Raw genomic sequence first — 56,115 nt, 5'->3', positions numbered from 1 at the left:
CAGGCCTATGACACGCCCGACGATGTGATTTTCGACTGGCTCCAGGAACAAAGCTATCACGATCAGCCGCTGGGCCGTACCATCCTCGGTCCGTCGGAACGGGTGAGTTCCTTCTCCCGAGAGGATCTTTCCGGCTTCGTGGCTGAGCACTATGGCCCCGAACAAATGATCCTGTCTGCGGCAGGCGCTGTCGATCACGAGGCTCTGATGAAAATGGCCGAAGAGATGTTTGGCCATCTGCAGCCGCACAAAGGTCTGATCCCTGAAGCCGCCCGCTTCACCGGTGGTGAAGCCCGGCAAGAAAAGGATTTGGAGCAGGCGCATTTCGCACTGGCGCTGGAAAGCCCCGGCTATCGCGATGACGGGATCTATACTGCTCAGATCTATTCGACGGCGTTGGGCGGCGGCATGTCCTCGCGCCTGTTCCAGGAAGTGCGTGAGTCGCGCGGGCTCTGCTACACGATCTTTGCACAGACCGGGGCCTACGCGGACACCGGCACGACCACGATTTACGCGGGGACCTCTGCGGATCAGGTTGCAGAGCTGGCAACCATCACGATAGACGAGATGAAGCGCGCCGCCGAAGATATGAGCGAAGAAGAAGTCGCTCGTGCCCGTGCGCAGATGAAAGCCGGGATGCTGATGGGTCTGGAAAGCCCCTCGAACCGGGCTGAGCGTCTGGCGCGTCTGGTGCAGATCTGGGGGCGGGTGCCTTCGCTTGAAGATACCGTGGCCAAGATCGATTCGGTCAGCACCGAGGACGTGCGGGTCTTTGCTGAACAGATGGCAGCACGCGCGCCAGCCGCTTTGGCGTTGTATGGTCCTGTCTCTGGTGCGCCTTCACTGGCTGATCTGCAGGAGAGGCGTGCGGCGTGATGCTGTTGGGCAGACGCAAGCTGAAACTCGAAACCGAGCGGCTGAGCTTGCGACCACCCGTGCATTCCGATTTTGGCACCTGGACTGCGCTGCGCCGGGCGTCGAAAGATTATCTCACGCCGTGGGAGCCGATTTGGGCTAAGGACCACCTGAGCCGCAAGTCCTTTACCAACCGGGTCTATTGGGCCCAGCGGTCTGTGGCCAGTGGCACTGCAATCCCGCTGTTTTTGTTTCGACGCGAAGATGATGTGCTGGTGGGTGCGATCACGCTGGACAATATTCGGCGCGGCCCTGCGCAGGCGGGAACGTTGGGCTATTGGACAGGTCAGGCCTTTGCGCGCAACGGGTATATGCGTGAAGCGATTGGCGCGATGGTACACCACGCTTTCACGCGGCTGGATCTGAGCCGGATTGAAGCGGCTTGCCTGCCCGAGAATGCGGCCTCTCGGGGATTGTTGGAAAGTTCCGGGTTCAAATATGAAGGCGTTGCGCAATCGTATTTGCAGATCAATGGCCGGTGGCGGACGCATGTGTTGTATGCCAGCTTACGATCAGACCGGCGCGGCAAGACCGACGCGGGGTAGGGGGCTCTGCCCCCGTCGCGTCAAGCCGCGACTCCCCCGAGATATTTTTGGCCAGATGAAGCAGGGGATCGATTGCGCGAAGCCGGTAGAGTTTCGATAGGGTGGGACCGCAGCAAAAAGGCATGACTTGGTGGCGTTCTGCGCTACAGTTGGGCCATGCGCTGGTTTGTTGCAGCATTGATGGTAACTTCAGGTGGGGCGGTTGCGCAGGAGCGGCGGCCAAGCCATTGCATCGCCATCGCTGATGCCGCACCTGGAATTGAATATATCTACAAGGCCGCCTGGCAGGACCGTGTGCCGGAGTATTCGGTTCGGATCAGCTATGTGGCGCATGCGTCGTTTTTGATCCAAACGCGAGGCGGCTTGAACGCTGTCACAGATTTTACTGGGTTCATCGGTGGCGCCGATCTGATCCCGGACGTTGTCACAATGAACCATGCGCATAGCACACATTGGACCGCAAACCCTGATCCTGCAATCCCGCATGTCCTGCCGGGATGGGGGGAATTTGGTCAGGGCATTGATCATCACCTTGATCTGGGTGAATTGCTTGTGCGGAATGTTTCTACCGATATTCGGTCTGCCTATGGTGGGGTTGAGGAGCGGGGGAATTCGATCTTTGTATTCGAAGTCGAGGGCCTTTGCATCGGCCATTTGGGGCATCTGCACCATGTACCATCAGACGCGCAATTTGCGGCCCTTGGGCGGCTGGATGTGGTCATGGCTGCCGTGGATGGGGGCACGACCATGCCTTTGCCGGATATGATTGCGGTTCTGAAGCGGCTGGAAAGCTCTGTCATCATCCCGATGCATTGGTTTTCCGGTTTTTCACTGGATCGGTTCCTAGTGGATATCCGGGATGATTTCCCGGTTGTGCGCGAGGGGGTATCGGAGATCACCGTCTCGCTGCGCTCGCTGCCGGATCGGCCAACCGTCGTGGTACTTGAGCCGGAATATCTGATTGATCTGGAATAAGGCTTGTGGGTGCTGCGCACCTTGGGCAAGTAAGACCTATGACCCTGAACACTGCCGATGACCGAATTGCCGACCTGATCCGGGCCTCTGTAGGCATTGATGTGCTGCGCCCGATCGCAGAGCGCTATCTGGAAGAACCGCGCGGTCGATTTGCCGGGCAGGCGGGGCTGCTGGCGTTGCCGCGCACGGTAGAAGAGGTATCTGCGCTTGTCCGCTTGGCGTCTGACGAGGCGGTTGCCGTTCTGCCTTGTGGTGGTGGCACAGGTTTGGTTGGTGGCCAGGTGATAAGCGATGGTCCAGCACCGCTGTTGATATCGTTGGAACGCATGACCGCGATCCGAGAGGTCTATCCCACGGAAAACGTCATGATCGTCGAAGCAGGTGCCATTCTGTCGGATGTTCAGGCCGCGGCTGAGGCTGTGGATCGGTTGTTTCCCTTATCGCTGGCCGCGCAGGGCTCTTGCCGGATTGGTGGCAACCTTGCGACCAACGCCGGTGGCGTCAATGTGCTGCGCTATGGGAACGCCCGCGATCTTTGTCTTGGTCTTGAGACCGTTTTGCCAAATGGGGAGATCTGGCATGGTCTTAGCCGATTGCGGAAGGACAATACTGGTTACGATCTGCGCAATCTTCTGATTGGGTCCGAAGGAACGTTGGGGATCATTACGGCGGCGTCACTAAAGCTGTATCCGCAACCCGCTGCAACTGGGACGGCGATGTTTCAGGTGGCCTCCCCCGCGGCTGCGATTGACCTGCTCGCTGTTGCGCGGGATCAGGTGGGCGAGGTGGTCAGCACATTCGAACTGATCCATCGGCAGGGGTTTGACTTTCTGGCAGAGGTTTTGCCGGATGTACGCCAACCCTTTGAAACCGCGCCGGATTGGTCGGTTTTAATAGAATTGGGGCTGCCTAAGGGGCAGGATCCCATTGAGGCATTGGAGGCATTGTTCAGTACCGCAAACGCAATGGGGCTGGTCGATGACGGGGTGGTGGCGCAAAGCGAAACACAGCGCCAGGAACTTTGGGCAGTTCGTGAACGTATTCCCGAAGCCAATCGCCTGATTGGGTCAGTGTCCAGCCACGACATTTCCGTGCCGATCTCGGCAATCCCTGAGTTCATCCAGCACGGAGCCGAGATCATCAACGCATTGGGCCCATTCCGCATCAATTGTTTTGGTCATCTGGGGGATGGCAATCTGCATTACAACGTGTTTCCTCCCAAGGGACAAAACCGTTCGGACTTTGCAGAAGATCGCTTGGTGGTCAAACAGGCCGTGCACGAGCTTGTCCATGCGTTTGAGGGCTCGGTGAGTGCAGAACATGGCATCGGGCGGTTGAAGACGGATGATCTGGAACGGTTTTCCGACCCGGCCAAACTGTCCGCCATGCGTGCGATCAAGGCCGCATTGGACCCTAAAGGGATCATGAACCCAGGCGCGGTTCTTAAGATATGATCACGGCCCAGGTATGACCGGGCCGTGATCCATAGTCGCTTACGACGATGGCAAGATCACCTTGTCGATGACGTGGATGACGCCGTTTGACGTTTCAATGTCGGCCTGGACCACATTTGCGTCATTGACCATAACGCCCGAATCCAGATCGATGGTGATGTCGCCGCCCTGAACGGTGGCTGCGGTCATGTCGTCGGACAGATCGCCAGACATCACTTTACCCGGAACCACGTGATAGGTCAGAACTGCCACAAGCTGATCTTTGTTCTCCGGCTTCAACAGATCAGCAACCGTGCCCTCGGGCAGGGCCGCAAAGGCCTCATCCGTTGGGGCAAACACGGTGAACGGGCCTTCGCCTTTCAGCGTTTCAACCAGTTCGGCGGCTTGCACAGCAGCAACGAGTGTTTCAAAGCTGCCAGCGGCGACAGCCGTGTCCACAATGTCTTTGCCGTGACCATCGGCCATGGCCGAGGTGCTGAAAAGGATTGTTGCGACACTTGCGGCGGCGAATTTGCGGAACATCAGATAGTCTCCCTAAATTGGGATGCTCTCAGTAGCATCACACGGGATACGGTCATCTAAGGAAAAAGATCACAGCAAACGCGCAAAGAATTGGCTTGAAAACCGCCTTACCAGGGCTAAGCTCGCGCCGTTTCAAATTTCCACTCAAAAATAAGTGACTTCTTTCGGGTCAGAGCCCTTCGAACTCACACAGAACATGCACATCCATGCCCATCTCTTCCAGCACTTTTCGGCCGCCAAGTTCGGGCAGGTCGATAATGAAGGAGCACGAGACGATCTCGCCCCCCAACCGTTCGATCAACTTGATCCCGGCAGCAGCGGTGCCGCCGGTTGCCAGTAGGTCGTCGACCACAAGGATTTTCTCGCCCGGTTGAATGGCGTCATCGTGAATCTCGACGATAGCCTCGCCATACTCCAGCTTGTAGTCCTGACTGATGGTGGTGCCGGGTAGCTTACCCTTTTTGCGAATGGGTACAAATCCAACGCTCAGCTGATGGGCAATCGCACCGCCCAGAATGAACCCGCGTGCTTCAAGACCGACGACTTTATCAATGCGTTCACCTGCGTAAGGGTGCAGCATTTGGTCGATGGCCATGCGAAAGCCACGTGGGTCGGCAAACAGCGTCGTCACATCTCGGAACATGATCCCTTCATGCGGGAAATCGACGATGGTTCGGATGTAGTCTTTGACCGTTTTGGTTCTGGACATGAGGCAACCCTTTGGCGACAAAACACCCGGCGGTGTTTGGCCTATCGGGGCTAACCATGCAAGAAAAGACTGCGCGATTGTGCCTATTTGCGGCTTTTGGAAACGGCGTTTGGTAGACCGTAGTAGCGGTATAGTGCTGCCGGCAGCCACGACAGGTGTGGTTTGCGCCAATTGCGCTGATCTCGCAAAAGAAATGCTTGGGCGGTATGAAGGTTCATTGCCATAATCCTTTTTTTATTGTTAGGTGCACGATATCTACAACCTCTATGCTGTGTATATACATTGCATCGCGTAGAGAATCAAGGTTTTGACGGGAATAAGACGCGTGGCGAAGAAAGACGGTAAAGGTTCTACTAAGAAAAACAGTCAGTTAGTGCTGCGTCTGGATAAGGATGAACGCGATGCGTTTGTTGAACTGTGCAAAGAGCTGGACACCTCGGCCGCACGCGAAATTCGCCGCTTCATTCGCGGTTTCATGAGAGAAAACGCCGAAGACTAGCCTAGGCTGGGCGGCGCAGGACAGCGGTCGCCAGCCCCATTCCGATCAACGCGACCCCTCCGAACCGTGTCAGAGCGGTGATCACACCCGCGCGTCCGACCATCATACGCAACCGATCTGCCAGCAATGCATAGGCGAGCGCATTCAGCCCGGCGAGACCGACGAATGTGGCGATCAGGATGACAAATTGTGGGCCCAGCGGGTCCGTGGGGCGTATGAATTGTGGGACAAAGGCGATGAAGAACGCGATGGATTTCGGGTTCAGGGCCGTGACAGCGGCGGCGTGTCCAAAAACGCTGCGCGCAGTGACATCGCGGCCCGTTTCCACCGGGGCCAACCCGCCGGACGGCGCGCTGCGCAGCAGCTTGATCCCAAGCCAAACCAGATAGGCTGCGCCGATCCACTTCAGAATGGAAAAGAGTGTGGCCGACGCCAGCACCAAAGCGCCCAAGCCCAACAGTGATGCGGTCATGGCGATCAAATCGCCCAATGCAACTCCGGTCGCCGAGGCCACGGCCACGCTGCGCCCTTTGGACAATGCGTAGCTGAGCACAAGCAGCACGGTCGGTCCCGGGATCAAAAGCAGGGCGGTTGATGCGGCGACGAAGGCCAGCCAGAGGTCGAGGGACATGAGTCGCCCTTCTCCTTGAAAACAATCGCCATAGCTAGAACTCAGACTGCGCCGAAGTCAACCAGAAGCGGCAATCCCAATTGCGCCCGTGCGTTGAGTAATTTAGCTCAGATTCGCTTATTGTCTGAGCTTGTGCTACAATAACCCCGTTTTTTAAGGTGGAGATTTTAGTATGAAACGTTTTGCAGCGGGGCTTTTGCTCCTTTCTTTGCTTGTTCCAGTATACGTTGCTGCCAATGGCTGCCCCGAAGGATATTCGGATTGTGGTGGGGAATTGTGTTGTCCCACGGTGCAGCCATGAAACTGACATCGATTTTGGAAACTTTACACAAGCGCGCAGCGTATTTGCTGGTGATCGCAGGCGTAGTTGCAGTCTTTTCGTTCTGCGCACCCTTGATCCTGGACGCTGACGAGGCTGACCTGCGCTACAATCGCAACAGCATTCCGGCAAATTGGCTGGGCAGCCCGAAACCGGGCGATGCTTACGCATTTGATCATTCGACCGGTGAATTTGCGTCGATCAAACTCTGCACGCTGCACATGGCGGACGAGTACCCAATCGCGAGGGTCAGATTTGCTGGTATCAACGAATGGGGAAAAGGCCTTCACGACGCGATTTCGCAAGTTGGACAATTTGTCGGTGAGAAGATTCTGGCTGGGATGAATTTGGAAGACGCGGATGTTGTCTGGGAGTTCGACAAAATACATCGAAGTGATGAGCTGAATACGAAGTTGGAACGCAATTGCCTGGATCGCGTGATCGAGTATGTGCGAATGCCGGACCAGTCCGTGTTCATTGTAGACATGGTCTACTACGATAGAGATACCCCGGACCAGCCCACACTCGTACAGCTGTCGCGCTCCAGCATTATTCCGAAGGATTGCGGTGATCACTGCCTGAACCGGGCGCCCAAGCATCAGGTTCTTAAGATTGGCTGGCTGACGCGCAAGAAGGCGGAGTGGGAGCTGGTGCGCATCGAATAGGCACACAGGCCCGAACCGAAGTGCCTCGAAGGACTATAGTACCCGTCCCGCCACTGCATCCAGCTTAGACAGCAAGGCAGGATCACGCTTTTCCGGCGCTGTCAGGATCGCATATTCCAGCGCCCTGTCGCAGCCATGCGGGCAGGGCGCACGTTCAGCCCCCAGCAAGGCGGGCAGGCCCTTCACCAACGCGCGGCCTTTTTCGGCGTTGCCGGTCAGGGTCGCGATGATCGCAGTCACATCAACTTCACCGTGGTCAGGGTGCCAGCTGTCGTAATCGGTGACCATCGCTATCGAGGCGTAGCAAAGCTCGGCCTCACGGGCGAGTTTCGCCTCCGGCATATTGGTCATTCCAATCACATCACACCCCCAGTGCTCACGGTACATCTTGGATTCGGCCAGGGTCGAGAACTGAGGTCCCTCCATCGCCAGATAGGTGCCGCCGCGATGGATGGTGATGTCTGCAGCCTTGCCAGCTGTTTCACACGCATTGCTCAGCCGCGGGCAAGTTGGGTGGGCAACGCTGACATGGGCAACGCAGCCAGTGCCAAAGAAGCTTTTTTCGCGGGCAAAGGTCCGGTCGATGAACTGATCGACAATCACGAAATCGCCCGGCGCCATGTGCTCGCGAAACGACCCGCAGGCCGAAACCGAGATGACATCCGTCACGCCCAAACGCTTCAGCGCGTCGATATTCGCGCGATAGGGCACCTCGGTTGGCGAATGCACGTGCCCACGTCCGTGACGAGGAAGAAAGGCCATATCGGCGCCGTTCAGCGATCCGGTCAGGATCTGATCCGAGGTGGCACCCCAAGGGGTATCAACCGTGACCCATTCTGCATTTTCCAGCCCATCGATGTCATAAATGCCCGATCCTCCGATGACGGCGATTTTGGTATGGGTCACGTTCGGCCTCCGCTGCGAAATTCTGATACCCGATTTCTGCGGGGCGGCGCGCGAATTGGCAAGTGCAGTCAACTGTTTGTGTGCAACACTGGGCAAACCTTACCAAGCCATGCGCCTAGCGCATAGCGGGTTCCCGATAATGCGGTATCTCAGCCAGGGCTTACCCGGTAGAAGGCCCCTTTCGCGCGAACATAACGACCCACAGGACCGTCCCATGCCCCGAGCCATGCTGGCAAGCTTTGCCAACCGTATAGCCAAACCCGATCTGCGTTGGGTGCCGGATGAGGGGTTGACCGTCTCGCGCCTGCGGATCGAGCTGTTGTCGGGTCTGACCGTTGCGCTGGCGTTGGTTCCAGAAGCCGTGGCTTTTGCCTTTGTCGCGGGCGTTCATCCGCTTGTGGGCCTCTACGCGGCCTTCCTGGTCGGTCTGATAACCGCCTTGATTGGTGGACGCCCAGGTATGATCTCGGGCGCAACGGGCGCTTTGGCCGTGGTCATGGTGGCGCTGGTGGCGCAGCATGGGGTCGAATATCTTTTTGCGACCGTTGTCCTGATGGGCATCTTACAGGTCATCGCAGGTGCGATGCATTGGGGCCGCTTCATTCGCCTTGTGCCGCATCCGGTGATGCTGGGCTTTGTGAACGGCCTGGCCATCGTGATCTTTTTGGCCCAGATGGGTCAGTTCAAAGTACCCGGCACTATGGAAAACACCGGCCATGGGATGAGCGGTGGTGAATGGCTGTCGGGACTGCAGCTCTATACCATGCTGGGCCTTGTAGCACTGACCATGGCGGTGATCTGGGTGATGCCGCGCATCACGCGCATCATCCCTGCGCCTCTGGCAGGTATTCTGGTCGTTGCGGCGCTTGTGATCGGTTTGGGTCTGGATGTTCCACGCGTTGGCGATCTGGCATCAATCGAGGGTGGCCTGCCCGCGTTCCACATCCCGATGGTACCGCTGAACTGGGAAACCTTTGAGATCATCCTGCCCTACGCGGTCATTCTGGCGGCCATCGGCCTGATCGAATCCCTGCTGACCCTGAACCTGGTGGGCGAGATCACCGGCAAACGCGGTGGAGCCTCGCAGGAATGTATCGCACAGGGTGCGTCGAATATCGTAACTGGTTTTTTTGGCGGCATGGGCGGTTGCGCGATGATCGGGCAGTCGATGATCAACGTAAAATCCGGCGGCCGCACGCGGATTGCAGGGATCGCGGCGGCTTTGTTCCTGCTGATCTTTATCCTATTTGCCTCGCCTTTGATCGAACAAATCCCGCTGGCCGCACTGGTTGGCGTGATGTTCATGGTGGTGATCGGCACCTTCGCCTGGAACTCCTTCAAGATCATTCGGAAGGTACCGTTGACGGACGCCTTCGTCATCGTGCTGGTCACGGTTGTGACGGTGATGGAAGACCTCGCCGTAGCAGTGGTTGTCGGTGTAATCGTCTCGGCGCTGGCCTATGCGTGGAACAACGCCAAGCGCATCCATGCTGTCACGCGCGACTCGGAGACTGAAAAAGGTGCTAAGGTTTATGAAATCCAGGGCCCGCTATTTTTCGGATCGTCTGACGGTTTCGTTGAATTGTTTGATGTATCAAACGACCCTGACACCGTGATTGTGGACTTCGCAGAAAGCCGGGTGGTGGATCAATCAGCCCTGCAGGCCATCGAAAACATCGCTGGCAAATACGAGGCTGCTGGCAAACGCGTCATGTTGCGTCATCTCAGCCGCGACTGCCACAGGCTGCTCAACAAGGCCGGTCACCTGATGGTCGATAGCGACGATGACCCGGATTACGGTCTGGCTGTCGACTACTCTGTGCGAACCGGAATTCTGGGCGGTCACTAATCCCAAAAGGCGGCCATGGTGGCCGCCTTTTCTTAGTGCGCGATACGTTCCAAGGTATCAACATCGCCTGAAATCAGCGCATCTTCGGCGCGCTCAATCTGCTCGGCGGGCCAATTCCACCACTCCAAGGCAAGCAACCGCTCGATGACGTCAGGCGGAAACCTGAACTTCCGAACCTCGGCAGGGTTACCCGTTGCGATGCCATATGGCGGAATCGTACCGCGCACCACCGATCCGGCACCAATGATCGCCCCGTCCCCGATCCTCGCACCCGGCAGGATCAGGGCACCGTAGCCGATCCAGACATCATTGCCGATTACGGTGTCTCGCGTGTCTGGCTGATACTCCAACAGCTTCTTGGGATCAAAAACCGGGAAGGGATAGCACGTCACCCCATCCATCGCATGGTTAGCAGATGACGTTATGAATCGAACACCGTGGGCGAATTGACAGAACTTACCAATCACGAGTCGTTCGCGGGAAAACGGAAATAGAAACGGAGCCAGGCGAGCGGCCCAATCCGTTGGCGCGTCGAAATCCGAGGCATAGCTGTAGTCACCTGCTTCAATGCAAGGATGATCAATGGCCTGGTTCAGGAACACAGTCCCCGGATGTTCGGTTCCATTGGGCAGGGTCACCGGGTATTGGCGTGAGGCGTGGGGCAGGGGCATTATTCATCGGGCCTAGATAGGCTGAACACTTCGGACACCACGGAATAGTCGCGGTATCCAAGTCGTGCCAGGGGTTGAAATGAGGTCACGTCGAACTTGCCATCCTTCATACAGTCATCGCGCAAATGCACGCCGATAACCTCGCCAAAAACAACTCGGTTTGCTTCGCCTGGCAAAGTGATGATCTGGGTCAGTTTGCACTCAAGCGCAGCCGGAGCGTTGGCGACCCGCGCGCAGGGGATGGTTTCGCATTCTTCTGGCGTCAGTCCCGCATGGTGAAATTCATCCGTGTCTTTCGGCAATGCGGCCGAGCTTGCGTTCATCGCATCCTGATGGGTCTGAGCCACAACGTTTACACAGAACACGCCGGTTGCTTCGATATTGGCAACGCTGTCTTTGGTACCATCCTGATCCGGCTTAGACGCCGTCGAGGCGAACATGACCTGCGGCGGGGTATAGGCGACAGCGTTGAAGAAGGAATAAGGGGCCAGATTGTTGATCCCATCAGCACTGCGCGTTGATATCCACCCGATCGGGCGGGGGGTGACGATGGCGTTGAATGGATTATGCGGCAGTCCGTGGCCGTCTTCGGGGCGATAGAACATATGGTCTCCAAGCGTTTGCCCAAGGCGTATCGAAGTGCTAGGGCGAATGCCAGCAAGGAAAAGAGGGCAGGCGTGCTGCAATTCGGGATCAGGCCGGAAGAGCCGGACGATTGGTGGGAGGTTGAAGCCCTTTATGACCTGTGCTTTGCACCGGGGCGCGAAGCGCTGTCTTCCTATCGCTTACGCGACGATGTTCCGCCTGTTTCCGGGCTCTCTTTGGTCGCGCGCGATGGGCAGGGCATTCTAGCGGGTGCGATCCGGTTCTGGCCGGTCCATGTCGGCACAGAAGATGCGCTGCTATTGGGGCCAGTCGCAGTACACCCCACGCGCCAAGGTGAAGGTTTGGGCGGGTATCTGATCCACGCCGGTCTCGAGGCCGGGCGCGATCTGGGATGGCAGCGCGTCATGCTGGTAGGTGACGAGCCTTATTACTCTCGTTTCGGTTTTGCCCGGCTGAGAGGTGTCGAGATGCCACCGCCAACGAACCCAGATCGTATTCTCGGGTTGGATTTAATCCCTGAAGGATGGGCTAAAGTGGCGGGTTTCGTCACAAGATGGACACGCTGACCTATTGAAACTCTGACTGCAAACCCCGATCTGTTCAACGAACGGAGGGATCAGATGCAGGACGTGGTTCTTGTTGAAGACATAGATGCCGAGGCAGAGCTGGACCGCTTGGCGCAGCACTATAGAACTGCGGGCGGTGCCGGGGTTCGACTACTGAATGCACTGGGTGGGTCGGCTGAATCCCTGATTGACCAGTTGCCTGAACCCGTACGTCAAGGCCTGACCGGAGCGACCGAGAGCGCTCTATGGTTGGCCATTCAGGCGGCGCAAGGGTCCAGGCGCGCGGTTCCCGATCAGGAACCATGGGTGAATACGGCGGTCACAACCGCGATGGGCGCGGCAGGTGGTATTGGCGGCCTATCGACGTCATTGGTTGAACTACCGGCAACCACTGCAATGTTGCTGCGCTCAATTCAGGGTGCGGCCGCGCGCGAAGGCTTTGACCCGGCTGAGGAAAACGTCAAATTCGATTGCGTTCGCGTTTTGTCAGCTGCGGGCCCATTGTCATATGATGATGGGGCTGATCTGGGGTTCTTTTCCGTGCGCCTGACGCTGACCGGACCAGCCATGCAGCGCCTGATCGCAGCGGTTGCGCCGCGGCTATCAATCGTTCTGGGACAAAAACTTGCCGCGCAGTCGGTGCCGGTGCTGGGGGCACTCGCAGGTGGCGGAACGAACTATATCTATACCCGCTACTATCAGCAGATCGCGCATGTTCATTTTGGTCTGCGCCGATTGGCGATTGATGCCGATATTCCGCACGATCAACTGGTTCGTATGCTGTCTTCCAGAATGTAGCCTGAGGCCAGCAACCTTGGCTTGAACCGCATGATGTGGTATCAAAAACTATCAGGTTCGCAAAATAGGACAAAAATCAGCGACCTGGCAGACAGGCTTGAACCTCTTGTGAAAGGGATTGTCGCGATGAACGCCCGGCTTTCATCCGAGCTATGGCACAGTGTGGAAAATCTTGCGATTTTACCACAAGCAGCTGCCTTATGTTATCGGGTTGAGCAAGGTCGGCCGGAGGTTCTTTTGATCACAACACGGCAAACCCGGCGATGGATCATCCCCAAAGGCTGGTTGATGCCCGGATTGACGGCGGCCGAAACTGCAACGCAGGAAGCCTGGGAAGAGGCGGGTGTTGTTGGAAAATGCAGTGACCAATCGCTGGGACAGTTCCCTTTTGTGAAGATGCGACCCAGAAAAGGGCCGGTTTTGTGTATGGTCGACGTGTATCCGCTGCACGTGAAATCCCTGGCACAGGAGTTTCCGGAAAAAGGGCAGCGCAAGCGGCAATGGTGCTCGCTGAAAAAAGCAGCGTCCAAGGTGGCCTCACCCGAACTTGCCGTCATTTTACGTAGCTTTAAGTCCGGCCTGCATTGATCATCCCTTGGTAGGGCTTGATATTGTCTTGCCGGTCGGTATCTATTCGGCCATCGCTTCTTTGGGTGAAAAATGATTCAATACGCGTTGAAATGCGTCGAAGGCCACACATTCGACAGTTGGTTCCAGTCAGCCGAAGCGTTTGACAAGCTGGCAGCAACAGGTCTTGTGACCTGTGCGGTCTGCGGCTGTTCGCAGGTGGAAAAAGCAATCATGACACCACGGGTACGTCCTGCACGTAAGGCCGCGCCCAAACCCGACGCAACAGCCCCCGCCGGATCCAATGAGATCAGCGTGGCGACACCAGCGCCTGAAATAGAGAAAGCGCTGGCCGAGCTGCGCCGCAAGGTTGAGGAGAACTCGGACTATGTTGGTAAAGATTTTGCCAGCGAAGCCCGAAAGATGCATTTGGGCGACGCGCCCGAACGATCGATCTATGGTGAGGCCAAGCCAGATGAGGCGAAAGCGCTGATCGAAGATGGCGTGCCGGTCGCCCCGTTGCCCTTTGTGCCCAGCAGAAAGACGAATTGATCCATGCATTTACTGATTACCGGAGCCAATCGCGGAATCGGGAAGGCTCTGGCGGATCAATATCGCGCTGACGGGCATAGTGTTACCGGCACGGCCCGCGACAATAGTGCTGAAATACAGTTGGATGTCTCGGACAACGTGCATCATCAGGCGATGGCGCGGCAACTAGAAGGGCAACCGCTTGATCTGCTGATCTGCAATGCGGGCGTTTATCTTGACAAGGGTCAGGGCCTTGAAGGCTATCCGGCGGACATGTGGGCACAGAGCTTTGCGACGAATGTTACCGGTGTATTTCTAACCATTCAGGCTTTGCTACCGAATTTGCAGGCAGCTGGCGGCAAAATCGCTATTCTCTCATCACAAATGGCATCACACTCGCGGGCGCCAGGGGGCAGTTATATCTACCGCGCGTCCAAGGCGGCAGCGTTGAATCTGGGACGTAATCTGGCGACCGATCTAAGGGCAGATGGCATTTCAGTCGGGATCTACCATCCGGGTTGGGTACAGACGGATATGGGCGGATCGTCAGCCGATATTCACGTGGATGAGGCCGTTTCAGGCCTCATCAAGCGCTTTGACGCGCTCTCATTGGACAATACCGGTTGCTTTGAAACCTATGACGGCCAGCCGCATGCTTACTGAGTGTTCAGTGCCGCCTTGGGCAGTTCATAAACCTCTCCGGGTTCGATGAATATGATCAGCAGATCACCGCGTGTTTCGTAGCTGAGTTTCGAAGGTGAACTACTGGACTCCGGCACGCCATCGGTGAAATAGATGTTGCGCACCTCGCCATTGCCCAAGGCCACCGCCAGGGTGACGCTGCCATCATCGCGACGGCGCAACTCGGCATTGCAGCTTTGCAGCGGGTCACCGGCATTGACCGCGCAAGGGACGGTGCCCAAAGCGTTCTGACCATCGGTTCCTGCCACGCTTGCGACCTGCGCAACGGCGGGAGAGGACAGTAGGACGAAGGCGGCGACAAGGCGGAGCATAAATAACCTCTTGGAATGATTGCGAAGGACAGGCTGACACTGTGCCCGCTGATTGTAAAGCAGCCCTGGGTCGCAGGCAAAGCCTGATTGCGCCCTTGCCCTTGATCCCCCCCTCGCATATGAGGCACGGAACTAACAGCCCAAGGCACGGAGACAGTTGGCCTCATGCCCGTACTCGTGATGAAATTCGGTGGCACATCGGTTGCCAATCTTGACCGTATCCGCCGCGCGGCAAAGCGTGTGGGCGTTGAGGTGGCCAAGGGATATGACGTGATCGTCATCGTCTCGGCCATGTCCGGCAAGACCAACGAACTGGTGGGCTGGGTCAATGAAACATCACCCCTGTTCGATGCGCGTGAGTATGACGCTGTGGTGTCCTCGGGCGAGAATGTGACCGCAGGTCTGATGGCGTTGACTCTACAGGAAATGGATATCCCGGCGCGCAGTTGGCAGGGTTGGCAGGTTCCGTTGCTGACCAATGGCGCCCATTCCTCGGCGCGGATCGAAGAAATCCCGACCGACAACCTGAACCAGAAGTTCGGGGAAGGCATGAAAGTGGCCGTTGTTGCAGGGTTCCAAGGCCTGAGCCCAGAAGGGCGTATCACAACGCTGGGTCGGGGTGGTTCAGACACGACGGCCGTGGCCTTTGCTGCCGCTTTCGAGGCCGAGCGCTGTGACATATACACGGATGTGGATGGGGTTTACACGACCGACCCGCGCATCTGCGAGAAGGCGCGCAAGCTTGAGAAAATCTCGTTCGAGGAAATGCTGGAACTGGCCTCACTGGGCGCAAAGGTTCTACAGACCCGCTCGGTCGAGTTGGCGATGCGCTATAAGGTGCGCCTGCGGGTGCTGTCCAGTTTCGAAGAACAATCCGACAATGCAGGTACGCTGGTCTGCGATGAGGAGGATATCATGGAATCCAATGTTGTGGCCGGTGTGGCCTATTCTCGCGACGAAGCAAAGATGACTGTGGTGTCGGTCGCTGACCGCCCGGGGATCGCGTCGATCATCTTTACCGCGCTCAGCGATGAGGGCGTCAATGTCGACATGATCGTACAGAATATCTCGGACGAAGGTCGCACGGACATGACCTTCTCGTGCCCGACCGATCAGGTCGCGCGCGCTGAAAAAGCGCTGCTGGCGATCAAGGATGCGGGCGAGCTGAACTATGCTGAACTGGTTGCCGATAATGACGTCTGCAAGGTCTCGGTGGTTGGAATCGGTATGCGCTCGCAATCCGGTGTTGCGGCCAAGATGTTCAAGATTCTCTCGGATGAGGGGATCAATATTAAGGTCATTACAACCTCTGAGATAAAAATTTCCGTTCTGGTGGATCGGAAATACATGGAACTTGCTGTTCAGGCACTGCATGATGCCTTTGAACTGGACAAGGCGGCCTGAGCATTTCAGCCAAAGGTCTTGCCTGACGCACTAATTTGGGTGGGCCATGGCGGACGGCACCGAAACTGAATCCCGCAAGCTGCTGGGACGGCTGCGCGAAGAAATGGCGAGCGAGGCCGCCGGTCAGGAACGGCTTGACCGGATCACTCATCTGATCGCCGATAGCATCCGGGCCGAGGTGTGCTCGGTCTATCTATTCCGAGACGAGGAAACGCTGGAACTTTGCGCAACCGAAGGCCTATCGCCCGAGGCGGTACATAAAACGCGGATGCGGATGGGTGAAGGGCTGGTAGGTCGGGTGGCCAAGTCTGGCAAGATCGTGAACACCGCCGACGCGCCATCGGCCAAAGGTTTTCGCTACATGCCGGAAACCGGTGAAGAACGGTTCTCGTCTTTTCTGGGTGTTCCGATACAGCGATTGGGCGAAAACCTAGGCGTACTGGTCGTTCAGTCGCGCGAGGCGCGCGAGTATTCTGCTGATGAGGTCTACGCTCTGGAAGTTGTCGCCATGGTGTTGGCCGAAATGGCCGAGCTTGGCGCGTTCGTCGGTGAAGGTGCGGCGCTGTCTCCATTGCACCAGCAATCCGTGCTGCTGCGGGGCGGACCGGCGCAGGAAGGGTCAGCCGAAGGGCATGTCTGGCTGCACGAGCCGCGCGTTGTAATCACCAATCCGATTGCCGATGATCCACATCGCGAGCGTGAGCGGCTGGTCGAGGCGGTCGAAGAGTTGCGCGTTGGCGTCGACAAGATGTTGGAGATTTCTCAGGGCGGGGATTCTGACCAGCTGAAAGTGTTGGAAGCCTACCGGATGTTTGCGAATTCCAAAGGCTGGATGCGCCGCATGGAGGAAGACATTGCGCTGGGCCTCAGCGCGGAAGCGGCGGTTGAGAAAGAGCAATCGCAGGCGCGGGCCCGTATGGGGCAGGTTACAGATCCCTATCTGCGAGAGCGTCTGGCCGATCTAGATGATCTGTCCAACCGCCTGCTGCGGATCCTGACGGGGCAGGGTAAAACTGATAGTTCGGACCTGCCACCGGATCCGATTCTAATTGCGCGCAATATTGGCCCAGGCGATCTGCTGGAGTATGGCCGCTCGCTGAAAGGGATTGTGCTTGAGGAAGGGTCTGTGGGCAGCCATGCGACCATCGTGGCACGTGCCTTGGCGATCCCATTGGTTGTTCATGTGGGGCGCATTACGACCGAGGCGCTCAATGGCGATCATATCCTGGTCGATGGCGACCAAGGTGTTGTGCACCTGCGCCCCGAGGATACGGTGGTCAGCGCCTTCCGCGACAAGATCGCCATGCAGGCCAAAGCGCAGGAACGCTATGCCTCGATCCGTGAAACACCATGCGTGACGCAGGATGGCGCACGGATGAACCTGGTTATGAACGCGGGCCTGATGGCAGACCTGCCCTCGCTGGATAATTCGGGGGCCGAAGGGGTTGGCTTGTTCCGGACCGAGCTTCAGTTCCTGGTCCGCAATCAGATGCCGAAGCGGTCTGAACTTGTTACGCAATATCAGCGCGTACTGGATGCAGCTGGCGAAAAGCGCGTGGTGTTCCGCACGCTGGATATCGGGTCAGATAAAGTGCTGCCCTATATGAAACATGTGGCCGAGCCAAACCCGGCTCTTGGCTGGCGCGCGATCCGGGTGGGTCTGGACAAGCGTGGCGTCATGCGGATGCAGCTGCAGGCGCTTATCCGCGCTGCGAATGGGCGGCCCTTAACGGTTATGTTCCCCTTTGTCGCACAGGCCGATGAGTTTCGTGAAGCCCGATGGGAGGTCAACAAGACCATTGAGCGGGAAAAGCGGCTGGGTCATGTGCTGCCCGAAACGCTGGAAGTCGGCGCGATGCTCGAGACGCCTTCTTTGGGGTTTGCACCGCAGAAGTTCTTTGATGAGGTCGATTTCATTTCAATCGGTGGCAACGATCTAAAACAGTTTTTCTTTGCGGCCGATCGCGAAAACGAGCTCGTGCGTAGGCGGTATGACACCCTGAATGTCAGCTTCCTCAGCTTTATCGAACGCGTGGTTGAACGCTGCGATATCTCGGATACGCCGCTCAGTTTCTGCGGTGAGGATGCGGGTCGGCCCGTTGAGGCCCTATGCTTGGCGGCGATGGGAATTCGGACTTTGTCGATGCGTCCGGCCTCGATTGGTCCTGTGAAAAGCCTGTTGTTGCGTTCGAACCTTCAGGAGGTGCGCAAGATCATCGCCGATGCACGCCACCGGGGCGAGCAATCTGTGCGACCTTCAGTGATGGAGTGGTTGCGCAGCCAAAGCTAACCGGAAAACCTGCGGCTTTGCGCAAATCCATGCTTGATTTCTTGGGTCTATCTTCTTATTACGACCACAAATGTTAGCGATAACATTCTTATGACGGCAGTGTCACCTTCTCAAATCATGGGGCATGATAGGCTGGCACAGGTGGATGCAAAAGGAACCAGGCCATGGTCTCACGTGTAATTCCTGTAGACCCGTTTGACCTCGTGCTGTTTGGCGCGACGGGCGATCTGGCGCAACGCAAGATCCTGCCCGGGCTGTATCACCGTTTTGAGGTCGGTCAGATGCCAGAAGATGCGCGTATCATTGGTACGGCGCGCTCGGACATGGACAGTGAAGGGTTTCGCAAACAACTGCGCGCGTCAATGGATGAGTTTGCCCCGAAATACGACAAGGGCATTTTGGATCGGTTCCTGTCACGCGTCGACTATGTCCCGGTGGATGCGCTGGGCGATTCAGGATGGCCTGATCTGGCGAAATCGCTGCGACCTGATGTGGTGCGCGCTTTCTATCTGTCCGTGGGCCCCAGCCTGTTTTCGGGCATCGCGCAACGGCTGCACGATCATGGGTTGGCCACGCCTGATAGCAGGATCGTGGTGGAAAAACCCTTTGGTCATGATCTGGCCTCGGCCAAGGCTTTGAACAAGGGGTTGCGCGCCTGTTTCGAAGAGCATCAAATCTACCGCATCGACCATTATCTGGGCAAAGAAACCGTACAGAACCTGATGGCGCTGCGTTTTGCCAATTCCTTGTTCGAACCGCTCTGGAACGCCACACATGTCGATCATGTCCAGATCACAGTGGCTGAGACGGTGGGAGTTGAGGGGCGCGGCGCTTACTATGATCAATCCGGCGCGATGCGGGATATGATTCAGAACCACCTGGTGCAATTGCTGTGTCTGACGGCGATGGAGCCGCCCTCGAAATTCGCCCCCAACGCGGTGCGAGACGAAAAGGTCAAAGTGATCGAGGCGCTGGAACCGGTGGAGCCCAAAGACATCGCTCGTGGCCAGTATCGCTCTGACAAGGGCGGGGACGGCTATCTCGATCACGTCGAAAACCCGGCCAGCCGAACCGAGAGCTACATCGCGCTCAAAGCCCATATCGGCAATTGGCGCTGGGCCGGGGTGCCGTTCTATCTGCGCACTGGAAAACGCCTGCGCGCGCGCGAATCCGAAATCGCCGTGTTCTTCCGCGACCCGCCGCATACGATTTTCCCGAATGTTGGCCCGCTGCACGGCAACGTGCTGGTGATCCGCCTGCAACCGGATGAGGGCATCACCTTGCGCACTACCATCAAGGAACCGGGGCAGGGCGGTTTCCGTCTGTCCGACGTGGCGCTGGACATGAGCTTTGCCGACGCGTTGGGCGATGATGGTCAATCCCCTGACGCTTATGAACGACTGATTATGGACGTGATCCGGGGCGATCAGACCCTGTTCATGCGCGGGGATGAGGCCGAGGCCGCCTGGGCTTGGGTCGATCCCATCATCCACGGCTGGGAAGAGCGGGGCGATAAGCCCGCGAAGTACGATCAGCGCAGTTCCGGCCCCGAAGAAGCCCTGATGCTGATGCATCGCGATGGTCGCCGCTGGCGCCAGATCGGAGGTTAACCATGGTTAACAATGTCATCACCGATGTTACTCAACGCATCATCGACCGCAGCGCTCCCTCGCGCGGCCCGCATCTGGACCGGATGGAGCAGGCCAAATCCAAAGGCCCCGCCCGCGCGCATCTGTCCTGCAGCGGTCAGGCCCACGCCTATGCCGGTGCGGGCGAGGATCAGAACTCGATGGCCACCGGCACCGCCGGAAATCTCGGCATCGTCACCGCCTATAACGACATGCTGTCCGCCCACCAACCGTTCGAGCGGTATCCCGAACTGATCCGTCAGGCGATCCGCGCGGCAGGCGGTACAGCGCAGGTGGCGGGCGGAGTTCCCGCCATGTGCGACGGCGTCACGCAGGGCGAGGCGGGGATGGAGCTGTCCCTGTTCTCGCGCGATGTGATCGCGCTGGCGACGGGCGTGGCTCTCAGCCACAACACCTATGACGCGGCGGTGTTTCTGGGGGTCTGCGACAAGATCGTGCCCGGCCTGATCATCGGCGCGCAGGCCTTTGGCCATCTGCCGGCCGTCTTCCTGCCCGCAGGCCCCATGACCAGCGGCCTGCCGAACGACGAAAAGGCCAAGGTCCGCCAGAAATTCGCTGCAGGAGAAGTCGGCCGCGACGAACTGATGAAGGCGGAAATGGCCGCCTATCACGGCCCCGGCACCTGTACCTTCTACGGCACCGCCAACACCAATCAGATGCTGATGGAGTTCATGGGCCTGCACCTGCCGGGTTCCAGCTTCGTCAATCCCAATACACCTTTGCGCGATGCGCTGACCGAGGAAGGCGCGCGCCGCGCCCTGTCTCTCAGCGCCTTGGGCAATCACTACACACCGGTTTGTCAGATCCTCGATGAACGCGCCTTCGTCAATGGTATCGTTGGCCTGATGGCCACGGGCGGCTCCACCAACCTGCTGATCCACCTGATCGCCATGGCGCGCGCAGGCGGGATCGTGCTGGATTGGGAGGATTTTTCCGACATCTCCGCAGTGGTCCCTCTGGTCGCGCGGGTCTACCCCAACGGTCTGGCCGATGTGAACCACTTCCACGCCGCCGGGGGCTTGGGCTTTACCATCAGCACGCTGTTGGACGATGGGCTGTTGCACCCCGACACGCTGACTGTTGCGGGGCACGGACTTCATAACTACACCAAGGAACCCAAGCTGAAAGATGGCGAGTTGGTCTGGGAAGACGGCGCAGACCACAGCCTGAATGAAAAGATCGTCCGCCCGGCTAAGGACCCGTTCCAGCCCACCGGTGGCCTGTCGCGCCTGACCGGCAATCTTGGCACCGGCGTGATGAAGGTCTCGGCCGTGGCACCCGAACACCAAGTGGTCGAAGCGCCCGTCCGTGTGTTTCACGACCAGAACGACGTCAAAGCCGCCTTCAAGGCCGGAGAGTTCACTGACGATGTCATCGTCGTTGTTCGGTTCCAGGGCCCGAAGGCCAACGGTATGCCAGAGCTGCATTCGCTGACGCCGATACTTTCGATCCTTCAGGGTAGGGGGCAAAAGGTCGCTCTGGTCACCGATGGCCGTATGTCCGGTGCGTCGGGCAAGGTTCCCGCCGCCATCCATGTCTGCCCTGAGGCGCTGGACGGTGGTGCCATCGGCTATCTGCAAGACGGTGATCTGCTGCGCGTCGATGCGGTCAGGGGTGAGCTTGAAATCCTCACCCCCGGCGTCCTCGACCGCAGCCCAGCGACTGCTGATCTGTCTGCAAACCAGCACGGCGTCGGCCGCGACCTCTTCGGCGCGTTCCGCCAGAATGTCGGGTCCGCCGACACAGGTGCCAGCATTTTCGGAGTTTAACCTATGTCCAAAACCCAACGCACCCGCGAGATCTGCGCGCTGGCCCCCATCGTTCCCGTGCTGGTCGTGGATGACGCTGCCCACGCCCGCCCCTTGGCCGAGGCGCTGGTTGCAGGCGGCCTGCCCGCGCTTGAAGTCACTTTGCGCACCTCGGCCGCGTTGGACACCATCCGCGCCATGGCGGACGTGCCCGGAGGCGTCGTGGGCGCAGGCACGCTGGTCACCCCCGAAGAGGTCCGCGCCGCCAAAGAGGCGGGCGCGCAGTTTGGCGTCTCGCCCGGCGCGACCGATGCCCTGATCGCCGCCTGCGAAGCCGAAGGCCTGCCCCTTCTGCCCGGCGCGGCCACCGCGAGTGAGGCGATGGCCCTGCTGGAAAAGGGCTATGACATGCTGAAATTCTTCCCTGCCGAGGCCTCGGGCGGCGCACCGGCCCTGAAAGCCATAGGGGCGCCCCTGCCTCAGATCACTTTCTGCCCTACAGGCGGAGTATCGCCCTCGAATGCCCGCGACTATCTTTCGCTGTCCAACGTGATCTGCGCCGGTGGCAGCTGGGTCGCGCCAAAGCAGATGGTTCAAGAGGGCGACTGGTCCGGGATCGAAGCGCTTGCGCGTGAGGCGACCCACCTGACGGATTGACGCCGCAAGGCGAAACGCTAGGGTAGGCCACAAGTTAAGCAGGTTACCCTCATGACAAACCAAACCTCCCTCGTGCATGGGCGCGAGTATCTGGCCATTCCGGGCCCTTCGGTGATGCCCGACGCGGTGCTACAGGCCATGCACCGTCCTTCGCCCAACATTTACGACGGCGCGCTGATCGAGATGATGCCCGCGCTGACACAGGATCTAAAGCGCGTGGCCCGCACCGACCAGAATGTCGCCATCTATATCGCCAACGGCCACGGCACGTGGGAGGCCGCGCTGTCGAACGTGATCGCGCCCGGCGAAACCGTTCTGGCCCCGGCCTCTGGTCGTTTCACCTATGGCTGGGCCGAGATGGCCGAAGGGATTGGCGCCAAGGTCAAAACGATTGATTTCGGCACATCTTCCCCGTGGGATTTCGAGCAAATTGCGGATGTGCTGCGGGCCGACCAAGCACATGAGATCAAGGCAGTTCTTGCCGTCCATGTGGATACATCCAGCTCGATCCGCAATGATATCCCAGCCTTGCGCGCGCTGCTGGACGAGTTGAACCATCCGGCGCTGCTCATGGCGGATTGTATCGCCTCACTCGGGTGCGACCAGTTCGAAATGGACGCCTGGGGCGTCGATGTGACAGTCACCGCCTGCCAAAAAGGGCTGATGACACCGCCCGGCATGGGCTTTGTTTTCTTTAACGACAAAGCGCAGGCAAAACGGGCCGCAATGCCCCGTGTCTCGCTCTATTGGGACTGGCAGCCGCGCGCCAATCCTGAATCGTTCTACCAATATTTTGACGGCACCGCGCCGACACATCACCTTTACGGTCTACGTGCAGCGCTCGACATGATTCATGCAGAGGGTGTCGAAAACGTCTGGGCCCGTCACCAGCACCTTGCCAAAGCGATCTGGGCGGCCTGCGAGGTCTGGGCGCAGGGCGGTGCCCTCCATTTCAATGTCGCCGATCCGGTCTATCGCAGCCATGCGGTCACCGCCCTGCGCCTGACCGAAGGGCGTGGCACACCGCTGCGCAACTTTACCGAAAATCACCTCGGTCTTACGCTCGGCATTGGATTGGGGATGGAGGACTGGGACGGCTGTTTCCGCCTCGGCCATATGGGCCATGTAAACGCTCAGATGGTTATGGCGATGCTAGGCGGCGTGGAAACTGCAATGGCGGCCTTGAACATACCACGCGGCAACGGCGCGCTCGAGGCTGCTGCGACGACTTTGGCCAACCAGGCCTGATCCGCTTCATCTGGCCATAAATATCCCGGGGGAGGCGCGCGCAGCGCGGCGGGGGCAGGGCCCCCTAACTCAACCTGCCGATCCACCCGACCGCGCAGCCTGCAACGCGATCGGCAGAGCCCTGGACAAAGCCGTTAGATCATCTTCGGTACCACAACTGATGCGGATGCAGCGGTTTTGCGGGGCAACAAATGGCATCCGAACAAAAATGCCTTGCGCCACGAGGGATGCCAACACCGCCTTGGCAAACTCGCCATCTTCACCGCAATCAATTGCGACGAAATTTGTGGCCGAAGGCAAAGCGATCAGCCCATTCTCACGCGCGATCTCGCCAATGCGGTGGCGTGCGGTTTCAATGCGGTGTTGCACTTCGGTCAGCCAAGCCTGATCTGCCAACGCAGCCAGTGCCCCCGCTTGTGCTGCGCGGTTCATTCCAAAGTGGTTGCGTATCTTGTTGAAGGCCAGGATCAATTCGGGTGTACCAATCGCATACCCAACCCGCGCACCCGCCATGCCATAGGCTTTTGAGAATGTACGCATCCGGATCACGCGCGGATCATCGGCTCGCACAGGGGCTGCGGTGCCTTCCGGGGCGCATTCCACATAGGCCTCGTCCAACACCAGCAGACATCCCTCGGGCAGAGCGTCCATCGCGGCAACGATGTCTGCGCCACTGTGCCAACTGCCCATCGGGTTATCTGGGTTGGCCAGATAGACCAGTTTCGCGTCAACCTCGGCCGCTTTTGCAAACAGGGCCTGTGGGTCTTCGTGATCCCCGGCATAGGGCACCTTGTGCAAAACCCCGCCATAGCCCGCGACGTGGTAGTCAAAGGTCGGATAGGCCCCATCCGAGGTCACAACGGCGTCGCCCGGTTCAACGATCAGGCGCGACAGGTATCCCAGCAACCCGTCGATCCCTTCGCCAACAACGATGTTCTGGGGGGCGATCCCATGATGATCCGCCAGGGCGTTACGCAGATCGTGGTTTTCGGGATCACCATACATCCAAATCTCGGCATTCGCCTCACGCATGGCCTCAATCGCTCGGGGTGATGGGCCAAACACGTTCTCATTTGCGCCCAGACGCGCCGAAAATGGCGCACCGCGCTGACGTTCCTGCGTTTCAGGGCCAACAAACGGCACGGTTGCGGGAAGGGTTTGGGTAAGCGATGTATAGCGTGGTCCAGTCATAGGCGCAGATAAACGTATGCGCACAGTTGGGGCAAGCATGTGCATTGCCCTGACGTCGCAGTGGAACTGAACCCTCATTTTGGGTCATGTTCGACCAAACAGTGTTAGGAGGCCATCATGGCACGGGTATCCGTCGAATACCGCAATCAAATTGCACATGTCTCGCTGACGCGGGGCGACAAGATGAACGCGCTGGACGACGCGATGATCAAAGCCCTTCTGGGTGCCGGGCAAGAGGTCGCCACATCCGATGCACGCGCTGTTGTCCTGTCGGGCGAGGGCAAAAGTTTCTGCGCCGGACTCGACATGGCCAGCTTTGCAAGCATGGCGCATAAAGACCCGACCGAATGGCTGATGACCCGCAGCCACGAAGACGCCAATGAGATGCAGGAGCTTGCCTTGATCTGGCGCCGTGTTCCGGTTCCAGTGATCTGTGCCATTCAGGGCGTGGCCTATGGTGGCGGGCTGCAGATCGCCTTGGGCGCAGATATCCGCATCGCGCATCCCGAGGCCAAACTGGCCGTGATGGAAATGAAATGGGGCATCATACCGGACATGGGCGGCATGGTCCTGCTGCCTCGGCTGGTTCGCTCGGATGTTCTGCGGCTGTTGACCTATACTGCCCGTCCCATCGGCGCATCTCAGGCGGCGGACTGGGGGTTAGTGACAAAGCTGTCTGATGATCCGCTGACCGAAGCCCTGGCAATCGCCGAAAACATCGCTGGTCAAAGCCCCTCTGCAATCCGGGCCGCCAAACGGCTGATCGAGGTGGCCGAAACCCGGGGCCGCCAGGATGTTTTGTTAGCCGAATCTTCAGAGCAAGTGGACCTGATCGGAAAGCCCGATCAGATGGAAGTTGTCATGGCTCAGATGCAAGGTCGAAAGCCGGAATTCAAATGATCAACGCATAAAGGCGCGTCGCGCATCGCGGGCCATATGATACCGCATCTCCAGATCTGCGATCCTGGCCATTGCCGCTTTGCGCGCCTCGGGGTCGGACAGGGTTGCGTATTCCTTTCGCGCCGCATCCAGCTGTTTTTTGACATCGAATTCTTCAGGCAGAACCCCGGCCTGTGCCATGATCCGGTGACCGGCTGCGATCGCAGGATCGCCCTGCGCCTCGCCCGAACGGTCAGGCAGCGGGGCACCTTCGCCATCGAGGCCCTGCAACTGGCCCTCGGCCTGAGCCTTTTTGATCTGGCGTTCAACCAGTTTTCCAAGCGATCCGAACATGCGCGTATCGTATCAATATCTAAGATTTCACGAAAGGGATCAGCGTATTTTGTTTGTCACAAGATAGGCGATACCACCTGCCAATAACCCCCAGACCGCAGCGCCCAGACCAAAGACACTGACGCCCGAAGCCGTGATGGCCAGAGTCAGAATGGCCGCCTCGCGCTCGGCTGGCACATCCAGTGACGCGTGCAGGGCATTGGCCATCACCCCGATGAGGGCCACACCTGCCAAAGTGCCCATCAACAGCGGGTCGGCATTCGCGGCGAAGCTGGTGATTGCGACGGCAAAGATACCGAACAGGCAGTAGAACACGCCCCCCATGATCGCGGACCAATAGCGCAGGGCAGGGTCGGGGTGACTGTCTTCGTTCGAACACATCGCAGCGGTAATTGCGGCCAGGCAGGTTGCCGGTGCGCCAAAGGGGGCAGAGAGCAGACTTGCGCCCCCAACGGCTGAGAACAACCGACCTGCGTCTGGCTTGTAGCCAAAGCTGCGGATCACGGCGACACCGGGAATGTTTTGCGTTGCCATTGTCACGATGAAAAGCGGCACGCCTATCCCTATTGCGGACGCGGCTGAAAACGTAGGCGTGGTCCATACCGGGGCGGCTACCAGTTGATCGGGCAGCAACTGGGCGTCCCCGGCATTCAACGTCACCACAATGGCCGCCGCGATCACAGCGGCAGGAACGGCGAATAGACGATTGAAACGACCTGCGATGAACCAGGTCAGGATTACCGGCAGGGCCTGCCAAGGTATCTCTACCGCTGCTTTGAAAGGCACCAGACAAAGTGGCAAAAGCACGCCAGCCAGCATCGCCTGAGCCAGCGTAGTCGGGATCGCCGCTGCCAAACGCCCCAACGGTTTCCAGAGCCCGGCCAGAACCGTCAGAGCGCCGGCACATAAGAACGCTCCGATAGCACCCGAATAGCCTTCCACCGGCGTGGCCGAAACAGCCAGCAGCGCAGCCCCCGGCGTGGACCACGCGACGCTGATTGGCAGCTTGTAGACTGTGCTTAGAATGATGGCGGCCAACCCCATTGCGATGGCCGCGCTCATCAGGCCGGACGCGGCCTGAGCGGGCGAGGCACCCATGGCGGCCAAGCCCTGCAAGACAATCGGGAATGAGCTAAAGAACCCAACGATAGCGACCACCAACCCGGTTGAAACGGTCTGCGTCGGGGGAAAGCGCTGTGTCATTGCGTCCTCAGGGGTTGCCACTTGCATTTGCTAACAACCGCAGCCTGCCGGGAACAAGGTCAAAAGCGTCAGAGAAAAGGAAAACCCCGCCATAACGTGTGGCGGGGTTTTCGAGTTGTGCGATTGTGGAAAGATGAAGATCAGGCGATTTCGGCCAGACGGGCGAGGGCCTCGTTCAGTTTCGCCTCTTCTTCCTCGCGGGCGGCAAGGTTGGCTTTGGCCTCTACAACCACTTCCTCCGGGGCGGAGGCCACGAATTTGGGGTTGTTCAGACGGCCGCGCAGGCCGCCGAGTTCCTTGGCCAGTTTGCCCTTGGCCTTCTCCAGCCGTTCCTTTTCCGCGCCGATGTCGATGATGTCTGCCAACGGCAAGCCGAAGGACGCACCGGGCGCAGCGATCGAGATCGTGCCTTTGGGCAGCTCGTCGGCTTTGGTCAGGCTGTCGATCCGCGCCAGACGTTTGATCAGCGCTTCGTTGCGATCCCATGCGGCTTGGCCGTTCGCGTCGATCTCGGTCACCAGCATGGGCACATAGAGGCCCGCCGGAACCCGCATCTGCGCGCGGGCCGAGCGGGTGTTTTCGATCACCGAGATCACCCAGTTCATTTCGCGATCCGCGTCGGCGTCGATCAGGTCGGCGGCCGCATAGGTCGGCCAGTCGGCGTGGACGACCATCTTGGCGCGCGCGCCGGTCAGGCCCCACAGTTCTTCGGTGATGAAGGGCATGATCGGATGCAGCAGGACCATGCACTGATCCAGAACCCAGCGCATGGTGGCGCGGGTCTCGGCCTGTGCTTCGACGTCGTCGCCCTGCAGCAGCGGTTTTGACAGTTCCACATACCAATCGCAGACCTTGCCCCAGACAAAGGCGTAAAGCCCGTTGGCCGCGTCGTTGAAGCGATAGCTTTCCAGTGCCGCGTCGACCTCTTCCCGCACGCGGGCGGTTTCGCCGATGATCCAGCGGTTCACGGCGGCTTTGGGTTTCAGGTCGGCGACGTCCAGTTGGGGGACGGCGTCGGTGAAGACCTCGTTCATCTCGGCAAAGCGGACGGCGTTCCAAAGCTTGGTGCCGAAGTTCCGGTAACCGGTGATGCGCTCGCGGGACAGTTTCAGCACGCCACCAATGGCCGCCATCGAGGCATTGGTGAACCGCAGCGCGTCGGCGCCGAATTCGTCCACGATCTCCAGCGGGTCGATGACGTTGCCGGTGGTCTTGGACATCTTCTTGCCCTTCTCGTCGCGGACAAGCTGGTGCAGGTAGACGGTGTGGAACGGGATCTGATCGACCACGGCCAGCTGCATCATCATCATCCGGGCGACCCAGAAGAACAGGATGTCGAAGCCGGTGATCAGGACGTCCGTGGGGAAGTAGCGGTTCAGCTCATCCGTCTGCTCGGGCCAGCCCAGGGTGCCGATGGGCCAGAGACCGGAGGAGAACCAGGTGTCGAGGACGTCGGGGTCACGGCGCAAACCAAACAACATTGCACCGTCGGTCAACTTTTGTGGCGTATCGCTGGAAGCCAATATTAACTGGGGCTCCAATTCTAGATCATAGGCCTTCGCATCAAGCTCTGCTGGGTATTTTTCAAGATCAGTTACATCAGCAACTATGATCTTCCCATCTGCGAGCCCATGCTTCTTTTTCAGTATGTCTGCGGCAGCGCTTAGTGCTTCCATTCGATCTTCCGCGCAGACTGTCAGGCCATTCGGTCCATACCAAACCGGAATCTGATGCCCCCACCACAACTGACGCGAGATGCACCAGGGCTCGATGTTTTCCAGCCAGTGGTAATAGGTCTTCTCGCCCGACTCGGGGATGATCTTGACCGTGCCGTCCTTGACCGCATCCAGCGCGGGGCCGACGACCTTTTCGGCATCCACGAACCACTGGTCGGTAAACATCGGCTCGATGACCACTTTCGAGCGGTCACCGAAGGGCTGCATGATCGGTTTGCTCTCGACCAGCGGAACCAGCTTGTCTGCACCTTCATGATCAGGTTTCAAGGCGGTCGAACCCAAGCGGGGATCATCCGCGCGGGTCATGACGGCCAGACCGTCAGCGGTGATTTCCTCGACGACCTTCGCGCGCGCTTCGAACCGGTCGAGGCCGCGCAGGTGATCGGGGATCAGGTTGATCGCGTCGATCTCGTTCTCGGTGAAATCACGTCCACGCGCGTATTCCTGCGCCTTGCCTGCCTCTTCGGCGTAAGGCGCACCATCGGCCCGCATTGCGCCTTTGGTGTCCATCAGGCGGTACATCGGAATGCCGCCGCGCTTGGCGACCATGTTGTCGTTGAAGTCATGTGCACCGGTGATCTTCACCGCGCCTGAGCCGAAATCGGGATCGGGGTAGTCATCGGTGATGATCGGAATCTGACGGCGATGCTCTTTCGGACCAACCGGGATTTCGCAGAGTTTGCCGACAATTGGCGCGTAACGCTCGTCCGATGGATGAACCGCAACCGCGCCGTCACCCAGCATGGTTTCAGGGCGGGTCGTGGCGATCGAGATATAGTCGCGCTCTTCCTCAAGCACGATGTTCCCATCCTCGTCCTTCTCGACATAGGTGTAGGTCTCGCCACCGGCCAGCGGGTACTTGAAGTGCCACATGTGGCCTGCGACTTCGATATTCTCGACCTCAAGGTCCGAGATCGCGGTCTCAAAATGCGGGTCCCAGTTGACCAGACGCTTGCCGCGATAGATCAGGCCCTTTTCGTACATGTCGACGAAAACCTTGATCACTGCATCGTGGAAATTGGCCGAATTCTCGTGCCCCGTGCGCGGATCGCCCGCAGCGCCTGCCATAGTGAAGGCGTTACGCGACCAGTCGCAGGAGGAGCCCAGACGCTTCAACTGCTCGATGATCGTGCCGCCGTATTCGCCTTTCCACTCCCAAACTTTCTCAAGGAATTTCTCACGCCCCAGTTCAGTGCGGCTGGGCTGCTGCGTGGCGGCCAGCATCTTTTCCACCTGCATCTGCGTGGCGATGCCCGCGTGGTCCTGACCGGGCTGCCACAGCGTGTCGAAGCCGCGCATCCGGTGCCAGCGGATCAGGATGTCCTGCAGCGTGTTGTTGAACGCGTGGCCCACATGCAAAGCACCGGTCACATTGGGCGGCGGGATCATGATGGTAAAGCTTTCGTCACGCGATTTGTTCGCGCCTGCCTTGAAGGCTCCGGCCTGTTCCCAGGCTTCATAGATGCGGGCCTCGGCCTCGGCCGCGTTGAATGTCTTTTCCATCGCCATGGGGTGCGTCCTGCGTCATCGAATTGAGGGTCAGCGCCTGCAATAGCGAAAGGTTTGGGAAAGTGGAAGGCTTTGCCGCCAATTCCCCTCAGCGGCGAAGTTCATCGCGACCGTGAACCACGCCACAGACAACGGATGGTCGGGTCGATCACACTCTTACGGTGTGGTCACAGGGCCGCGCGGCGGGGCAAGGTGTAGCTTTGCTGTCAGTTTCGTGACCAGATAACAGACGCTTTCTGGAGATTTGCACAGGTTTTGAACTTTCGTAATATATTCAGACATATGGTGGTTCTATTGAAGACGCTGAAGCAGGTGACGGACTTGGCCATGATGCTGCCCAAATGGACGACTAGGATCGTGATGATGGCGCAGAGGCTCACGGTTTCGTTGGGTGCCTTGCCCGGCAGGGGCAGGATGCCCATCCTTAAGTGTATCTCCATGCCGCATTTATTAGCGCGCCTTAAGCTGGACGCTCGTTTGTATTGCGGGGGTGAGATGCAGATGCAGAGGCTATTGGTGCGCATGCGACCGGGGTCAGAGGAGGTGCGATGCTGAGGAGCGCGCGCAACCTTACAGAGTACAGGAGTGGCTGAGATATGGTTTTGTCGCGGCTAAGCAGAAAGGTACTGGGATGGCTTGGGCGGCCATTGCGGTCCGAGCATTCTGCCGAAGTGCGGCATCGCGAACCGATCAGCCATGTTATCATTCTGGACGGGACCATGTCGACACTCGAACCGGGATTCGAAACCCACGCGGGTCAGACTTACCGACTGTGTAAGGAGATGGGCAGCCAAGTATCCGTTTTTTATGAATCTGGCGTGCAATGGGATAGCTGGAAATCCTCGCTGGATGTGATGATGGGGCGTGGTATCAACCGGCAAATCAGGCGCGCTTATGGATATTTGGCATCGCGCTACAAACCGGGGGATCGTATCTATTTCATGGGTTACTCACGCGGTGCCTATGGTGTGCGCAGCCTGGCCGGGGTGATCGATATGATCGGCCTGCTTAAGGCCGAGCACGCAACCGAGCGCAATATCAAACAGGCTTACCGGCACTATGAGTGCAACCCTTCGGGGGCGGCGGCGCGGGATTTCCGGGGCAAGTTTTGCCATGACGACCTTGCCATCGAGATGATTGGCGTCTGGGATACGGTAAAGGCGCTTGGGCTGCGTCTGCCATTGTTGTGGCGCTGGGCGGAAGACAGGCACGCGTTCCACAACCATCATCTGGGGCAAGCCACGCGCCATGGCTATCACGCCATGGCCCTGGATGAGACGCGAGAGGTGTATGAGCCGGTGCTCTGGCAGTGCAAACCCGATTTCAAAGGTCATGTTGAACAGGTTTGGTTCCGCGGTAGCCATGGAGATGTAGGTGGTCAGCTAAACGGGTTCGAGCAGGCCAGACCGCTTAGCAATATCTCGATGATCTGGATGCTGGATAAGGCCGAGCGACATGGGCTGCCTCTCCCAGACGGGTGGAGGGACCGGTTCCCGACAGATGCCGGCGCGCCTTCGGTGGGCACGTGGCGGGGTTGGGGCAAGATTTTCCTGTTGCGCAAGCATCGCAAGGTCGGGCGGGATCGGTCCGAGCAACTGCACGTCTCGGTATCGCCTCAGGATCTGCCGGGTTGGGTGCCGATGTCAGACGAAGCGTCCTATCCGGCGCGATAAATCCAGACACACGGTTCTGCTTCAGCGGTGACACCGCGATTAATCGAATTGCACACTCGGACTGTCGGCTTTGGCGGCTTCAAAGGCAGCATTGATGTCGCTTGTGATGTTGCGTGTCAAAGAAAGCTCGGGCAGCGCCGCAGCCGGAAAGAACCGCGCCTCACTGGTTTCCGGGCCGGGTTCCGGAGACTGGGCTTGTAACTCGTCGCACAGGAAGAACAGTTTGTAGAAATCCCGAACGTCTGGCGGATAGGGGTGCCGCGCCTTGTGGCGTAATGCGTATAAATGGCGGGCCTGAACGCGCAGGCTCGCCTCTTCCCAGACCTCACGCTCGATATTCTCAGCCGGTGAACTGCCGATGTCTGCAAATCCGCCGGGCAGGGCCCATTTTCCATCGCTGCGCTCGCGCACCAACAGGATGTGCCCATTGCGGATAACGGCGCCGCGAATGTCGATGCTGGGGGTGGCATAACCGCCTGTATGATGGACGGTCAGTGCTTCAATCTTTGATATTGGCGTACGGCCAAGATCAGCCAGCATGGACCGGGCCATGGCTGCGATCTCGTCATAGCGTTCGCGATCGAACGGGTCTTTTGTGAAATGCTGGCCTGTTTCGGCCAGAGCCAGCAGGCGCTTTGCACGGGTGAGCCAGGTATCCTCTAACGTTGTAGAGCCCTGGCGCATTGGCTCTAACGCCGCCGGTCGCGGCGTGAGCTCATGGGCTGGAACGCCACGCCTACATGTGCCTCGCAATAGGGTTTTCCGGGCTCAACCGGCAGACCGCAGAACCAGAAATCATCGGTTGCCGGGTCTCCCACGGGCCATTTGCAGGTTTTTTCGGTCAGTTCCATCAGCGTCAGCTTCTTGGCCTTCTTCTCAACCTCGTTGACCTTGGCCAATGCCTCGGGGCTGATTTCATTGGCCGAAGGCTGCGGCGGCAACGGTTGGCCGGCCGGGATGATCTGCCGGCGGGCGGGAACCGCAGGTTTTGACTCGGCTGCAGGCGCTGGCGCTGGGCGAGCGGGTTCAGTCTTTGGTGCAGGTTTGGGCTTCGCCTCGACCTTGGGTGAGGGGGCAGGCTTTTCCTTAGGCTCGGATTTCGCCGGAGCCGCGCCAGTTGCGCGGTTTGACAGGCCCAAACGGTGTACCTTGCCGATCACGGCGTTGCGGGTTACGCCGCCCAATTCTTTTGCGATCTGGCTGGCCGACTGGCCCTCGCCCCACATCTTCTTCAGCAGCTCTACACGCTCGTCAGTCCAGGACATCATTTGCCTTTCAAAAGCGGAAAGCGGCCCCGGATTCGGGCCGCCTTGGGAATTCGTTTCAGCGCCCTATTCTAATCACTGCGGGCCGAGTTACAAGCGGTCATCGAATCAGCTATGGGGCAGACATGCAGAATCTTGTGGATCAGGGCACGCGCCGGTTCGGTGCGGTGAATTGGATGGGTCTTTATACGCTGGCGCAGCGCGAAACTCTGCGCTTTCTGGCGGTCTGGACGCAAACTCTGCTAGCCCCTTTGGTAACGGCTGGTTTGTTTCTGCTGATTTTTACAATCGCCATCGGTCCCAGCAGGCCGGATGTGATGGGTGTGCCATTCCTGACCTTCCTTGCACCGGGCATCATGATGATGACAGTGATTCAAAACGCCTTTGCCAATACGTCTTCTTCGATGGTGATCGCCAAAGTGCAAGGCAACATCGTTGATACGTTGATGCCGCCCCTATCACCGCTTGAGATTTTGCTGGGTTACCTGGCAGGTGGGATCGCGCGGGGCGCGTTGATCGCCTGCGTTGTGGCCCTGGCCTTTTGGGTGTTCCTGTCGATCACTCCGCAGAATCCCTTGGTCACACTGGTCTTTGTGCTTCTCGGAGGCGCTTTCATGGGTGCGTTGGGTCTGTTTGCCGGTATCTTTGCCAACAAGTTTGATCAGATGGCTGCGATAACCAATTTCATTGTTACACCTTTGGCGTTTTTGTCGGGCACATTCTATTCCGTCGATGCCCTACCTCCGGTTCTGAACGCGATCAGCCATGTAAACCCGGTTTTCTATCTGATCGACGGGTTGCGATATGGCATGATCGGTGTGTCGGACAGTTCTCCCGTTTTGGGGGGCATTGTGTGCAGCCTGGCAATTCTGCTGGTCTGTACGATGACATGGCGGATGTTGCGCAAGGGTTACCGGCTCAAGGCCTGACGCTGCCGCGCTTCGCGCCAGACCAGTATCAACGCTCCGGCAATGATGATGGACGAGCCGATGATGCTGACCGGATCTGGCACGACGCGAAACACGGCAAAATCATAGATCGCTGCAAAGATCAGTGTTGCATAGCTGATCGGCGCCACGAATGAGGCATCCGCACGCGCCATACCATTCACGAAACAGGCTTGGGCACAGGCCATCAACACACCGATTCCAATTAGCGCAGCCCATTGTGCTGGGTTAGGCATTTGCCAGACGAAGACGACAGCAGAGGATGCAATGGCCAATCCCATCGCGTTGTTCACCAGTAGGATTTGGATGGGAATTTCCTTGCCTGAGAGTTTTTTGATGAAAATCAGTTCCATCCCTATTACGGCGGCAGCCGCCAAGGCCAACAATGCGGCGGGCTGAAAGCTCTCAGGGGTTGGACGTAGCAGGATCAACGCACCTGTCAGCGATACAGCAGCAGCCAGCCAGCGCCATGGTCCAACACCTTCTTTCAGCAAAGGAATTGCAAGCACCATCGCAAAGACGGGGTTCAAAAAGGAAATTGCCGTTGCATCAGCGATTGGAATGAACGCGACCGAGGCAAACATCAGCGTGATGCCAAGCCAGCCAAAGCTTGTTCGACCAATATGAAGCCCCCAATGGGGGCGCCGCAACTGCGGTCGCAGAATCCCTACTGCGCTGACTATCACCACAAACGCAAACAGAAATCGCCCATGGCTGATTTGCATTGGGTGAAGCGGCGGGCCGAGCGTTTCTGTTCCCAACGCCTTGGCCAACAAGGTCGTTGCAGCAATAAAAGCACTGGCGGCGAAAATCAGCAGGGCGGCCAGCGGCGGATTCTGATCCTTGGGTTTGAACATGGTCTACCGGTGGGGCAGCGAGCCAAGAATGGCAAGACGTAACTGCAAGGCGCAGCGATGCTGAGCAATATTTCTTGCGCGACGCAAATTATGGGTTTCCAGAACCGCTACGGGCCGCTATACGGCCCGCATGATCAAAACCGCACATATCCTGCGCCTTCGACGCCGACGCTTTTCTGCGTAACCGCTCAGTTTGATCTCTTTGCGCCGTGCAAAGCGCCGCAAACCCCACCAAATCAGTTGACGACCATGGCTCTCGTGTATCACTCACAGGGCTTAAGCTACTTGAAAAGGATGATCCGATGATCCCGTCCGTTCTGCCGACCTATAACCGTGCGCCCCTGACGTTTGTGAAGGGCGAAGGCGCCTGGCTGACTGAGGCGGATGGCCGACGTTTTCTGGACCTCGGTGCCGGGATCGCGGTGAACGCGCTGGGCCATGCGCATCCGGCGCTAGTCAATGCGCTGACAGAACAGGCGCATGCGCTCTGGCATGTCTCGAACCTTTATCAAATCCCGCAGCAGCAGGCGCTGGCCGATAAGCTGGTCGAACATACCTTCGCCCACACTGTGTTCTTCACCAACTCGGGCACCGAGTCCTGCGAACTGGCCGTAAAAATGGCCCGCAAGTATTTCTATGACAAAGGCCAGCCCGAGAAGGTCGAGATCATCACCTTTGATGGCTCGTTCCATGGCCGCTCCTCGGCTGGTATCGCCGCTGCCGGGTCCGAGAAGATGACCAAGGGCTTCGGTCCTCTGTTGCCCGGCTTTGTGCATCTCACGTTCGGAGACCTCGACGGCGTCACCAACGCCATCACCGAAAAAACAGCGGCAATCATGATCGAGCCAGTTCAGGGTGAAGGAGGCATCCGTCCCGTTCCCGACGCTGAACTCAAAGCCCTTCGCCAGATTTGCGACGACCATGGCCTGCTTCTGATTCTGGATGAGGTGCAATGCGGTGTGGGCCGCACTGGCAAACTCTTCGCGCATGAATGGGCGGGCATCACCCCGGATATCATGATGGTCGCCAAAGGCATTGGCGGAGGCTTCCCTTTGGGCGCAGTGCTGGCCACAGAAGAGGCCGCCAGCGGCATGACCGCAGGCACTCATGGCTCCACCTACGGAGGTAACCCGCTGGGTTGCGCCGTTGGCTGCGCCGTGATTGATCAGGTTGCCACGCCCGCATTTCTTGAAAGCGTTAACCGCAAAGCGGGCTTGATGCGTCAGAAGCTCGAAGGTCTGGTTGCCGCACATCCAGATGTCTTTGAAGAGGTGCGCGGATCCGGCCTGATGCTCGGCCTGAAATGTAGTGCGACCAATATCGACGTCGTCAACGCAGGTTATGACAACGGGGTCATTACTGTGCCCGCCGCCGACAACGTGATCCGCTTGCTACCGCCCCTGACCCTCAGCGAGGATGACATCGCCGAAGCCCTGATCCGCCTCGACAAGGCCGCCGCACAGGTCGAAGGCCAACTTGCCACCGCCTGACCCTTCTTCTGTTCAAAAATACCTCGGGGGTTCGGGGGCAGAGCCCCCGTCCGTCGACAACCAAAAGCGATACGTCATGAACCATTTCCTTGATATCCACAAAACCGATACCGCGTCCCTTAGAGCGATGATCGATCAGGCCAGCGCAATGAAACAGGCCCGTTTGGGTCGCCGCAAAGCCGCGCCGGATGATGAACAGCCCCTCAAGGGCTGCATGGTTGCGCTGATCTTTGAAAAACCATCAACCCGGACGCGTGTTTCCTTTGATGTAGGCGTCCGCCAGATGGGCGGGCAGACTATGGTTCTGTCAGGGAAGGACATGCAGCTGGGCCATGGCGAAACCATCGCCGACACCGCCCGCGTTCTGTCGCGCTATGTGGATATGATCATGATCCGGACCTTTGACGAAACCATTCTGACCGAAATGGCCGAGTATTCGGACGTGCCCGTGATCAACGGGCTTACCGACCGGACCCACCCCTGCCAGATCATGGCCGATGTCCTGACCTTCGAAGAACATCGCGGACCGATCAAAGGCAAAAAGGTCGTCTGGACAGGGGACGGCAACAATGTTTGCGCCTCGTTCCTGCATGCTGCCGGACAGTTCGGATTTGACTTCACCTTCACCGGCCCGGCCCAGTTCGACCCCGAGGAAGAGTTCATGGGCTTTGCGCGTCAGCGGGGCTCAAAGGTCGTCGTCGAACGCGACCCACATAAAGCTGTTGAAGGGGCTGACCTGATTGTGGCGGATACCTGGGTGTCCATGCATGATTCTCAGTCCGCGAAAGAGCGTCGCCACAACCTGCTTCGCCCTTATCAGGTCAACGCTGAACTGATGTCCCATGCGAAACAGGATGCGCTGTTCATGCATTGCCTGCCCGCACACCGTGAAGAAGAAGCAACATCCGAGGTTATGGACGGCCCAAACTCGGTCATCTTTGATGAGGCCGAAAACCGCCTGCATGCGCAAAAGGCGGTGATGCGCTGGTGTCTAGGCGTCTAAGCCCTTCGCTTCACATCCCATACCCGCAATTTGGCGAGCGCCCGCGCGGTCGCCAAAACCACCAGAACGCAGAGTGCGGCCTTGCTCATAATACCCATGGTGCCTTCGATCAGCATCGCATGGATCACGCTGCCGAGAATAGTGATGGTTGTGAGACCCGCATGACCAAGCCGCCAAATGCGAAACCTAAGGTGTAGACGCGTTCGGTAAAGGCCCAGCACAGCGGCGCCAAAGGCGGCCCACATCGCGACAACACCCCAGGCTGAAAATGGCGTCGGTGATACAAATAACAGGGCATCAATAACGTCAGGCGGGCTGGTGATCCACAAACCTCCGACATGCAACAGAATTGCGATGATCAGCGTGACGCCCAACAAGCGATGCAGGTTTCTGCTGGTCATTGGGGTCAGGCCAGGCAGGTCTCTGGCGGCGAGCAGGGGCTGAACCAACAGAAGACCTAGGCCGATGATCCCCGAAAAACCAGCCGCAATGTAGACAGGGTCGCGCCATGCCAGCAAAGGGCTGAAGCCAGCGACCATCAAAGGAATGGCCAGTGCGGCCAACAGGCTCGCCCAGAGTACGACTTTAAGGATCACGTGGGTCAGATCGGTTGCAACACGAAATGCGCAGCCAGCGTTTTATCCTTAGAGCTGGACATCACGGGGCGCAGGAACACAGTCTCAAAGGCGCCACTGTCATAGGCCAGGTGACCATGCGGTTGACCAAAGGCTGGAACGATTTGTGGCATTTCTAGCCGGAACTCACCATTTGCATCCGTTAGTGTCGCACCGTGGCTTTGCGGATCGCGCTCGTGCCCTTCGGTGGTATGTGCCCAGATCTGGATGCGTTGACCGGGCAAGGGAGCCCCATCGCCTGCGCGACGCACCGTGCCTGTCATCCAAAAGCCTCCGCCACCGATCCGCTCAACGATCGGAGCGCCCGGGTGATAATTGTTCGACCCACCTCGCATCGATGGTGTAGGAGCAACGCCAGCCGCCAGTGCCGGTGTAAATCCGCCTGCTAATGCGGCGGTTCCGGTCGCGATCAGGTTCCGGCGCGTGATTAGTAGGCGGGTCATGGATACTCTCCTGTCGAACCTAATGCAGCCCTTGGCTCAATGCCTCTATATCCAAAGATAGCACATGCGAGGACGATTCCGAGGTCGCGTCGAAGGGAATCGCAAGGTTTTGCCCTCACGCCTCTGTGAGGTTCGGTGCCTGTTGCGAATACTGATATCTCCCTGCACGCAAACTGTGCGTTGATGCGCTTTTTCTGCGCACTTTTCGCTCTATATTCACATTCGCGAACGCAACATGGCCCCTCGGGCCGCCCGACTGGGAGAACAGGAATGAGTTGGAATCCGACCCACAATCCCGAATGCCTTTCCGAAAACCCGGCATTGGACACTTTGATCATCCCGCGTGCACGCGACCTCGGCGGGTTCGAAGTGCGCCGCGCACTCCCTTCGGTTCAGCGGCAGCTTGTTGGGCCTTTCATTTTCTTCGATCAAATGGGGCCCGCAGAATTTATTACTGAAGGCGGGATTGACGTGCGCCCTCACCCTCATATCGGGCTGGGTACCGTGACTTATCTTTATCAGGGTGAGTTCGAGCACCGCGACAGCCTGGGATCCCACCAGATGATCTATCCGGGTGAGGTCAACTGGATGGTTGCCGGACGTGGCGTAACCCATTCAGAACGTACGAGCGATGAGACCCGAGGCAAGCGAAACAGTTTGTTCGGTATTCAGACCTGGATCGCACTGCCAGAACAACATGAAGACATGGCCCCTGATTTCGAGCATCACAAACAGGGCGCGTTACCGCATATTCAGGATGCGGGGGTCAGCGCGCGGCTGATCTTGGGTTCAGCCTATGGCGAAACAAGCCCGGTGACCATGCTGTCTGAAACCTTCTATCTGGATGTGCAACTCGATCCTGGCGCAGGCTTCCCGCTGCCTGACGATCATGAAGATCGGGGCGTATATGTCACCGAAGGTCAGGTTGAGATCGCCGGAGACAGGTTCGACGCAGGGCGTATGATGGTTTTCCGTCCGGGAGACAAACTTTCGGTTACTGCGGGGCCTGTTGGCGCGCGGCTCATGCTGTTGGGCGGCGCGACATTGAACGAGGACCGGTACATCTGGTGGAACTTTGTATCCTCGTCTAAAGAAAAGATCGAAACCGCAACGCGCGAGTGGAAAACCGCAGATTGGGCCAATGGCGCCTTCCATCTGCCGCCCGGGGATGATCAGGAGTTCATTCCGATTTCAGAGGAATTGGAACGCACCAAACCCCGCCTTGCACGGTGAACGCAACGTCATTGGGCGATGGGCTTGTCCCGGGCTGAGAACCCGGTGATCCTTTCCAAAGCGGAGGGATCGCCATGAAGATTGTCATTGCTGGGGCCGGCAGTATCGGATGCTATTGCGGCGCGCTGCTGGCTGATGCCGGTCACGAGGTCACATTGCTTGGGCGGTCTCGGGTATTGGAACCGATCCGAGAGCAGGGCTTGACGGTTACCAACTACGCGGGGCTGCATCGCCATCTGCCCGCGCAGAAGCTGACTCTAGGCGATGATCCCGAGTGCCTCGGTGGTGCCGATGCGATCATCGTGACGGTAAAATCAGGGGCCACGCCTGAAATGGCAGGTCTGATTGCCATTCATGCGGCACAAGGGGTGCCCGTTCTTTCTTGGCAAAATGGGATGCAGAATGCCCAAACCCTGCGCGAAGCATTGCCCGGCTACGACGTGCGCGCGGGCATGGTGCCGTTTAATGTGGTCCCGATTGAACCCGCAACCTACCACTGTGCCACATCCGGTGACATCGTAGTTCAGACCGGCCCTGGGAACCTTGCTGAACGCCTAAACAGCCCTAATCTGCCAATCTCAGCAAGCGATCAGATCGAAGCGGTCCAGTGGGGCAAACTGGTCATCAATCTGAACAATGCGCTAAACGCCTTGTCCGGACTAACACTTGTCGATCAGTTGATGGATCGACAATGGCGCTGCCTGATGGCCGACCAGATGGCCGAGGCATTGAATGTGCTGAAAGCTGCGAGCAAGCCGGTCGCGTCGACTACGCCGTTACCCGCCAGCCTGACACCTTTCATTCTGCGTCTACCAACGCCGATCTTTATGCGTGTTGCGTCGAAGATGCTGACGATTGACCCAACCGCGCGTACTTCTATGGCCTATGATTTGATGCAGGGTCGCAAAACGGAAGTCGATAGCCTTCAAGGTGAGATTAAACGCCTCGCAGAGCAAACAGGCATGAATACACCAATTTGTGCTCGAGTCTCTGATTTGATCCAACAGCGACCCACCCCACCCATGCGCCCACAGGAGATACGGCCCGATGCAAAGGTGATCGGAGGCAGATAGATCAGGCCGGACAAGACTGTGCTTTGATGTTCTTGGCGGATTTGCCCGGGCGCTAACAGCGGGCGTTTTCCAACGTCGATCTATTTTGCCGGATTGTCTCCGCAGCAGCATGAACGATCGATGCTCCCTCCGGATTTCCGAAGCGACCAAACTAATCAGCCCCATAAAGACCTTCAACTGAGCACCATGCGCGGCCGCGCGATACGAGAGCTCGCGGTGTTAACGTGCCAGTGGTTCCCCAATAACAGGGCAGCGAGTGCTTACCGGTTTCGACACGTGCTACTCGATCTTCAGTAGCAATGCCTGCAATTCTGGCTCTCTGACCAAAGTCGCCGCCGTTTTGGGGGTAACCCAGTTGCGCTTTCTTTGGCCAATTTCGGGGAATTCATCGGCCAGCGCGCGCACCGCAACACGATAGACGCTTGTCAGAACCGGCTGTGCAGAACCGTCTTTTAGTATTTTGTCGTAGGTGAAGTGGCCGAACGGGTTCTTTTCAACCATGTCAGCTTCAACACCGGCCTCTTCCCAGGCTTCTTGCGCGGCGGTTTCTGCGCCATCCAGCCCGTCAATCGGCCAACCTTTTGGAATTATCCAACGCCCGGTATCGCGGCTGGTAATCAGCAGAACCTCGGGGCCCGCATCGGTTTGTCGCGTGCACAGGGCTGCAAATTGCACCCGGCGCGGGCGCAGAAACAGGGGTTTTGCGACCTCTTCCCATATGTTGCGAAACCAATGTGACATAGTCAAAATATCAGGTGCTTTTCTCGATTCTTCGGCCGTTCAGTTAACCATTGAGCCAGGATATTTCAACAAATCCGTGACCAAAAGATTAATATTTTACCCATTTTTAAGGAAATATGTGTCTTTTTGTGGGATTTGGTGGTTGATGCCCCCGATCTGCCTCAGCTTTTGCGACGTTTGGCGCGCAAGGTTGGGTCTGCTTGCGTTGGATCTTCGGGCCAGGGGTGTTTGGGATACTGCGCCCGCATATCTTTGCGGACATCCGCATAGGACCCGGACCAGAACCCGGGCAAATCCCGCGTGATCTGAATTGGGCGCTGTGCAGGGGACAGCAGGGTGATCTTAAGCGGCGCGCCTGCGACAACGGGATGATGCGCAACCCCGAAAAGCTCCTGCAGGCGAACCGCGATTTCGGGTACGTCGGTGCCATAGTCAATTGGCACTTTGCGCCCCAATGGCGTGATGAAAGACCCAGGCGCGCGCTTGCCCAACTCTTGCATCTGTTCCCAATCCAGCCGCGCCCGGAGCGCGGGTAGAAGGTCAAAGCGTTTCAAGTCTTCGGCGCTGCGCACGCCAGACAGCATGGGCAATAGCCAGTCTTCAAGAGAAGACATCAGCCCTTCGATTGAAAAATCCGGCAGATCAATCCCATCGGCGCGTACCAGTTCGACCCGCGCGGCAAAACGCGCGGCGGCGCCTTCCAGACGCAGCCCCAGATCGCGCACACCGCCCAGCATAGCCTGTGCCACGGTGTCATCGGGTACGTCTTTCCACAGGCGGTCGCTCAGGGTGATCGCGCCAAGCCGTTCCTGCTGTCGTGCGATCACCCGCCGTTCGCGCTTGGACCAGGCGCAGGTATCAACCCAACACAGTTGGTCGGCGAACTGATCGCGGATATCGCGTTCGGAAATCTGAACCGCCATCCGCACGCGGGCTTCGCGTGGGTTCCCATCGGTGTCGAGCACGACAAGATAGGGCGCATTGGCCAGGGTATCGTCGTTTCCCAGCACCACGCCTTTGCCGCCCGACAGGACATGGCGTGGTGTATCCCCTTTGCGCCGTTGCCCGATCCGGTCGGGATAGGCGAGCGCCACCATCGCTGCGGCGCTGAGGGTTTCGTCCTGAGGTTGGACCATCGCGCGCAGACGTTTCGTTTCGCCCTTGATCCGATCCACAACGCTTGGATTGACCTGCCAGGGCTTTTCCCTTTGAAAAGCGCGTGTATCGCGTATCGCAGCCATCCTGAGGGTCAGATCGACCGGAGCGCCCTTAAGGGGATCTCGTTCTGCCAGTAACGCGGCCAGCGGGGCTGACTGTGTTCCGGCGCGAACCAGCATATGGCCCAAACGTGGGTGCAAGGGCAGGGATGCCAAACGCCGCCCGTGATCTGTGATCCGCCCTTTGCCATCCAGCGCGCCAAGCATTCGTAACAGGGATCGCGCCTCGGCCAATGTGCCATCAGGTGGAGGGGTCAGAAACGCAAGATCACCAGCTTCTGCACCCCATAAGGCAAGCTCTAACGCCAGTACGGTCAGGTCAGCCGCCTCGATTTCTGCGGGAGGATAGAAGTGCAAGGCACCTTCCTCGCCCTTTGACCACAACCGATAGCAGACCCCTTCGGCCACGCGGCCCGCGCGGCCAGTTCGCTGGGTGGCTTCGGCCCGCGTGACACGCTCGGTCACCAGCCGCGACATGCCCGAGCCCGGATCGAACCGCGCCCGCCTTGCTTGGCCCATATCCACGACCACACGGATGTCGGGGATGGTCAGCGAGGTTTCTGCGATTGACGTTGCCAGCACGATTTTGCGTCCGGCCTCAACCGGTGCGATGGCTGCGCGTTGTGCGGCAAAGGGCAGGGCGCCAAACAAGGGGCGCAATGTGCAGGTCTTTGGCAAGCGCTGGCTGAGCGCTGCTTCGGCCCGCCGGATTTCACCTTCGCCGGGCAGGAAAACCAGAATGCCGCCGCCGATCTGCTCCGTTTCGAACACCGCTGTTTCAACCAGATCAATCAGCGCATCCAACCGTCTGGCCTTGGGGCCCAGCGGACGGTTCAGCCAGCGGGTCTCAACCGGATAGCTGCGCCCTTCCGAGGTCACGAGAGGGGCTTCCATCAACCGCCCGACCGGCTCAGCGTCCAGCGTGGCCGACATCGCCACCAGGATAAGGTCATCGCGCAGCGCCCCGGCGACCTCAAGGCACAGCGCTAGACCCAGATCCGCGTTCAGGGATCGTTCGTGAAACTCATCAAAGATCACGGCCCCGACACCAGGAAGATCAGGGTCAGATTGCATCATTCGGGTCAGGATGCCTTCGGTCACGACCTCAATCCGTGTGGCGTTTGAGGTTTTGGCCTCACCACGGACCCTGTAGCCGACGGTTTGACCCGCGCGCTCACCCAGTGTTTCGGCCATGCGTTCAGCCGCAGCGCGTGCGGCCAGACGGCGGGGTTCCAGCATTACGATCTTGCCGGTGCACAGCCCGGCCTTTAGCATTGCCAGAGGAACGCGGGTTGTTTTACCCGCGCCGGGCGGGGCTTGGAGAACGGCGCGCCCATGGTCCCGAAGGGCTGAAATCAGGTCGGGCAGCGCGTCGTCTATCGGCAGTCGTGTCATACCGCCTTATCGCCAAAGCACCGGTCAACGTCCAGAAGGCCCAGCCAAAACACTGGATGCGCTCTGGACAATTACGGCGCGGCACCGTCATTTAGGGCAAATCTCCAAAAGAGGCCGGGCGGATGGACATAGCTGAATTGGGTGAAAGGATCATGCAAGGTGAACGCCGAGCTCTGGCGCGCGCAATCACGCTGGTCGAAAGCATCCGTGCAGATCATCGGGAGCAGGCCTCGGAGCTTCTGAGTTATCTGGCGCAATCAGGCAGACAATCTCTGCGGATTGGTTTGTCGGGTACACCCGGCGTTGGGAAATCCACCTTCATAGAAAGCTTTGGCATGATGTTGACCGGGCAAGGCCTGCGCGTTGCTGTTCTTGCGGTTGATCCAAGCTCGGCCCGGTCGGGCGGATCAATCCTGGGTGACAAGACCCGAATGGAACGTCTGAGCCGTGACCCAAACGCCTTTATCCGACCTTCACCCAGCCAAAGCCAGTTAGGTGGTGTTGCCCGTCGCACGCGCGAAGCCATCGCGCTGTGTGAGGCGGCAGGAAATGATGTCGTGCTGATCGAAACCGTGGGCGTCGGCCAGTCGGAAACCGTGGTGTCCGAGCTCTCCGATCTGTTCCTGCTGCTGCTTGCTCCGGCGGGCGGGGATGAGTTGCAGGGCGTCAAACGCGGAATAATGGAGATGGCAGATATCATCCTTATCAATAAGGCCGATGGTGACCTGAAGGCGACGGCGACACGCACCTGCGCGGATTATGCCGGTGCCCTGCGCCTGTTACGCAAGCGCCCGCAGGACCCAGAGGGGTTTCCCAAAGCGATGACAGTCTCAGCCATCGGAGAACATGGCCTCGACCAAGCCTGGGCAGAGATACAGTCGCTCAGCCAATGGCGGCGGGATAGCGGGTTTTGGAAGACAAACCGAGCTGCGCAGGCCCGCTACTGGTTTGATCAAGAGGTTCGGCATGCTCTGCTGGCCCGTCTAGACACACCCGAGGCGCGCCGGGAAATGGATGAGCTGAGCACTGAGGTGGGTCAAGGTACGCTCAGCCCCACGACCGCAGCGCGGCATATGTTGGCAAAACTCGCCGCCAGTTGATCAGTCTTCGGGTGTTTTGGCCCGGGCCTTGATGCGCGCGGCGTCTCATCGCACTATGGTTGCGTATTTTATCGGATCATGCCGATCTGGTCGTGTAAATGGTTGCTATCTTAGACCTGCCTGTTGCTTGGGAATAGAGGACAATGCCCAATATAAGGGGTACCAATGGCAATGACATAATCGACGTTACCGATGACAACGGTACGTTGAACGGTACGCCTCAGGGTACTCCGATTGACAACATTCGCGGCCGTGGTGGCAGCGACCAGATCACGGTTACGAACAGCACAGTTATCGGAGTTGTACGGGGCAACGGGGGTGGTGACGACATTACCATCACCGGCAGCACAGTCGGAACACTGAATGCCGGAGGGGGCGCGGATACCGTCGTTGTCCGTGGGTCCGACATCAGCAGCATCGCATTGGGGAATGGCAACGATACGCTGGATTTCCAAAGCACCAGTGTGTCAGGTACGGTCGAAGGCGGCGGTGGTACCGATACGCTGAACCTACCCGAAGGTACCGTGATCACTGACAGTACGTTCGGCACAATCACGGTTGTGGCTGGCACGAGCTATTCGCTGTCCAGCGGGTCGTTTACCCTGCCGTCGGGAACAATTGTCACGTATACAGGGTTCGAAAATGGTGCCGGGTTTCCGTGCTTTACCCGCGATACTCTGATCGCGACGGATTGTGGGTATTGCCCGATCCAGAAGATCACGGCCGGGGACAGGGTCCAGACGGTTGGCTTGGGACCCCAAACGGTGCGTTGGGCAGGGCGGCGGGCGTTCACAACCCGAGACCTTGAACAGGACCCCAAACTGCGCCCGGTGCGCATCGTGGCAGGCGCCTTAGGACAGGGGATGCCTAACCGCGATTTGCTGGTCTCGCGCCAGCACCGGATGCTGGTTCAATCCAAAGTCGCGCAACGCATGTTCGGAGCGCCCGACGTTCTTATTCAGGCGATCAAGCTGACCTCAGTGCCGGGTATCTATGTGGATCATGAAGTGCAATCGGTCGAGTATTTCCACTTGCTGTTTGACCGGCATGAGGTGATCTATGCCGAAGGCGCCCCAACCGAGAGCTTGTATACCGGGCCCGAGGCGTTGAAATCGCTCAGCGCCGCCGCGCGGCGTGAGATATTCAAGATATTCCCGGAGCTGGCGGATCACGATCACAGCCCTGACCCGGCGCGCCTGATCCCACGGGGCAAACAGCAGGCCCAACTGATCTCGCGCCATATAAAGAACGATAAACCTCTGTTGCATGCGCCGAACACACTCGCATGTGGTGAAGGCATAGGGGGCGCAAATATTCCGCGTTACCTGTCTTGACCCTACCTGCGATTCCCACTACACGCATCCAACCAGTTTTCGGGCGCGACTTCGGGTTGCGCCCCTTGTGATTTGGCCGCAGGCGTTTTGCCCGGCCTCCAGAAACAAAGGAAGAGACCATGTCGCGCCGTTGCGAACTGACCGGAAAAGGCCCGATGACTGGCAACAATGTCAGCCACGCCAAAAACAGAACTCGTCGTCGTTTTCTGCCGAATCTGAACGATGTCACCCTGCAGTCCGAAACCCTGGGCCGTGGCGTTAAGCTGCGTATCTCGGCGGCTGCGCTGCGTTCTGTCGACCACCGCGGTGGTCTGGATGCGTTCCTGGCGAAAGCCAAGGACGAAGAGCTGTCTGCGAATGCATTGAAAGTGAAAAAGGAAATCGCCAAGGCACAAGCGTCGGCGTAACCTTCTTAGACATTCCGCTTGAATGACCCCGTACCGGATTGGCGCGGGGTTTTTCGTTTTGCGATTCAGCTCGGGCCCCAAAAAAGTTCAAATAAATTGTAACGACCGTGAAACAGTTCACATACGCGCGCAGATGTAGGGCGTATGTTGACTATATTCTTTGGGTGGGGGCCGAGTGATGTCGTTAAAGAGTTTCTATATTTTCCTGTTGCTTTCGACCGTTCTCAAAAAAGCAATTTTGGCCTGCACGCGTATTCAGCGTCAGGTGAATCGCTCCCATACCAGTCTGACTAAGGGGGTCGTCAAACGGCCTGGGCTGGATTACTAAGAGACGCTTCAAGCGCGACCGTTTGGCGCTTGAAGCGTTTCATCTGTCTGGCCTATATGCAGGTCAGGATGAGCTCTGCGTTTCATAAGTTTTTGCCGGTAATATTGTCTCTGCTGCTGGTTCTGACCGGGCAGAGCATTGCGGCGTCGCGTGGCGTGGATATGGCGACGGGCCAGATGGTCCTATGTACCGGAAACGGCCCTGTTGTTGTCTATGTTGACGCAAATGGACAGCCTACAGCCCCACCACATTATTGCCCCGACTATGCGCTGACCCTGTTGGGGGCGGTTGCGGATGCACAACCCGCGCAGCCTGAGGCCCCGGCGCATCGGCTTCCCACGCCATTGCGCGGTAAAGGCAACCTTGTCGCATCGCCTGTCCCGGACACACCCGCGCGTGCACCTCCTGTCTCGGTCTAACCCCAACCACAGATTTTCAGACCGCTAGACACTTAAGGAGAGGCACAATGTCCCTCAAATCTAACCTGTTCGCCACTTTTGCAACCGTTCTTCTGGCCGTTCCGGCCTTTGCTGACAGCCAGATCGTTGTTGACGACGCCTACGCCCGTTCATCCGGCAAAGCCGCCAAAGCGGGCGCCGCGTTCATGATGATCCAGAACCAGGGCGAGACGGATGACCGCCTGATCAGTGCAACATCAGATGCCGCAGCCCGGGTAGAGTTGCATACGCATAAGATCAACGATGACGGCGTGGCTCAGATGGTCCATGTCGAGGAAGGCTTTATCATCCCGGCAGGCGAGACCTACATGCTCAAACGCGGTGGTGCACATGTGATGCTGATGGGGTTGAAAGCCCCATTCGAGCATGGTGCCACGGTTCCCGTCACACTGGTGTTCGAGCAGGCCGGAGAGGTCGTGCTTGACGTTCCAGTGGATCTGGAGCGCCAGGACAAGCATGGTCACGATCACGGATCCCATTCGAACTAGCAGCAACGCCTGTCTTCGGGCCGCTTCGCGGCCGTCATCCATGCGTCAGGCTGGGCAATGCCCGGCCTGTTTGCATAGTGGCAGGTGTTAGTCCCTAGCGATGAATGGTCTTCATGCCGATCCGGTCGTTGGCGCTGCGCAGACGGTTTGCCAGCCAGAACATGACAACCGCAATAGCAAGCGCCGAAAAGGCAATCGCCCATCCCAGCGCGACCAGCGCAATGGCGGGCCAGATTATCAACACCAGACCCACGATCAGTGCCGCAATCCCCGAACCGCGCATCGAACCGCGTTGCGGATCACGCTCATTCATCTGCTGCGACGCAGCCAGCGAGCCGATACCAATAATCAGCGCCCAGGCCCCCAACAGGAAGAAGGCCAGCTTCACGGTGCCCTCGGGCCAGATCAGCAAAACTAGGCCGATCAGCACTGCGCAAATGGCCGCGCCGCCCAACAGGCCCCGGCGTCCGACGCCCAGCAGCGTTAACCCGCCATCAATGATCAGCAGGCCCCCAACCAGACGCAGCAGCAAGGCAATGCTGCCAGAGGGCCAGAACAGTGCGGCAATTCCAACAGCCCCGGCCAAAACGCCGCGAATTAAGAAGGTCCACCAAAGACTGGACAACTGAGCGCTAAGCTGGTCGCGGTCGGCCATGCTGCCGTCTTCGAGAATTTCACCGGTTTTTGGGTCTTGATCTGTCATGGTGCGGTTTCCTCTGAAGGAGGTGATGCATTTGGTCGTGCAATTTGCCACCCATGTTGTCTTAAGTCTTTGCCATCAGCAACCGATCAACCCATCTTGGTACAGTTTCGGTTGCTTTGCCCAGCAACCGTTCATCGAAACCACCGCCTGTCGGCTCAAGATTGATTTCAATCGTGTGGGCCCCGGCTGCCTGCGCTTCGTGCACAAAGGCAGCGGCGGGGTAGACCTCACCAGACGTGCCGATTGCAGCAAAGATCGAAGCAGTGGTGAGATGATCGAAAATGTCTTCCATATGATAGGGCATCTCGCCGAACCAGACGATATCAGGCCGCCCGGACGGGGCGTTGCAGGCCGGGCAGGGCTCGTCAGGGGCCATTTCTGGAGGTGCTGTCCATCGATGGCCACAAGCTGCACATAATGCACCAGACAGGATACCATGCATATGGATCACTCCTGAAGCGCCGCCAGCCTCGTGCAGACTGTCCACGTTTTGGGTGACGATCACCACCTCTCCCGGCCAGTCTCGTTGTAGCTGGGCAAGGGCCTGATGCGCAGCATTGGGTTGTACCTGGGCGGCCTGAACCCTGCGGGCATTGTAGAAGCCCTGAACCAATGCCGGATTGCGGGCAAACGCCTCGGGCGTCGCGACGTCTTCGATCCTGTGTTGCGCCCATAGCCCGCCTTCATCCCGAAAAGTGCTGAGCCCGCTTTCAGCGGAAATACCTGCTCCGGTGAGAATGACGATCTTTTCCATTTGCCCTCTGCGCGATAGAAGATTGCTTATGACACAGCGTATCCTCTTTGTCTGTTTGGGCAATATCTGTCGGTCACCTGCGGCCGAGGGTGTGTTTCGCGCCCAAGCCCCGCATCACACAGCCGACAGTGCTGGAACTGCGGGTTGGCATATTGGCAACCCGCCTTATGGCCCTATGCAATCTTCTGCAAGTGCCCGTGACGTCGAACTGGGCGGTCTGCGCGCCAGGCAGTTTGTGGCTGAGGATTTTGATCAGTTCGATCTGATCATAGGAATGGATGCCGACAACATCGCGAACATCGAGGCCCTTAGGCCGGATGGAAACGACACGCCCGTTCGGCTGTTGACAGAGTTCGCGCCCCAAGCCGGTGCCGATCATGTCCCTGACCCTTACTATACGCGGGATTTTGACGGGGTGTTGGATTTGATCGAGATTGCTGTCGCCGGGTTGGTCGATCACTTGGATGGGTCGTCTAGCACCTTCAATTGATCACTGAGCCAGGGCAGTTTTGCCGTCGCTGGGTCAATGATCTGGCTTTGCATCAAGCGCCGCATCATGCCTGCCACCTCCTGCGGCACCTGATCGGACCAGTCCGTTCGGGTGAACAATGAAATGGTGCGGGCAAATGCGCCAAACGGGCAGGGATGGGCCTGCATGTCGTCGTGAAAACGCGCCGCACGCATATAGCCCAGAGGCGTTGTAATGGCCCAGCCCAGACCGCGTGCGACCATGGCCATCAGCGCCAGGTGCGAGCCGATCTCGAACCGTTCTTCATAGTCAATCTGCTGACGGGCCAGATGGCCTTCGATTTGGCGGCTGATCAGTTGCTCACGCGCGTAGCGCAGAAAAGGCAGGTCCTGCACGACGGTCTGCGCATCACCCGCGCCAGCCGGAGCGACCAGTATGAACGGGTCCTGTACCAACGGGTATTCAATGACACCTTCCAGCACTTCGCCGCTATGGGCGGAAACGGCCAGATGCAGGCGCTGGGCTTCTAACTCGGCAAACAGGTCCAGACTGGGCAGGGTGATGAGCTTGAATTTGGATCGGGTCAGGCTGTCAGCCAGCAGTGTGGCTAGCCGAGGCGTCAGGTCATTGTCGAAATCGTCGATCAGGCCGATGGACAAAGTGGTGAGATGCCCAAGATCCATCACGGTCAATTCGCTTTGGGCCATTTGCAGCTCGGCCAGAACCGCCTGCGCGCGCGTCAGAAAGCTGCGCCCGGCTTGCGTCAGCCGCATTGGCCGCCTTCCGTGATCGACCAGATCAGTGCCCAAAGCCTTTTCCAGATTGCGCAATTGCTGGGAAACCGAGGGCTGGCTGAGCCCCGTGATCTCGGCCGCCTGCGCCACCGATCCGGTCCGTGCCAGAGCCTCAAACACCTCAAGGCCCCGCAGGGTCAGCCCTTTCATCACCATCGCACATACCTTTCGCTGCGCCTTTTCTGGGGCGCAGGGCGGGGCAGGTCAAGGACTGACAGGGGTTAGCTGCAGATCGCTTGCGCCATCTGGCCAAAGTTCTGATACCGATCCCACAGCGCATCATCGCGCGCGGTCTGCGACATCTTCAATTCCTGCGCCTGATGGGGGTCTTCGAACCACTTGGCAACCGTCTTCTGGTCGCCACGCGTCAACGCCTGATCCGCCACGCGCTGGATGCAAGAGCACCGCGCCCGCGTCGCCGCCTCTCGGTCCGACGCCAAACACGCCCGTTTGATCTGTGTCGCATCCGCTGCCGGAGCCACCGCCGTCAGCGATGCCGCACAAAATGCGATGAGGAGGAACTGTTTCATGCTAGAGCCTCGTTCTTTGCCTGCCCGGAGGGGTCTTATGCCCCTCTCGGTCTGCGGCAGAGTATGAATCAAAGTGGAATCGGGATCAATCACACGTTGCGAAAAAGTGAATACACGAGCCAGAAACACCGCACCCTGTAGGCCGGGCTTCAGCCCGGCACCGGTCACGAGAGAAATGGCAGCCAACGCTCCAAGGCTTCAATCAAAGCTTCAATCTTCTCTGGGTGCTTGGAGATGTAAGCATCCACAACGACGGTCGTGCCCTTGGTCGCGCCGACAACGATTACGGTGCCGACAGCTAAATTGACCTTGCCAGCACACCATTTGAGAAGGCTGGTTAGTCCTGACTTGAGCTTGCTTAAGATTGCCTCAATCCACTCGCGAGCAGGATTTTCCTCTTCCAAAGCAGTTGAGAGTTCTTCGGTGGCTTCCCAGATCAAAGTTATTGCGCCAGACAAACGCTCATCGTGAATGCTCTCAGGAGGGTTGTTCCCACCGATGCTGTGGCGTGCGAGTCGCTTAACCTCCAAGCTGACCTCGAGTTCAGCCAATGAAGATTCGACCTTTAAACGCGCTCGAACTCGCCGGATTTCATCGGCTACTGCATTCGGCCCAGCGTTCCAGATACTATTGTGAATCAATGCAATCTGTTTTTGGAGTTCCCAATCCAAAGGTTGCCCATCAAAGTAACCTTGATACCAGCTTCGCCAAAATATCCATGGACCATTGTTAGGTACTTGGTCGAAATACCACATCGCACTTTTGTAGTTATCTGGGGGATCGTAGACGGAAAAAAGCGGTGAATAAAACACTTGCTCACCCGTCGTTCCTTGTCCCTGATGCTCCTGATCTGCCAATACCTGATTGACAACTTCGTTTTCCGGAAAGGCCAATAGAGAAGCGTCAATGCTGCCGGCAACGAGCTCTGCGCCGCGTCTTTCGCTGTTCGCGCCAAAGAACTGAGCACAGCTATTTGCAATATGCACGACACTATCAAGCTGGTGCAAATTGATTTGCAATAATTCTTCCGAAACTGCATCTCGGTCCGACAGGAAGTTCGGATATTTGCACCCGACGGCTGTCGAGATGGCGGCACGAAATGCACTAAGGATTATGGCATCGATATCTGGAGGGTCTCTATCGACCAAAGCAATGAACATCCGAGGAAGCGAGCGAAGAAGAATTCGAACGTTTAGGGCCATCAAGACAGATTGTTTTTCACCTATGAAATAGGGGATGGTTTCCTTGGCTGCCTGATTGCCGAAAAGCATATTGAATCTAAGCTCTGGAACTTGATCACCTCCGTCAAACTCAGTCATTGTATAGCACCTTGACCAACCCACGATTCCTCTACATATCCCCAACCCATGACAGACCTCGCTCATATCCGCAATTTCTCCATCGTCGCGCATATCGACCATGGCAAATCCACCCTTGCTGACCGGCTCATCCAAGAGACCGGAACCGTCAAGGATCGCGACATGAAGGAACAGCTGCTCGACAGCATGGATATCGAGCGCGAGCGGGGCATCACCATCAAGGCCAACACGGTTCGCATCGACTATACCGCCGACAATGGCGAGAAATATGTGCTGAACCTGATCGACACTCCCGGCCACGTGGACTTTGCCTATGAGGTCAGCCGGTCCATGCGCGCGGTCGAGGGCTCTCTTCTGGTTGTGGACTCGACCCAAGGGGTTGAGGCGCAGACGCTGGCCAACGTCTATCAAGCCATCGACGCCGACCACGAAATCGTGCCGGTGCTGAACAAGATCGACCTGCCCGCGTCCGACTGTGACCGCGTGGCCGAACAGATCGAGGATGTCATCGGCATCGATGCGACCGACGCCATTCAGGTCAGCGCCAAGACGGGGCAGGGTATCCACGAGACGCTCGAGGCCATCGTGCAGCAACTGCCCGCGCCGCAGGGCAATCTGGACGCGCCGCTCAAGGCGATGCTGGTGGATTCGTGGTACGACGCCTATCTGGGCGTCATCGTTCTGGTCCGCATCATGGACGGCACGCTGAAAAAGGGGATGCGGGTCAAGTTCATGTCGAACGGCACCCTGCACCATGTCGACCGCGTCGGCGTCTTCCGGCCTGAGATGGAGATGGTCGACAGCCTCGGCCCTGGTGAGATCGGCTTTTTGACCGCCTCGATCAAACAGGTCCGCGACACCCGCGTCGGTGACACGATCACCAATGACCGCAACGGCACCGAAGACGCGCTGGACGGCTTCAAACCCGCGCAGCCGGTGGTGTTCTGTGGCCTCTTCCCGGTCGACAGTTCCGAATTCGAAGACTTGCGCGATGCGATCGACAAACTGGCGCTTAACGACGCCAGCTTCAGCTTTGAAATGGAAACCTCGGCCGCGCTGGGCTTTGGCTTCCGCTGCGGCTTCCTGGGCCTGCTGCACCTAGAGGTTATCCGCGACCGCATCGAACGCGAATACGATATCGAACTCATCACCACCGCGCCCTCGGTGATCTATCACGTCTACATGAAAGACGGCGAGATGATCGAGCTGCACAACCCCGCCGACATGCCCGACCCCTCCAAGGTCGACCATATCGAGGAACCGCGCATTAAGGCGACCATTCTGGTGCCCGACGAATACCTAGGCGACGTGCTGAAACTCTGCCAGGACCGCCGCGGCATCCAGCTGGACCTGACCTATGCGGGCACCCGCGCCATGGTCGTCTATGACCTGCCGCTGAACGAGGTCGTCTTCGACTTCTACGACCGCCTGAAATCGGTGACCAAGGGCTATGCCAGCTTCGACTACCAGATGACCGGCTACACGCAGGATAATCTGGTCAAGATGTCGGTGCTGGTGAATGACGAGCCCGTCGACGCGCTGTCAACCATGGTTCACCGCGACCGGGCTGAGATGCGGGGCCGGGCGATGTGCGAAAAGCTCAAGGACCTGATCCCGCGCCACATGTTCAAAATCCCGATCCAGGCCGCCATCGGCGGCAAGGTTATCGCCCGCGAGACCCTCTCGGCCCTGCGCAAGGACGTGACCGCGAAATGCTACGGAGGCGACGCCACGCGGAAACGCAAACTGCTGGACAAGCAGAAGGCGGGTAAGAAGAAGATGCGCCAGTTCGGGAAGGTGGATATTCCACAGGAGGCGTTTATTTCAGCGCTGAAGATGGACGGCTAAGGCTGTCCTTTTTCTAACACATAACAGTGTTTCGAGTTCTCAAGTCGAAACTTGCTGGGTCCAGTCTCGAACAGACGAACCTAAACGCGCGATGTCTTTCCTTTCTAGCGTTCCACTGTGCATAATTACATTTCGCGATCTATCGATTGTCTCGAAAATGCTAGTTGCCCAGTCGATGTCGTGCACGGAAGCTTCGAATTTGTCGAAGTTATTCCTGATAATCGCGAACAGATTTGGCAGCATTGTGAAGTGAATTAAGCTCTCGCCGCGCTGCGTGTGCCACCTGACCTTTTGCTCTTCGTAACGTCTCTTTTCTGCACCCTTTCGGATCGAACTCGGAACGCAGTCGTCCCACCAATTTGCCCCCGCTTCCTCTAACAGAGTTGCCTCCACAAATTCTCGTACAGAGTTTTCGAATGCCGCGACGACAACATAGACAGCAGACATTAGAAGAGCATCGGACACAAAGCTATCATCCAGAGAGTTAACCGACGTTAGAGTGGAAATCTCGTCGTACTCCAAGCCAACTCTTGACCTGTTTATTCTCCCAGCTTGGTCTAGCGCTTCCTCCGTTAGTAGCGCTTTAAAAACGCCGGAATAGAGTTCGGAAAGACTAGTCAATGAGATGTTCCTTCAAGCTGCGAAACAGCGCATCAAAAACCTTTGGATCACGTGACGCAGGCAATACAATTTGTATATTGTAGTGTATGCCGCCCAACCCAATTGAATTGCCACCTTGAACTGGTTTGGTTCCAGGCGTTGTTTCAATAGTTTCATTCAATTGATCATTGCTGGGTTCTGATTTGATCGACGCAGCCTGCGCGTCAGCGGAAAAGTCAGCAAGAGAACATAGTGTTAGAAATGTGTTTGCGAACTTCCCAAGGACGCTATTGAGCCTCCCCAACTGAGCTGTTCCACCGCTATGTTTAGGAAACGGAGGACCACGAATGGCAAACAAGCGACCGAAGCCCGAAGAGATTGTCTCGAAGTTACGGCAGGTTG

The 56,115-nt window shown here is 58.2% G+C and carries 57 protein-coding genes (1 of these 57 only partly in view); 32 read left to right on the top strand and 25 right to left on the bottom strand.

What is annotated here, in order from left to right; translation table 11 throughout:
- The 4 genes from ABLN87_RS20200 to ABLN87_RS20185 all read left to right on the top strand — a co-directional run.
- Nucleotides 1-876: the 3' portion of a M16 family metallopeptidase gene (locus ABLN87_RS20200; protein ID WP_353013700.1), read on the top strand. It extends 387 nt beyond the left edge of the window; only the last 876 of its 1,263 coding nucleotides appear in the window; the start codon falls outside the window, past its left edge; its stop codon occupies nt 874-876.
- Nucleotides 876-1,460, top strand: coding sequence for a GNAT family N-acetyltransferase (locus tag ABLN87_RS20195; protein WP_353013698.1), 585 nt, complete (start codon nt 876-878; stop codon nt 1,458-1,460). The genes ABLN87_RS20200 and ABLN87_RS20195 overlap by 1 nt, the downstream gene beginning before the upstream one ends.
- A 156-nt stretch (nt 1,461-1,616) precedes the next feature.
- Entirely contained in the window at nt 1,617-2,435 is an 819-nt protein-coding gene (locus tag ABLN87_RS20190) for an MBL fold metallo-hydrolase (protein WP_353013696.1), read from the top strand.
- A 38-nt stretch (nt 2,436-2,473) separates the two neighbouring features.
- Nucleotides 2,474-3,889 carry an FAD-binding oxidoreductase gene (locus ABLN87_RS20185; RefSeq protein ID WP_353013695.1) on the top strand — a complete coding sequence of 472 codons (1,416 nt, stop codon included), beginning with the start codon at nt 2,474-2,476 and terminating at the stop codon, nt 3,887-3,889.
- Between the two features lie 39 nt (nt 3,890-3,928).
- Here ABLN87_RS20185 and ABLN87_RS20180 read toward each other — a convergent pair whose 3' ends face one another.
- Nucleotides 3,929-4,411 (bottom strand): fasciclin domain-containing protein, encoded by a 483-nt coding sequence (locus ABLN87_RS20180; protein WP_353013693.1) that lies wholly within the window; start codon nt 4,409-4,411, stop codon nt 3,929-3,931.
- A gap of 169 nt (nt 4,412-4,580) precedes the next feature.
- Complete coding sequence (locus ABLN87_RS20175) at nt 4,581-5,120, bottom strand: adenine phosphoribosyltransferase (protein WP_353013691.1); 540 nt, start codon at nt 5,118-5,120, stop codon at nt 4,581-4,583.
- Nucleotides 5,121-5,445: 325 nt separating this feature from the next.
- On the opposite strand from ABLN87_RS20175, the gene ABLN87_RS20170 reads away from it, so the two are divergent.
- Nucleotides 5,446-5,619 (top strand): hypothetical protein, encoded by a 174-nt coding sequence (locus ABLN87_RS20170; RefSeq protein ID WP_353013690.1) that lies wholly within the window; start codon nt 5,446-5,448, stop codon nt 5,617-5,619.
- A 1-nt stretch (nt 5,620) separates the two neighbouring features.
- Here the strand turns inward: ABLN87_RS20170 and ABLN87_RS20165 are convergent, their stop codons facing one another.
- Complete coding sequence (locus ABLN87_RS20165) at nt 5,621-6,250, bottom strand: LysE family translocator (RefSeq protein WP_353013688.1); 630 nt, start codon at nt 6,248-6,250, stop codon at nt 5,621-5,623.
- 297 nt (nt 6,251-6,547) lie between these two features.
- Between ABLN87_RS20165 and ABLN87_RS20160 the strand changes: the two genes are divergently transcribed.
- Nucleotides 6,548-7,234: a hypothetical protein gene (locus ABLN87_RS20160; protein ID WP_353013686.1), complete on the top strand. Its 687-nt coding sequence runs from the start codon at nt 6,548-6,550 to the stop codon at nt 7,232-7,234.
- 33 nt (nt 7,235-7,267) lie between these two features.
- On the opposite strand, the gene ABLN87_RS20155 is transcribed toward ABLN87_RS20160, so the two are convergent.
- Nucleotides 7,268-8,140: an S-methyl-5'-thioadenosine phosphorylase gene (locus ABLN87_RS20155; protein ID WP_353013685.1), complete on the bottom strand. Its 873-nt coding sequence runs from the start codon at nt 8,138-8,140 to the stop codon at nt 7,268-7,270.
- A gap of 214 nt (nt 8,141-8,354) precedes the next feature.
- Here ABLN87_RS20155 and ABLN87_RS20150 point away from each other — a divergent pair, with 214 nt between their 5' ends.
- Nucleotides 8,355-9,989, top strand: a complete 1,635-nt coding sequence (locus ABLN87_RS20150; RefSeq protein ID WP_353013684.1) for a SulP family inorganic anion transporter — start codon at nt 8,355-8,357, stop codon at nt 9,987-9,989.
- A gap of 32 nt (nt 9,990-10,021) precedes the next feature.
- On the opposite strand, the gene ABLN87_RS20145 is transcribed toward ABLN87_RS20150, so the two are convergent.
- Nucleotides 10,022-10,660 (bottom strand): CatB-related O-acetyltransferase, encoded by a 639-nt coding sequence (locus ABLN87_RS20145; RefSeq protein WP_353013683.1) that lies wholly within the window; start codon nt 10,658-10,660, stop codon nt 10,022-10,024.
- The gene (locus tag ABLN87_RS20140; RefSeq protein ID WP_353013682.1) at nt 10,660-11,265 is read right to left on the bottom strand and encodes a flavin reductase family protein; all 606 of its coding nucleotides are present in this window, start codon (nt 11,263-11,265) and stop codon (nt 10,660-10,662) included. The genes ABLN87_RS20145 and ABLN87_RS20140 overlap by 1 nt, the downstream gene beginning before the upstream one ends.
- A gap of 72 nt (nt 11,266-11,337) precedes the next feature.
- Between ABLN87_RS20140 and ABLN87_RS20135 the strand changes: the two genes are divergently transcribed.
- The 5 genes from ABLN87_RS20135 to ABLN87_RS20115 all read left to right on the top strand — a co-directional run bounded on the left by ABLN87_RS20135 (nt 11,338) and on the right by ABLN87_RS20115 (nt 14,391).
- Nucleotides 11,338-11,832, top strand: coding sequence for a GNAT family N-acetyltransferase (locus tag ABLN87_RS20135; RefSeq protein WP_353013680.1), 495 nt, complete (start codon nt 11,338-11,340; stop codon nt 11,830-11,832).
- Nucleotides 11,833-11,886: 54 nt separating this feature from the next.
- On the top strand, nt 11,887-12,630 hold the full coding sequence (locus ABLN87_RS20130) for an EcsC family protein (RefSeq protein ID WP_353013679.1): 744 nt from the start codon (nt 11,887-11,889) through the stop codon (nt 12,628-12,630).
- Between the two features lie 30 nt (nt 12,631-12,660).
- On the top strand, nt 12,661-13,218 hold the full coding sequence (locus ABLN87_RS20125) for an NUDIX hydrolase (RefSeq protein WP_353013749.1): 558 nt from the start codon (nt 12,661-12,663) through the stop codon (nt 13,216-13,218).
- Nucleotides 13,219-13,290: 72 nt separating this feature from the next.
- Nucleotides 13,291-13,749, top strand: a complete 459-nt coding sequence (locus ABLN87_RS20120; protein ID WP_353013677.1) for a DUF1178 family protein — start codon at nt 13,291-13,293, stop codon at nt 13,747-13,749.
- Nucleotides 13,750-13,752: 3 nt separating this feature from the next.
- Complete coding sequence (locus ABLN87_RS20115; RefSeq protein ID WP_353013675.1) at nt 13,753-14,391, top strand: SDR family NAD(P)-dependent oxidoreductase; 639 nt, start codon at nt 13,753-13,755, stop codon at nt 14,389-14,391.
- Here ABLN87_RS20115 and ABLN87_RS20110 read toward each other — a convergent pair.
- Nucleotides 14,385-14,741 (bottom strand): hypothetical protein, encoded by a 357-nt coding sequence (locus ABLN87_RS20110; protein WP_353013673.1) that lies wholly within the window; start codon nt 14,739-14,741, stop codon nt 14,385-14,387. The genes ABLN87_RS20115 and ABLN87_RS20110 overlap by 7 nt on opposite strands.
- A gap of 165 nt (nt 14,742-14,906) precedes the next feature.
- On the opposite strand from ABLN87_RS20110, the gene ABLN87_RS20105 reads away from it, so the two are divergent.
- The 6 genes from ABLN87_RS20105 (at nt 14,907) to ABLN87_RS20080 (ending at nt 23,737) form a co-directional block, all read left to right on the top strand.
- Nucleotides 14,907-16,145: an aspartate kinase gene (locus tag ABLN87_RS20105; RefSeq protein WP_353013671.1), complete on the top strand. Its 1,239-nt coding sequence runs from the start codon at nt 14,907-14,909 to the stop codon at nt 16,143-16,145.
- Nucleotides 16,146-16,191: 46 nt separating this feature from the next.
- Nucleotides 16,192-18,435, top strand: coding sequence for a phosphoenolpyruvate--protein phosphotransferase (gene ptsP, locus ABLN87_RS20100; RefSeq protein ID WP_353013669.1), 2,244 nt, complete (start codon nt 16,192-16,194; stop codon nt 18,433-18,435).
- A 164-nt stretch (nt 18,436-18,599) separates the two neighbouring features.
- Nucleotides 18,600-20,045 (top strand): glucose-6-phosphate dehydrogenase, encoded by a 1,446-nt coding sequence (gene zwf, locus ABLN87_RS20095; protein ID WP_353013667.1) that lies wholly within the window; start codon nt 18,600-18,602, stop codon nt 20,043-20,045.
- A 2-nt stretch (nt 20,046-20,047) separates the two neighbouring features.
- Nucleotides 20,048-21,853: a phosphogluconate dehydratase gene (gene edd, locus ABLN87_RS20090; RefSeq protein ID WP_353013665.1), complete on the top strand. Its 1,806-nt coding sequence runs from the start codon at nt 20,048-20,050 to the stop codon at nt 21,851-21,853.
- Nucleotides 21,854-21,856: 3 nt separating this feature from the next.
- Nucleotides 21,857-22,489 carry a bifunctional 4-hydroxy-2-oxoglutarate aldolase/2-dehydro-3-deoxy-phosphogluconate aldolase gene (locus ABLN87_RS20085; RefSeq protein ID WP_353013663.1) on the top strand — a complete coding sequence of 211 codons (633 nt, stop codon included), beginning with the start codon at nt 21,857-21,859 and terminating at the stop codon, nt 22,487-22,489.
- Nucleotides 22,490-22,540: 51 nt separating this feature from the next.
- Nucleotides 22,541-23,737, top strand: a complete 1,197-nt coding sequence (locus ABLN87_RS20080) for a pyridoxal-phosphate-dependent aminotransferase family protein (protein WP_353013661.1) — start codon at nt 22,541-22,543, stop codon at nt 23,735-23,737.
- A gap of 69 nt (nt 23,738-23,806) precedes the next feature.
- Here ABLN87_RS20080 and ABLN87_RS20075 read toward each other — a convergent pair whose 3' ends face one another.
- On the bottom strand, nt 23,807-24,928 hold the full coding sequence (locus ABLN87_RS20075; protein WP_353013660.1) for a pyridoxal phosphate-dependent aminotransferase: 1,122 nt from the start codon (nt 24,926-24,928) through the stop codon (nt 23,807-23,809).
- Nucleotides 24,929-25,045: 117 nt separating this feature from the next.
- Between ABLN87_RS20075 and ABLN87_RS20070 the strand changes: the two genes are divergently transcribed.
- Nucleotides 25,046-25,828, top strand: coding sequence for a crotonase/enoyl-CoA hydratase family protein (locus ABLN87_RS20070; RefSeq protein WP_353013658.1), 783 nt, complete (start codon nt 25,046-25,048; stop codon nt 25,826-25,828).
- Here the strand turns inward: ABLN87_RS20070 and ABLN87_RS20065 are convergent, their stop codons facing one another.
- From ABLN87_RS20065 to ABLN87_RS20055, 3 genes are all read right to left on the bottom strand, one after another.
- Nucleotides 25,829-26,161, bottom strand: a complete 333-nt coding sequence (locus ABLN87_RS20065; RefSeq protein ID WP_353013656.1) for a DUF1992 domain-containing protein — start codon at nt 26,159-26,161, stop codon at nt 25,829-25,831.
- 39 nt (nt 26,162-26,200) lie between these two features.
- Complete coding sequence (locus tag ABLN87_RS20060) at nt 26,201-27,364, bottom strand: benzoate/H(+) symporter BenE family transporter (protein WP_353013654.1); 1,164 nt, start codon at nt 27,362-27,364, stop codon at nt 26,201-26,203.
- Nucleotides 27,365-27,504: 140 nt separating this feature from the next.
- Nucleotides 27,505-30,609: a valine--tRNA ligase gene (locus ABLN87_RS20055; RefSeq protein ID WP_353013652.1), complete on the bottom strand. Its 3,105-nt coding sequence runs from the start codon at nt 30,607-30,609 to the stop codon at nt 27,505-27,507.
- A gap of 596 nt (nt 30,610-31,205) precedes the next feature.
- Here ABLN87_RS20055 and ABLN87_RS20050 point away from each other — a divergent pair.
- Nucleotides 31,206-32,282: a DUF2235 domain-containing protein gene (locus ABLN87_RS20050; protein ID WP_353013651.1), complete on the top strand. Its 1,077-nt coding sequence runs from the start codon at nt 31,206-31,208 to the stop codon at nt 32,280-32,282.
- 39 nt (nt 32,283-32,321) lie between these two features.
- Here the strand turns inward: ABLN87_RS20050 and ABLN87_RS20045 are convergent, their stop codons facing one another.
- Nucleotides 32,322-32,966, bottom strand: a complete 645-nt coding sequence (locus ABLN87_RS20045) for an NUDIX hydrolase (protein ID WP_353013649.1) — start codon at nt 32,964-32,966, stop codon at nt 32,322-32,324.
- A gap of 5 nt (nt 32,967-32,971) precedes the next feature.
- Nucleotides 32,972-33,547 (bottom strand): GcrA family cell cycle regulator, encoded by a 576-nt coding sequence (locus ABLN87_RS20040; RefSeq protein ID WP_353013647.1) that lies wholly within the window; start codon nt 33,545-33,547, stop codon nt 32,972-32,974.
- 125 nt (nt 33,548-33,672) lie between these two features.
- On the opposite strand from ABLN87_RS20040, the gene ABLN87_RS20035 reads away from it, so the two are divergent.
- Complete coding sequence (locus ABLN87_RS20035) at nt 33,673-34,476, top strand: ABC transporter permease (RefSeq protein WP_353013645.1); 804 nt, start codon at nt 33,673-33,675, stop codon at nt 34,474-34,476.
- On the opposite strand, the gene ABLN87_RS20030 is transcribed toward ABLN87_RS20035, so the two are convergent.
- Nucleotides 34,458-35,351, bottom strand: coding sequence for a DMT family transporter (locus tag ABLN87_RS20030; RefSeq protein ID WP_353013644.1), 894 nt, complete (start codon nt 35,349-35,351; stop codon nt 34,458-34,460). The two genes, ABLN87_RS20035 and ABLN87_RS20030, sit on opposite strands and share 19 nt — an antisense overlap.
- Before the next feature lie 302 nt (nt 35,352-35,653).
- Between ABLN87_RS20030 and ABLN87_RS20025 the strand changes: the two genes are divergently transcribed.
- Both ABLN87_RS20025 and argF read left to right on the top strand, forming a co-directional pair.
- The gene (locus tag ABLN87_RS20025; protein ID WP_353013642.1) at nt 35,654-36,841 is read left to right on the top strand and encodes an aspartate aminotransferase family protein; all 1,188 of its coding nucleotides are present in this window, start codon (nt 35,654-35,656) and stop codon (nt 36,839-36,841) included.
- Nucleotides 36,842-36,917: 76 nt separating this feature from the next.
- Nucleotides 36,918-37,844, top strand: coding sequence for an ornithine carbamoyltransferase (gene argF, locus ABLN87_RS20020; RefSeq protein ID WP_353013640.1), 927 nt, complete (start codon nt 36,918-36,920; stop codon nt 37,842-37,844).
- On the opposite strand, the gene ABLN87_RS20015 is transcribed toward argF, so the two are convergent.
- Nucleotides 37,841-38,437, bottom strand: coding sequence for a ferric reductase-like transmembrane domain-containing protein (locus ABLN87_RS20015; RefSeq protein WP_417750411.1), 597 nt, complete (start codon nt 38,435-38,437; stop codon nt 37,841-37,843). The genes argF and ABLN87_RS20015 overlap by 4 nt on opposite strands.
- 8 nt (nt 38,438-38,445) lie before the next feature.
- Nucleotides 38,446-38,922 carry a twin-arginine translocation pathway signal gene (locus ABLN87_RS20010; protein ID WP_353013637.1) on the bottom strand — a complete coding sequence of 159 codons (477 nt, stop codon included), beginning with the start codon at nt 38,920-38,922 and terminating at the stop codon, nt 38,446-38,448.
- Between the two features lie 270 nt (nt 38,923-39,192).
- Between ABLN87_RS20010 and ABLN87_RS20005 the strand changes: the two genes are divergently transcribed.
- Nucleotides 39,193-40,155: a pirin family protein gene (locus ABLN87_RS20005; RefSeq protein ID WP_353013635.1), complete on the top strand. Its 963-nt coding sequence runs from the start codon at nt 39,193-39,195 to the stop codon at nt 40,153-40,155.
- Between the two features lie 74 nt (nt 40,156-40,229).
- Entirely contained in the window at nt 40,230-41,228 is a 999-nt protein-coding gene (locus ABLN87_RS20000; protein WP_353013633.1) for a 2-dehydropantoate 2-reductase, read from the top strand.
- A 279-nt stretch (nt 41,229-41,507) separates the two neighbouring features.
- On the opposite strand, the gene ABLN87_RS19995 is transcribed toward ABLN87_RS20000, so the two are convergent.
- Together ABLN87_RS19995 and hrpB are read right to left on the bottom strand one after the other, a co-directional pair.
- A complete protein-coding gene (locus ABLN87_RS19995) occupies nt 41,508-41,969 on the bottom strand; it encodes an NUDIX hydrolase (protein WP_353013631.1) in 462 nt (153 codons plus the stop codon).
- Between the two features lie 161 nt (nt 41,970-42,130).
- A complete protein-coding gene (gene hrpB / locus ABLN87_RS19990; protein ID WP_353013629.1) occupies nt 42,131-44,581 on the bottom strand; it encodes an ATP-dependent helicase HrpB in 2,451 nt (816 codons plus the stop codon).
- Between the two features lie 122 nt (nt 44,582-44,703).
- On the opposite strand from hrpB, the gene meaB reads away from it, so the two are divergent.
- The 5 genes from meaB to ABLN87_RS19965 all read left to right on the top strand — a co-directional run bounded on the left by meaB (nt 44,704) and on the right by ABLN87_RS19965 (nt 48,696).
- On the top strand, nt 44,704-45,681 hold the full coding sequence (gene meaB / locus ABLN87_RS19985; protein WP_353013627.1) for a methylmalonyl Co-A mutase-associated GTPase MeaB: 978 nt from the start codon (nt 44,704-44,706) through the stop codon (nt 45,679-45,681).
- Between the two features lie 143 nt (nt 45,682-45,824).
- Nucleotides 45,825-47,015: a Hint domain-containing protein gene (locus ABLN87_RS19980; RefSeq protein ID WP_353013625.1), complete on the top strand. Its 1,191-nt coding sequence runs from the start codon at nt 45,825-45,827 to the stop codon at nt 47,013-47,015.
- Nucleotides 47,016-47,134: 119 nt separating this feature from the next.
- A complete protein-coding gene (rpmB, locus tag ABLN87_RS19975) occupies nt 47,135-47,422 on the top strand; it encodes a 50S ribosomal protein L28 (protein ID WP_039532366.1) in 288 nt (95 codons plus the stop codon).
- 396 nt (nt 47,423-47,818) lie between these two features.
- On the top strand, nt 47,819-48,169 hold the full coding sequence (locus ABLN87_RS19970) for a hypothetical protein (RefSeq protein WP_353013623.1): 351 nt from the start codon (nt 47,819-47,821) through the stop codon (nt 48,167-48,169).
- A 47-nt stretch (nt 48,170-48,216) separates the two neighbouring features.
- Nucleotides 48,217-48,696 (top strand): copper chaperone PCu(A)C, encoded by a 480-nt coding sequence (locus ABLN87_RS19965; protein ID WP_353013621.1) that lies wholly within the window; start codon nt 48,217-48,219, stop codon nt 48,694-48,696.
- Nucleotides 48,697-48,790: 94 nt separating this feature from the next.
- Here the strand turns inward: ABLN87_RS19965 and ABLN87_RS19960 are convergent, their stop codons facing one another.
- Complete coding sequence (locus ABLN87_RS19960) at nt 48,791-49,399, bottom strand: HdeD family acid-resistance protein (protein ID WP_353013619.1); 609 nt, start codon at nt 49,397-49,399, stop codon at nt 48,791-48,793.
- Between the two features lie 61 nt (nt 49,400-49,460).
- On the bottom strand, nt 49,461-50,153 hold the full coding sequence (locus ABLN87_RS19955) for an NAD-dependent deacylase (RefSeq protein ID WP_353013617.1): 693 nt from the start codon (nt 50,151-50,153) through the stop codon (nt 49,461-49,463).
- A 28-nt stretch (nt 50,154-50,181) separates the two neighbouring features.
- On the opposite strand from ABLN87_RS19955, the gene ABLN87_RS19950 reads away from it, so the two are divergent.
- Complete coding sequence (locus ABLN87_RS19950; RefSeq protein ID WP_353013615.1) at nt 50,182-50,643, top strand: low molecular weight protein-tyrosine-phosphatase; 462 nt, start codon at nt 50,182-50,184, stop codon at nt 50,641-50,643.
- On the opposite strand, the gene ABLN87_RS19945 is transcribed toward ABLN87_RS19950, so the two are convergent.
- The 3 genes from ABLN87_RS19945 to ABLN87_RS19935 form a co-directional block, all read right to left on the bottom strand.
- On the bottom strand, nt 50,610-51,572 hold the full coding sequence (locus ABLN87_RS19945) for a LysR family transcriptional regulator (protein ID WP_353013613.1): 963 nt from the start codon (nt 51,570-51,572) through the stop codon (nt 50,610-50,612). The two genes, ABLN87_RS19950 and ABLN87_RS19945, sit on opposite strands and share 34 nt — an antisense overlap.
- A 65-nt stretch (nt 51,573-51,637) precedes the next feature.
- Nucleotides 51,638-51,946 carry a hypothetical protein gene (locus ABLN87_RS19940; protein WP_353013611.1) on the bottom strand — a complete coding sequence of 103 codons (309 nt, stop codon included), beginning with the start codon at nt 51,944-51,946 and terminating at the stop codon, nt 51,638-51,640.
- Between the two features lie 164 nt (nt 51,947-52,110).
- Nucleotides 52,111-53,265, bottom strand: coding sequence for a hypothetical protein (locus ABLN87_RS19935; RefSeq protein WP_353013609.1), 1,155 nt, complete (start codon nt 53,263-53,265; stop codon nt 52,111-52,113).
- A gap of 48 nt (nt 53,266-53,313) precedes the next feature.
- Here ABLN87_RS19935 and lepA point away from each other — a divergent pair, with 48 nt between their 5' ends.
- Complete coding sequence (lepA, locus tag ABLN87_RS19930) at nt 53,314-55,113, top strand: translation elongation factor 4 (protein ID WP_353013607.1); 1,800 nt, start codon at nt 53,314-53,316, stop codon at nt 55,111-55,113.
- Nucleotides 55,114-55,152: 39 nt separating this feature from the next.
- Here the strand turns inward: lepA and ABLN87_RS19925 are convergent, their stop codons facing one another.
- Together ABLN87_RS19925 and ABLN87_RS19920 are read right to left on the bottom strand one after the other, a co-directional pair.
- Entirely contained in the window at nt 55,153-55,560 is a 408-nt protein-coding gene (locus tag ABLN87_RS19925; RefSeq protein WP_353013747.1) for a Swt1 family HEPN domain-containing protein, read from the bottom strand.
- A 166-nt stretch (nt 55,561-55,726) separates the two neighbouring features.
- Nucleotides 55,727-56,115, bottom strand: a 389-nt coding sequence (locus ABLN87_RS19920) for a hypothetical protein (RefSeq protein ID WP_353013605.1), incomplete at its 5' end; no start/stop codon positions are given.

It is taken from the genome of Ruegeria sp. SCP10 (genome assembly GCF_040329495.1).
In the GTDB taxonomy this organism is placed as follows: domain Bacteria; phylum Pseudomonadota; class Alphaproteobacteria; order Rhodobacterales; family Rhodobacteraceae; genus Ruegeria.
Note: the sequence above shows the minus strand (reverse complement) of the source record. Positions and strands in the feature narration are given on the sequence as shown.

Coding starts and splice junctions, on each gene's coding strand:
- ABLN87_RS20050 (WP_353013651.1), top strand. CDS start 31,206: ATGGTTTTGTCGCGGCTAAGCAGAAAGGTACTGGGATGGCTTGGGCGG.
- ABLN87_RS20150 (WP_353013684.1), top strand. CDS start 8,355: ATGCCCCGAGCCATGCTGGCAAGCTTTGCCAACCGTATAGCCAAACCC.
- ABLN87_RS20110 (WP_353013673.1), bottom strand. CDS start 14,741: ATGCTCCGCCTTGTCGCCGCCTTCGTCCTACTGTCCTCTCCCGCCGTT.
- ABLN87_RS20040 (WP_353013647.1), bottom strand. CDS start 33,547: ATGTCCTGGACTGACGAGCGTGTAGAGCTGCTGAAGAAGATGTGGGGC.
- ABLN87_RS20000 (WP_353013633.1), top strand. CDS start 40,230: ATGAAGATTGTCATTGCTGGGGCCGGCAGTATCGGATGCTATTGCGGC.
- ABLN87_RS20190 (WP_353013696.1), top strand. CDS start 1,617: ATGCGCTGGTTTGTTGCAGCATTGATGGTAACTTCAGGTGGGGCGGTT.
- ABLN87_RS20045 (WP_353013649.1), bottom strand. CDS start 32,966: ATGCGCCAGGGCTCTACAACGTTAGAGGATACCTGGCTCACCCGTGCA.
- argF (WP_353013640.1), top strand. CDS start 36,918: ATGAACCATTTCCTTGATATCCACAAAACCGATACCGCGTCCCTTAGA.
- ABLN87_RS19995 (WP_353013631.1), bottom strand. CDS start 41,969: ATGTCACATTGGTTTCGCAACATATGGGAAGAGGTCGCAAAACCCCTG.
- ABLN87_RS20055 (WP_353013652.1), bottom strand. CDS start 30,609: ATGGCGATGGAAAAGACATTCAACGCGGCCGAGGCCGAGGCCCGCATC.
- ABLN87_RS20185 (WP_353013695.1), top strand. CDS start 2,474: ATGACCCTGAACACTGCCGATGACCGAATTGCCGACCTGATCCGGGCC.
- ABLN87_RS20035 (WP_353013645.1), top strand. CDS start 33,673: ATGCAGAATCTTGTGGATCAGGGCACGCGCCGGTTCGGTGCGGTGAAT.
- ABLN87_RS20130 (WP_353013679.1), top strand. CDS start 11,887: ATGCAGGACGTGGTTCTTGTTGAAGACATAGATGCCGAGGCAGAGCTG.
- ABLN87_RS19925 (WP_353013747.1), bottom strand. CDS start 55,560: ATGTCTGCTGTCTATGTTGTCGTCGCGGCATTCGAAAACTCTGTACGA.
- hrpB (WP_353013629.1), bottom strand. CDS start 44,581: ATGACACGACTGCCGATAGACGACGCGCTGCCCGACCTGATTTCAGCC.
- ABLN87_RS19940 (WP_353013611.1), bottom strand. CDS start 51,946: ATGAAACAGTTCCTCCTCATCGCATTTTGTGCGGCATCGCTGACGGCG.
- ABLN87_RS20025 (WP_353013642.1), top strand. CDS start 35,654: ATGATCCCGTCCGTTCTGCCGACCTATAACCGTGCGCCCCTGACGTTT.
- ABLN87_RS19935 (WP_353013609.1), bottom strand. CDS start 53,265: ATGACTGAGTTTGACGGAGGTGATCAAGTTCCAGAGCTTAGATTCAAT.
- ABLN87_RS20080 (WP_353013661.1), top strand. CDS start 22,541: ATGACAAACCAAACCTCCCTCGTGCATGGGCGCGAGTATCTGGCCATT.
- ABLN87_RS19980 (WP_353013625.1), top strand. CDS start 45,825: ATGCCCAATATAAGGGGTACCAATGGCAATGACATAATCGACGTTACC.
- ABLN87_RS20195 (WP_353013698.1), top strand. CDS start 876: ATGCTGTTGGGCAGACGCAAGCTGAAACTCGAAACCGAGCGGCTGAGC.
- ABLN87_RS20175 (WP_353013691.1), bottom strand. CDS start 5,120: ATGTCCAGAACCAAAACGGTCAAAGACTACATCCGAACCATCGTCGAT.
- rpmB (WP_039532366.1), top strand. CDS start 47,135: ATGTCGCGCCGTTGCGAACTGACCGGAAAAGGCCCGATGACTGGCAAC.
- ABLN87_RS20125 (WP_353013749.1), top strand. CDS start 12,661: ATGATGTGGTATCAAAAACTATCAGGTTCGCAAAATAGGACAAAAATC.
- ABLN87_RS20005 (WP_353013635.1), top strand. CDS start 39,193: ATGAGTTGGAATCCGACCCACAATCCCGAATGCCTTTCCGAAAACCCG.
- ABLN87_RS20180 (WP_353013693.1), bottom strand. CDS start 4,411: ATGTTCCGCAAATTCGCCGCCGCAAGTGTCGCAACAATCCTTTTCAGC.
- ABLN87_RS19950 (WP_353013615.1), top strand. CDS start 50,182: ATGACACAGCGTATCCTCTTTGTCTGTTTGGGCAATATCTGTCGGTCA.
- ABLN87_RS20140 (WP_353013682.1), bottom strand. CDS start 11,265: ATGTTCTATCGCCCCGAAGACGGCCACGGACTGCCGCATAATCCATTC.
- edd (WP_353013665.1), top strand. CDS start 20,048: ATGGTTAACAATGTCATCACCGATGTTACTCAACGCATCATCGACCGC.
- ABLN87_RS19965 (WP_353013621.1), top strand. CDS start 48,217: ATGTCCCTCAAATCTAACCTGTTCGCCACTTTTGCAACCGTTCTTCTG.
- ABLN87_RS20060 (WP_353013654.1), bottom strand. CDS start 27,364: ATGACACAGCGCTTTCCCCCGACGCAGACCGTTTCAACCGGGTTGGTG.
- ABLN87_RS20085 (WP_353013663.1), top strand. CDS start 21,857: ATGTCCAAAACCCAACGCACCCGCGAGATCTGCGCGCTGGCCCCCATC.
- ABLN87_RS19970 (WP_353013623.1), top strand. CDS start 47,819: ATGAGCTCTGCGTTTCATAAGTTTTTGCCGGTAATATTGTCTCTGCTG.
- ABLN87_RS20115 (WP_353013675.1), top strand. CDS start 13,753: ATGCATTTACTGATTACCGGAGCCAATCGCGGAATCGGGAAGGCTCTG.
- ABLN87_RS20160 (WP_353013686.1), top strand. CDS start 6,548: ATGAAACTGACATCGATTTTGGAAACTTTACACAAGCGCGCAGCGTAT.
- ABLN87_RS20105 (WP_353013671.1), top strand. CDS start 14,907: ATGCCCGTACTCGTGATGAAATTCGGTGGCACATCGGTTGCCAATCTT.
- ABLN87_RS19955 (WP_353013617.1), bottom strand. CDS start 50,153: ATGGAAAAGATCGTCATTCTCACCGGAGCAGGTATTTCCGCTGAAAGC.
- zwf (WP_353013667.1), top strand. CDS start 18,600: ATGGTCTCACGTGTAATTCCTGTAGACCCGTTTGACCTCGTGCTGTTT.
- ABLN87_RS20165 (WP_353013688.1), bottom strand. CDS start 6,250: ATGTCCCTCGACCTCTGGCTGGCCTTCGTCGCCGCATCAACCGCCCTG.
- ABLN87_RS19945 (WP_353013613.1), bottom strand. CDS start 51,572: ATGGTGATGAAAGGGCTGACCCTGCGGGGCCTTGAGGTGTTTGAGGCT.
- ABLN87_RS20030 (WP_353013644.1), bottom strand. CDS start 35,351: ATGTTCAAACCCAAGGATCAGAATCCGCCGCTGGCCGCCCTGCTGATT.
- ABLN87_RS20070 (WP_353013658.1), top strand. CDS start 25,046: ATGGCACGGGTATCCGTCGAATACCGCAATCAAATTGCACATGTCTCG.
- ABLN87_RS20075 (WP_353013660.1), bottom strand. CDS start 24,928: ATGACTGGACCACGCTATACATCGCTTACCCAAACCCTTCCCGCAACC.
- ABLN87_RS20120 (WP_353013677.1), top strand. CDS start 13,291: ATGATTCAATACGCGTTGAAATGCGTCGAAGGCCACACATTCGACAGT.
- ABLN87_RS20010 (WP_353013637.1), bottom strand. CDS start 38,922: ATGACCCGCCTACTAATCACGCGCCGGAACCTGATCGCGACCGGAACC.
- ABLN87_RS20145 (WP_353013683.1), bottom strand. CDS start 10,660: ATGCCCCTGCCCCACGCCTCACGCCAATACCCGGTGACCCTGCCCAAT.
- ABLN87_RS19960 (WP_353013619.1), bottom strand. CDS start 49,399: ATGACAGATCAAGACCCAAAAACCGGTGAAATTCTCGAAGACGGCAGC.
- ptsP (WP_353013669.1), top strand. CDS start 16,192: ATGGCGGACGGCACCGAAACTGAATCCCGCAAGCTGCTGGGACGGCTG.
- meaB (WP_353013627.1), top strand. CDS start 44,704: ATGGACATAGCTGAATTGGGTGAAAGGATCATGCAAGGTGAACGCCGA.
- lepA (WP_353013607.1), top strand. CDS start 53,314: ATGACAGACCTCGCTCATATCCGCAATTTCTCCATCGTCGCGCATATC.
- ABLN87_RS20065 (WP_353013656.1), bottom strand. CDS start 26,161: ATGTTCGGATCGCTTGGAAAACTGGTTGAACGCCAGATCAAAAAGGCT.